Below are 54,380 nucleotides of genomic sequence, written 5' to 3' on the forward strand. Positions count from 1 at the left end.
GCCAGCTCGGCGAGGGCCTGCGCGGCGAGGAACTGCTGAGGGCGGCCGTCAACGAGGTCCGGGACCTCAACGGCGGCGAGCTGACGGACGACGTGGCGGTGCTGCTGCTCGACCGGTCGGCGTGAGGGCCACCGGCTCCGGCCGGCGCCCTCCGCTCGTCGTACGGCCGCTGCTCGTCGTACGGCCGCTGCTCGTCGTACGGCCGCTCGTCGTACGGCCGCTCGTCGTACGACCGCTCATCCTGACCCGGTCGGACCGGTCAGCGGCCGCCGTTGTACGGCCCGTAGGGGCCGTCGCTGCTGGAGCCGCCGCGCCGCGTGCGGCCGCCGCCGGACAGACCCCGCAGGGCGGGGCGGACGTCGACCATGTACACGATCGTCGCGATGAGGCCGATGATCGGCAGGAACGACAGGATGTTGAAGATCAGGTTCACCACGAAGGCGAGCCCGAGGATGATCAGCCAGAAGGCCTTGCTCTGCTTGTCGACCGCCCGGTAGGCGTCCTCCCGGCGGACGGCGGCGTCGATCAGCGCGAAGCCGCTGAAGAGGATCAGGGCCACGCTCAGCAGCCACATGAACCCCGCGAAGCCCTGCATCAGCACAACGTCCACCACCTGAATCAGCTCGTGTCTACGCGGTCACCGTACCCGCATCCGCAGGACCGTTACCCGCAGAACGGGCCGCGCACTCGGTAAGTGCCCGGCCCGTCCCCGTGGTCCTGCTCCGCCCGTCGGCTACTTGGCCGGAGGGGTGGTCTTCTTCGCGGTGGCCTTCTTGGCCGGAGCCTTCTTGGCCGGGGTCTTCTTCGCCGTGGCGGCGGCGGCCGGCTCGGTCCTGACCGGGGTCGGCCGGGCCGGGGCGGCGGGCTTGGCCGGGGCCGCGGGCGCCGGCTTCTCGTCCTTGACCTCGACCGGCTTGGCGTCCGGCTCGACGGCGATCGCGAACTCCTCGATCTCCTCGGCCGCCTCGCCGCGCCAGGTGCGCACGGCCTGCTCGCCGTGCTCGGCGACCTTCTCGTAGGTCTCGCGGGCCTTCACGGCGTACTCGGCGGCGACGCCGATGGTGCGCAGCGCGAGGTCCTGCGCGCTCTCGCCGAACTTCTTCAGGTCGGCGTCGAGGTTGCTGCCGAACTTCTTGAAGTCGGCGTCCAGGCTGGTGCCCAGCTTCTTGATGTCGGTGTCCAGGCTGCCGACGAGCTCGGTGACCTTGGCCTGCAGGGCCTCCTGGGCCTCCTTGGCCTTGGCACCGGCCTCCTTGGCACGGGCGGCGGCCTTCTCCTGGACGGCCTTCGGGTCGGTGTTGCGCACGGCCTCGAACCGCGACGGCGCCTCGGTGCGCAGCTGCTCCACCAGTCCGGGCACCTTCTTGGCCTGCTGGAGGGCGAGGTCGGCGGTGCCGGCGGCGAAGTAGAGCGGGGTCGGGTCGCTGAGGGTCTTGCGCAGGTCGTCGGTGATGGCCATGGTGATGGTCCTCCCGGGTCGCTATCAGATGAGGGTTTTGGGTACCCGCGGCCGGCCGGACGGCCGACACCTGTGGAGCGGCCGACGCACGGGGTGCGTACGGCGGTCCACGGTCAGCCGGCCGACTGCTGCGGGCCGGTCTCGTTCTCCGGGCCGGCGTCGTCGCCGTCGGACGTACGTCTCGTGCGGGTCGATCGGGTCGTACGGGGTGTGCGGGTGGCTCGGGCCGGACGGCCACCGGTGCCCTGGCCGTCACCGTCGGGGTCCGTGCCGTCCCCCGCGTCACCGGCCAGGTCCTCCACGGCGTCGGCGATCCGCTCGGCCGCTTCCGCCTCCACGTCCTCGGGGGATATCCCGAAGCCGTTCTCCTTGCGGAAGGACTCGTAGATCTGGAGCAGCACCTGCTTCTGGCGCTCGGTCAGGGTCGGGTCGGCCAGGAGCACGGCACGCGTCTCCACCTCGTCCCGGTCCCGCTCGGCGTCGAGGATGCCGGCGCGGACGTACAGCGTCTCCGCGGAGATCCGCAGGGCCTTGGCGACCTGCTGCAGCACCTCCGCGGACGGCTTGCGCAGCCCGCGCTCGATCTGGCTCAGGTACGGATTGGACACCCCGGCGGCATCGGCGAGCTGCCGCAACGACAGCTGCGCGGTGCGCCGCTGCTCGCGCAGATACTCGCCGAGATTGCCGACGTTGAGCGATGCCATGCCCCCACTGTGCCGCACCCTCGCTAACTATTGCAAGCACCCGCTTGCAAAAGTGCGCCACACCACCCACCCGGAGCCGGTGTGGCTCGCCACGGCACGTCGCCTCACCTTCAGCGGGGACGAGTGGGATCACTAGGCTCCTCGCCATGGCCAACGATCTCGGATTCACCTGCACGTGCTGCGGCAGGCACCACGGCGAGCTGCCGATGAACTACTCCGCCGCCGCCCCCTACGTCTGGGACCCGAGTTTCGCCGACGCCCCCGACTGCCTGCTCTCCTCGGATCAGTGCGTCATCAAGGCGCAGCACTACTTCGTCAAGGGCCTGATCGAGATACCGGTCATCGACAGCGAAGAGGTGTTCTCCTGGGCTGTCTGGGTCTCTCTCAGCCGTGAGAACTTCTCCCGCTCGGCCGACCTGTGGGACACGCCAGGACGCGAGTCGGAGAAGCCGTACTTCGGCTGGCTCACCACCGAGCTGCCGATCTACTCCCCCAGCACCATCAACCTGCGGACCCACGTCCACACCCGTCCGGTCGGCGAGCGGCCCTCGGTCGAGCTGGAACCCACCGACCACCCGCTCGCCGTCGAACAACGGACCGGCATCACCATGGAACGGGTGCGCGAGATCGCCGAGGCCGTGCTGCACTCCACCGACAGTGCTCCGCGTGACGAACCTGAGGGCGCCCGCTAGCCGCAGACCTCTGCCGCGGCACAGTCCGGGCCCCGAAGGGGGCACCTGTCCTACGAGATCAAAGGGCCGGTGACCCGCTCTTCCGGCCGCCGCCCGCGATCCACTCCTCCAGGACCGTGAAGTCGTGGTCCGTGAGGCCGTGGCGGTGGTCGACTCGGTGCAGGAGGGCCGGGGACGGGTGGTGGGCGGCCACATAGGCGCGGTCCACGTCGGTGATCTCGTCGTCCACCCACACGAACGCCCGGCCCGCCGCCCACGCCACCAGCGGCCGTGTCTTCCAGTGCGGGGCGCGCTTGCCGAGCCACGGTTCGGCGTCCTCGTCCGGCCAGTCGACCAGTCGGAGCTGGGGCAGGCCGAGCCAGGGCGCGAGGGCGGAGTTCGCGTCGTCCAGCCAGGTCGTGGCCCATACGAGCTCGCACCCGAGCTCCGCGAGCCGCCGCAGCCGGGTGCCGAGCGTGGGGTCCACCCGGGCGAGCAGTGGGTGGGCGGGTGGTCCGGGCAGGGGGCGGGGTGCTTCGTACAGGGGATACGGCCGCTGCGACCCGAAGGGGATGAGCGTGCCGTCGACGTCGAGGAACAGGAGCATCGAAAACAGGATCGCCCTTGGGCGGTCCCTGCGCTACCGTCGACCGCATGACTGCCGGGTCGGCCTTGTGCCGTGAGCGAGTTGGGTGTTGCCCGGCCTCTGAGTGAGGCCATGGGCGCGGGCCAGGAGCCCGCCTTTTCTCTTCACTTCCCTCCCAGACGGAGACCGACGAAGAGAAGACGAAGAGAAAGAGACCAGACACCCCGCATGCCCCATGACTTCAATCAGCAGGTCATCGAGGAGTTCCGCGCCAACAAGGGCCGCGTGGACGGCCCCTTCGAAGGCGGCCGGCTGCTCCTCCTCACCACCACCGGCGCCCGCACCGGACGCCCCCACACCACCCCGGTCGCCTATCTCCCGGACGGCGGCGAACGCGTCCTGGTCATCGCCTCGGCCGCCGGTTCGCCGAAGCACCCGGCGTGGTTCCACAACCTCGTCGCCCACCCCGAGGTCACCGTGGAGGCCGGGGCGTTCACCTACCCGGCACGCGCGGTCGTCCTGGAAGGCGAGGAACGGGACCGGGCGTTCGCGCGGGCCGTGGAGGCGGAGCCCGGCTGGGCCGCCTACCAGGAGCGGACGGAACGCGTCATCCCCGTAGTGGCTTTGTACGAGATCGCGCAGGGCCCGCCGAACATCAACGCCTCCTCCATGGGCGAGGCCATCAAGGTCGTGCACGACGCCTTCCGCCGTGAACTCGCCATCATCCGCGACGAGATGGCGAAGGGCGGCTCCACCCTGGGAGCCCAGTTGCGCGTCAACTGCCTCACGTTCTGCCAGGGCCTGCACAACCACCACACCGGCGAGGACACCGCGCTGTTCCCGTTCCTCGCCGACCGCCACCCCGGCCACGCGCCCGTGCTGGACCGTCTGCGTGAGGAGCACGAGCGCATCGCCGACCTCGTGGAGCGGCTGCGCCGGGCCGTCGGGGAGGAGGGCTCGACGGACGGGCCGGAGGCGGCGCGTGAGGAGGTGGCCCGACTGACGGCGGAGCTGGAGGCCCATCTGACGTACGAGGAGCAGCAGTTGATACCGCTTCTCGACGCCGCCGGCTGACGGAAGGCGTACGGGAGGCCGCCGTTCAGAAGGGCAGCGGTCTCCCGTGCACCACCTCCAGCCCGGCCACGGCCCGCGTCAGCACCACGTACAGCCGGTGCGGCCCGCGTTCCTCCGCCTCCGCGATCGCCGCCGGCTCCACGGCGACGACCTGGTCGTACTCCAGCCCCTTCACCTCACGAGCCGGTACGACGACCACCCGCTCCCCCGGCTCGTCCGCCCGCCCCGCCCGGATCCCGGCCGCCGTCAGCGCCTCCCGCACCCGGGCGACGTCCGCGTCGGCCGCGATCACCCCGACCGATCCCTCCCGCCCCAGCGCGTCCCGGACCGCCCCCACGACGGCACCCGGCAGATCGTCCCCGGCTGCCCGGAACCGCACCTCCCCGTCGGCGCGCAGCGAGCGGGCCGGCGGCACGGACACCGCAAGCCGCGCCAGCAGCCGGTCCGCCAGCTCCAGGATCGCGCGCGGCACCCGGAACCCGGTGGTCAGCGGGACGACCACGGCGTCCGGCTTGCCCAGGTGCGCCATCGCCGACGCCCAGTCCCGCGCCGCCCACGGCGTCGTCCCCTGCGCCAGGTCCCCCAGCACGGTCAGCGAGCCGAACGGCGAGCGGCGCGCGATCGCCCGGCACTCCATCGGCGACAGGTCCTGCGCCTCGTCGACGACGACATGGCCGTACCCCTCCGGGCGCTCGATGAGGCCGGCCACCTCGTCCAGGAGGACCAGGTCGGCGGCCGACCAGCGGGCCGACTTCCATGAGCGCGGCGGCCTCGCCCAGAGCAGCGCCTTTCGTTCGTCGTCATCGAGGACCCCCGCCGAGGCGTCCGCCAGCACCTCCGGATCCGTGAACAGCTCGGCGACGACCTCCTCCGGCCGCACCTTCGGCCAGACGGCCTCCACATATGCGCCGACCGCGCGCCCCCGCGAGACGCGCTGCGCCCAGGCGGCGGTCTGCGGCCCGGCCCGCCGCTCGGCCTGCTCGCGCAGCAGGCGTACGGCCCGGGACCGCACCCGCTCCCGCCCCACGGTGTACGGCGGTTCCTCGGCGCGGACGCCCTCGACGATCCCCCGCAGCGCGTCCACCGGGACCCGCCACCGGTAGGAACCGTCGGCCACGACCACCGGGGCCAGGCTCTCGGCCCGCCCCACGCGTGCGTAGAGCGCCCGCCGCAGCACCTCCGCCATCCGGATGTCGTGCTTCAGCCGGGCGGCGCGCTCCTCGTCGCTCCCCCGGACCGGATGCCGGGCGATCTCCGCGGCCAGCGTCGACTGGCGTACGCCGGTCTCGCCCAGCGCGGGCAGCACCTCGGAGATGTAGGAGAGGAAGGTGGGGTTCGGCCCGACGATCAGCAGGCCGCCGCGGCGGATGCGCTGCGGGTGGGTGTAGAGCAGATAGGCGGCGCGGTGCAGGCCCACGGCGGTCTTGCCGGTGCCCGGGGCGCCCTGCACACACAGGGAGACGGCGAGGTCGCCCCGTACGAGGTCGTCCTGCTCGGGCTGGATGGTGGCGGCGATGTCCCGCATCGGGCCGATGCGCGGCCGCTCGATCTCCCGGGCGACGATCTCGCTGACCCGGGACTCCCCCCGGTCCAGATGCTCGTCCTCCAGCCCGGTGAGGTCACCGGAGTCGCCCCTGCTGCCCGGCGCCCATCCGAAGCGCCGCCGGACGGCCACGCCCTGCGGGTCTCGGGCGGACGCCTGGTAGAAGGCACGGGCCACGGGGGCACGCCAGTCGACGACGAGGGGCGGGTCGGCGGGGTGCTCGCTGATCCGCAGCCGGCCGATGTGCAGGGCGGCCTGCCGCTCGCCGTCCGCGAAGTCCAGCCGCCCGAAGAACAGCGGCCCCTCGGGCAGTTCGCGCAGCGCCTTGGCCTGGCCGCGCAGCCGGCGGCCCAGCACCTCGGCGTCGGCGCCGGAGGCGGAGGCCTGCTCGCCGATGACCACCTGGTGGTCGGCCCCGTCGGCCATCGCGGCGAGGCCGGCACGGCAGCGGTCGTGATGAGCGCGCTCGTCCAGGAGCACGGTGTGCAGGTCGTCGGCGGAGGGGTCGGCAGGCGTCATGCCGCCACCCTACCGCGAAAAAGCAACTCGGTTAAATTATTTACCCTGACTCACCCAGTGTGCGCCGCCAACTCCGGAAGCCCGGCCTCCAGCCGCCCGAACGCCCGCTCCGCCGCGGCGATCGCGTCCCTCCTGACCTCCTCCAACGGCTCCCCCGCCTTGATCCGCCGCCAGTTCTCCTCGGCGAGGATCCGCCGGACGGCCACGATCTGCCCCGCCGCGAGCCGCGCGTCCAGCCCGCCGCCGAGCGCCTCGGCGAGCGCGGCCTCGGAGCGCTCGAGGTAGGCGTACATCCGGGCGACAAGGGCCGGTGTGCCGTAGACGAGCGAGTGGAAGGCGAGCACCTGCGGGTGGTCGTTGAGCCCGGTGATGGGGTCCCCACGCTCGATCGCGTCGAGGAAGTCCCGCCGCAGCGCCTCGACGGGCGACCCCTCCGCCGCGGCCACGACGCGCGCGGGCTCCTCCTCGTGATCGGCGATCCGGTACAGCACGAGGTCCTCCTTGGCCGGGAAGTACCGGAAGAGGGTCGGCTTGGAGATCTCGGCGGCGGCGGCCACCTCGGCGACGGACACGGCGTCGAAGCCCTTCTCCAGGAAGAGCCGGATGGCCGTCTCGGAGACGGTCTCGTACATACGCCGCTTCTTGCGTTCCCGCAGGCCGGGGGCGGGGGTGCCGTCGTCGCTCATGAACGCGAGCCTACGCGCCGGACGCGCACGGGCCCCAGCCGTCCGGCGGGCCTCAGCCTCGGTGCCGCCGGTGCCAGTCGCGCAGCGAGCGGGCCACGGCCGTCAGGGTCGGCACCTCGTCCAGGCCCAGCGGCACGGCGGCCCGCTCCAGCACCCGCTGGACCTTCACCGACTCGGCGAACCAACGCCCCCAGTTCAACGCTCGTCCGTCGCCGAGGACCTGGGTCGCCCGAATCACGTCGGTGAAGACGCTCTGGGCCCGCTTGAAGTCCCGCAGCCGGGGAAGATCGTCCCGCCAGCCGTCGGTGCTGCCGGGCGCGGACCGCTCCGCGACCGCCAGCCAGCCCTCGATCACCCGGTCCTCCTGCGCGGCCGGATAGGCCATGAGGTGCAGATGCGTGGCGAGGTCGTACAGCGGGTCGCCCAGCATCGCCAGTTCCCAGTCGATGGTCCACAGCCGGCCGACGGGGTCGAGGACGAAGTTCTCCCGGTGCAGATCGGCGTGGAGCAGGCTGAACGGCCGCCGCGTCAGCCCGGGGACGAGGACGTGCTTGCGCAGGCGCCCGAACGATTCGTCGTCCACCCCGAGCGCGGCGAACAGCCCGCCGAACGCGTCCAGGTTGGCCTCGTACACCCGCTCCTCGGCGAACCGGATCAGCCCGTCGAGGAACCCGGCACAGTCCCGGTCCTCGGCCCGGTCCGCCGCCCGACAGCGGCGCTCGGCCCGTACGGAGCCCGGCGCGACGGCGATCAGCTCGCCGAAGAGCCGGAGGATCTGGTCGAGCACATGCTCCGGGACGGGCCGCCCGGGACCGTGCACGGCCCCCAGCGTGCGCCCCTCGATGAACCTCTGCAGCCGGATGCCGCCGACGTCGACGAGCCCCGGGATGCGGGAGATACGTCCCTGCAAGGTCTCCAGCAGCTGTTCCTCCGAGAGGAAGCACCGCCGGTCGAACCACAGCAGCCGCTCCCGGGGGGCACGGCACTTGACCCGGCGTGGTTCGGACTCGTCGTCGTCCTCACCGTCGGCGGCGGCACCGGGCAGGGCGATCACATACGTCTCGTGGTGGTAGCCCTGGAGCGGACCCTCGACCGCGCCCGCGTCGCCGCCGCTCAACTGGACGGCCTGCTCCCGCGTCTGGGACACGCGCTCGGCTGTCATCGCACACGCTCTCTCGACTGGCCCCGCACCGGTGGCGGGTATGGCACGGCATCCCCCTGTGAGGGGGCATCGTGCCAGAAGAGACGGGCGAGTTCACGACGAACCTCTGGAAACGTGGCCGGGACGACCCCCGCGTCGGCTACCCGGGCGATCCCGCCGCGCGGACCGCGCGCAGTACGTCGTGCAGGTTCGTGACGACGTGGTCGGCGCCGGCGCGGCGCAGTTGCTTCTCCTTGTGCTCGTCGCGTGCGTAGCCCAGGAAGGGGACGCCCGCCTCGCCGGCCGCCTGCCAGTCGGTGGGCGTGTCGCCGATGAACAGGGCGCTGCCGGGCGCCGCCCCCATCGCGCTCAATGCCCGGTTCAGATAGTGCGGGTGGGGCTTGAGGTACTGGAGGTCCTGGGTGCGGCCGTATATGTGGGGCTGGAAGCGGTGCAGGAGACGGCGGCCGGTGAGGTAGGTGCGGACGACCCGGGGGGAGTTGTTCGTGGCGACGGCGAGGCGGGCGCCGATCTCCGCCCAGGTGTGGATCAGGACGTCGGCGTACGCGGTGGGCATCGCGGAGGCGGAGGCGCGCAGCTCCTCCTGGGTGAGGCGTTCCTCCAGCTCGGCGACGAGGTCGCTGCCCGGGTGGCGGCGGTTCACGGCGCGCAGGACGACGTGCGGGTCGAGGGACTCCCGTTCGGCCTCGTCCAGCAGGCTGTGCAGTCCGCGTCCCTCGAGCCAGCTCACCAGGTCGCGGGCGACGCCCTCCGCCTTGTGCCCGGCGAAGAGCCGGCAGATCGGGCCGTCGAAGTCCCACACCACCACCCGCGCGCGCTCGACCAGGGCCGTCAGGTCGTCGGGTTCGGCGTCCGGGTGTGCTGCCACCGCTTCAGTGTGCGTCGTATCAGGAGTCACTAGGAGAGTGTCAGGTCAGTCGTGATGGTTTCCCAGAGGGCGTCGAACCACTTCTGCGATTCCTGCACGAACGCGGCGTCCCGCTGTCCGGCCTGCTCCACGAAGGAGAAGAGCAGGGACGTCGAGCCGAGCGCGTCATACATGTCGAGGGTGCGGCTCTCGTACTCCTCCTGCCGCTCGGTGAGGACGTAGTAGCCGATCAGCGCCTCCGTGCCGTTGAGCAGATAGAGCTTCACCGGTGGGGTGAACGGCAGCGCCCGGAAGGTGACGCGGACGTCGACGCCGACCGTGGAGCGCAGCGCCTGGAGGTTGTGGCGCAGCACGCGCGCCTGGGCGTTGCGCATCTCCAGCCACCGCTTGTGCACCGGGTCGTCGCCCTCGCCGCCGGCCACGGAGACCGGGAAGGCGAGCTGGATGGTGCGGGACGGCAGCAGGACGCGGACGTCGACGGATTCGGGGCGTATCGAGCCCTCGTGGATCAGGCGGAGCGGTTCGCCGAGGGCGAGCATCAGGGTCTCGGAGGTGTGGCAGACGACGTCGATGCGCACGTGGGGGGCGGCGAACGCCTCGGCCAGGCGGGGGGCGAGGCCGACCATCGTCGGCTGGGGGGCGCCCCGGGTGGGCGCGGGCAGGGCGATCCGCGGCGGGCTGCCCTTGCTGACGTTGGTGAGCAGGCCGTCTTCCTGGAGGGCGCGCAGGGCCTGGCGCACGGTGCCGCGCTCCACGCCGAACTCCTCGGCGAGCTCGGCCTGCGTGGGCAGGCGGTCGCCGGCCTTGAGTTCCCCGACGCGGATGCGTTCCCGCAGAATGTCGGCGATCTCCTGCGGCGAGAGTCTCCTGCTGCCGTTCACGGCCACGTTCTCCTGAGTCACGACCAAACGCTACAACTTGTGCCCATCTAGCGGGAGTTGTTTGTAGCTTGTTTCAAAGTAGGTGCCAAGTGGGGACAACCTCTTCAGAGTTGGCACCAAGTTGGTTGAGTTGGCGGAAGTAATCCTTCCATCCCCGGAAGATCGAAGGGGGAAACACCGATGCCCGTTCTCGCACTCCTCTCCGCCGTCTTCGTCGTCGGCGTCGAGCAGCTTCTGCAGTGGAAGTACGGCGCCACCGGCCTCATCGGCCTGCTCCTCCTCACCATAGGCATCAAGGCCAGGAACCCGGCCGTCAGCTCCATCGGTGCCGCCGTCCTCGCCGTCCTCTTCTCGGGCCCGGCCCTGTGAGTCGTACGCGCGAGGGACCGTCGAAAGGCGCAGGCCGAACGCTGTGGGAGGCCGTCAGGTCGTGAGCGTCAGCTCAGAACTGATGGTCTCCCACAGTGCGTTGAACCACACGTGTGACTGCTCCACGAACGTGGTGTCCCGCAGGCCGGCCCCCTGCTCGAAGGCGAACAGCGTCGACTGGATGCCCGGGGCGTCGTACATCTCCAGCTGCCGCTGCCCGATCTCGACCTCGCTGCGGGTCAGCGTGTAGTAGGCGAACAGCGCCTCCGTGCCGTTGAGCAGGTACAGCTTCACCGGCGGGGTGAACGGCAGCGCGCGGAAGGTGACCTGGACGTCGATGCCGTGCGTGGAGCGCAGGGCGAGCAGGTTGTGCCGGAGGACCTGGCCCTGGGCGTTGCGCTGGTCGAGCCAGCGGCGGCGCAGCTGGACGTCGAAGTCGCCGGACGCCTCGTCCACCGGGGTCGGGAAGGCGAGCGGGATGTCCCGGCTGGGCAGCAGGATCCGCATGTCGACCTTGGCCGGTTTCATACGCCCCGCGTGGATCCGGCGGAGCGGCTCGCCGATGGCGAGGGTGAGCGAGACCGAGGTCAGGCACAACGCGTCGATCTCGACGTGCGGGGCGGCGAAGGCGGCCGCGATCCGCGGGCCGAGGGTCACCATGGTGGGCTGCGGAACGGCTTCCGGGCCGGTGACGGGCCTGCCGGGCTCGGGGGCGACGGTCGCCGGGGCGCCCTTGGAGGCGTTGGTGAGCAGGTGCTCGGACTGCAGGATGCGCAGGGCCTGCCGGACGGCTCCGCGCTCGACGCCGAACTCGTCGGCCAGCTTGGCCTGGGTGGGTATGCGCTGGCCGGGCCGCAGTTCGCCCGAGGTGATCCGGGCACGCAGCGCCGCGGCCACCTCCCGGTGTGAAGTCTGTGGCCGCTGTGACCTCTTCCGCCCAGTGGCGGAGGCGTGTTTCGGCTCCACGACCGAACATTACAACTTCCCGCCATCTTTGGGCAGTTCACCAGATGGTGGTTATAGGACGCGTCGAGACGGTCATAACTACAGTGAAGTTGGTCGCCAACTTCAGCGACATGGTCAAGCTTCAAGGAGTTGGCCATGAGTCGCCGCAGGTTCACCAACTGGACTCCCTTCCGGAGGGGAGCCGGGAGCCCGGTCGGTCCGCACAGCCACAACTTCACATCGACAACCGAACAGCGATCGCACAGCCACAACCGCATAGACGCACGCACAGCCACAACCGAACAGCTCGCTACGGATGAGCGGACCCGTCACCCCCTCGTCGCAAGGAGGTTCAGAAGACGTCCGGGCACCACGGTCGCCTGGACGTACGCAGCAGGGCGTCGGCCGTCAGGGTGGCGCCCGCTCGCTCTTCCCGCACCCGCCCCAGCGCGACGAGCCGTACGACGGACTCGTCGCCGAGCCACAGCCGGCTCAGGTCGGCCACGTCGAGGGTCAGGTCCGCGGTGGCCGTGGTCGGCGCGCAGGACGCGCCGTCCGCGGCCGCCTCCAGCCGGAACCGCCCGCCCGACAGCCCGGAGCCGTCCACGACCTCCAGCACCAGCGCGCCCTGCCCGGCGTACGTACGCACCTCCAGCGCCCGTACGACGTCCAGGACCCGCACCCACAGCCAGTCCGCCAGCGTCGTGATGCGCGCGGCCCGCGGATCGGGCAGATACAGGGGCAGCAGATCGTCGGGGGCCCGCCGGCCGCTCTTCACCGCGGTGATCCAGTCGATGGAGCACAGGTAGTGCCACAAGGCGCGCTCGGCCCGCGGGGTCGCCGCGATCAGCCAGTTCACGGTCGCCGTGTTGAGGGGCTGCTTGGAGTCGCCCCAGCGGTCGTCCGCTGTGTACGACACCAGCCCGTCGACCACGCCGTCCGCCGAGCGGTACACGGCGAAGAACGGCTCGGTCCACGAGGACCCCTCCAGGACCAGCCCGCCGGTGTTCACCTGCCACCACCGCTCGTCCCGGTCGACGGCCCCCGGCTGCGCCCGGCGCACCCGATCGAACAGCTCGGGGCCCGCCTTGCGGACCTCGCCCGGGTCGACCAGCTCGATACGGCCGCCGTCCTCAGGCCCCGACCACCGGGGGTCGACCCCGGCGCGCAGCACGTCGACGGTCCACTCGGCCGTCCACGCGGCGGGCCCGAACCCGAAGCGGCCGTAGATCGGGTACTCGGCGGCGATCAGCGTCGCGACGACGTCGCCGCGCTCGCGGGCGGCCGTCAGGTCCCGGGCCATCATCCGGCTGAGCAGACCGCGGCGGCGGTGGGTGGGGCTGACGGTGACGTTGGTGACCGCGTCGGCGGGGACGGCTGCGCCGCCGACGGCGGTGATCTCCTGCGCGAAGGACCGGAAGGTGGCCACACAGCGGCCCCCGTCGAAGGCGCCGAGCGTGCGGGCCGGGTCGATGTACGACTCCCGGTCCGCGACCTCCGCATCGCTGACCCCCGGCGAGCGCAGGAACCCGGTCCTCATGGCCCGGCTCCACTCCGGGACGTCGCCCTCGGTCAGGGGGCGGATGTCGATGTCGCTGGGGGATGCGGAACGGCTCATGGGGCCACGGTAGGTCGGGGCGCGGGAGGTGTCCCGGGAATTTCCCCGCACCCACCCGCCCCCGGCCGTCCCGCCGTCAGCTCAGCAGGTCGTCGACCTGGGCCTCCCCGTCCCGGTAGCGGCGGGTGATCTCCGCACCGCACTCGTCGGCGGTGCGCTGCAGACGCTGGCGCCGGCGCGAGACCTGCTGCTCGTAGCGGACCAGGCGGCCCATCGCGGCGCTCAGTTCGGCGTCGGTGCGGGCCCGCAGATCGGACAGCTCGACCTCGGCCAGCATCTCGGACGCCAGCCGCCGCGACTCCTCGCTCTGCGGGGTGCCGAGCGTGACATGGCGGGCCGACGAGCGGTGCCGCGCCGGGGCGTCGGTGAGGATCTCCGGGAGACGGTCCACGACGGCGGCGGCGCCCGCCGGGGACCGGCGTGCCAGCTCCGCCCGCAGGATGTCGATACGGCCCTGCAACAGGCGCCGCACATAGCTCAGATCGGCCTCGTCGCTCTGCGCGTCCCGGCGCAGCGTGCGCAGTTCGGGCAGGCTGAGAAGGGTCAGGTCCTGTTCGGGCGGCTCCGGGGGCAGCGGTGCGTGCGGGCCCGGGCCCGGATCGTCGGCGGTGCGCTGCGTGGGCGGCCGCAGACCGTCCGGCCGGCCCGTGTGGGCCAGCACGACAGCCCCGGGCGGCTGCCCGGTACTCGGTGTGCTCATGTGCCTCAACCGTCCCCTCGACCGGCGTGTGGGAGCATCGTGCCATCCCTACCGGCCCCTGAGTGACCGAGAGCCCCCGAACAGCCCCAGATGGGGGGTTACCTGTTCAAAAAGAAGCACCCGAAGGGGGCTTCGGGACAGCGGCCGTCGCCCACCGGGCGGTGCCCGACCGTCTCCGGACGCACGGCATGATGGCCGTATGCGAGCTGTGGTGCAGAGAGTGGACGGCGCGAGCGTCGTCGTGGACGGCGAGACGGTCGGCGAGATCACCGGCGAGGGGCTGTGCGTCCTCGTCGGCGTCACGCACGAGGACACCAAGGAGAAGGCGGCGCAGCTCGCCCGCAAGCTCTGGTCGATCCGGATGCTGGACGACGAGAAGTCGTGCAGCGACATCGACGCCCCGCTGCTCGTCATCAGCCAGTTCACCCTCTACGGCGACGCCCGCAAGGGCCGCCGCCCCACCTGGAACGCGGCGGCCCCCGGCGAGGTCGCCGAACCGCTCGTCGACGAGGTCGTCGCACAACTGCGCGCGCTGGGCGCGACGGTGGCGACGGGCCGCTTCGGCGCGAAGATGCGGGTGTCCCTGACGAACGACGGCCCGTTCACCGTGCTGATCGAGATCTGACCGCGGATCCCGGGCGTCAGGGCTCGACGACCACTTCCTGGGCGGCCGCGGTGTCGCCGGCGATCAGGCGGGCGTCCACGGGGACGTTGCGCTTGACCAGGGCGAGGGCGACCGGGCCCAGTTCGTGGTGGCGGACCGAGGTCGTGATGACACCGATCTTGCGGCCGTCGGGCTCCTCGTCCGCGAGGCGGATCTCGGTGCCGGCGACGGGCAGGTGGACCTCGCTGCCGTCCAGGTGCAGGAAGACCAGGCGGCGGGGCGGCTTGCCGAGGTTCTGGACCCGGGCGACCGTCTCCTGGCCCCGGTAGCAGCCCTTCTGCAGATGCACGGCCGTGCCGATCCAGCCCAGCTCGTGCGGGATGGTGCGGTGGTCGGTCTCGAAGCCCAGACGGGGGCGGTGCCGCTCGACGCGGAGCGCCTCGTACGCGAGGAGCCCGGCGGGCGGGCCGGCCTGCCCGGCGTAGGACTCCAGGTCCGCGCGGGGCAGGAACAGATCGCGGCCGTACGCCGTCTCGCGGACGACGACGCCCTCGGGGACCTCGGCGATCGACCCGGCGGGCAGGTGCACCACGGCGAACTCGTCGGTGCGGTCGGCGACTTCCACCTTGTAGAAGAACTTCATCGACTCCAGGTACGCGATCAGCGCTTCCTGGGTGCCGGGCTCGACGTGCGCCCAGACCGTCGTGCCGTCGTCGACGAGGTACAGGGCGTGCTCGATGTGGCCGTGCGCGGAGAGGATCAGCGCCTCGGTGGCCTCGCCCGCCGGCAGGTCGGTGACGTGCTGGGTGAGCAGCAGGTGCAGCCAGGTCAGCCGGTCCTCGCCGGAGACGGTGACGACACCGCGGTGGGAGAGGTCGACGAAGCCGGTGCCGTCGGCGAGGGCGCGCTGCTCGCGGAACAGATCGCCGTAGTGCGCGGCGACGCCTTCGTCCACGCCCTCGGCGGGCACGGCGCCGGGCAGGGTCAGCAGGGGGCTCTTCATGGGTCCAGCCTACGACCCGGTAGTTGAAGTCTTCCCGGTCGTCCCCCGGGCCGCGCAGTCCCGGCACCGGCCGAAGATCGCGAAGTGCTTCATGTCGGTCTCGAAGCCGAAGTCGCGGCGCAGCTTGGCGGTGAACTCGGCGGCCACCGACACATCGGCCTCGATGACGTTGTCGCAGTCCCGGCAGACCAGGTGGATGTGGTGGTGGCGGTCGGCCAGGTGGTAGGTGGGGGCGCCGTGGCCCAGGTGGGCGTGGCTGACCAGGCCCAGCTCCTCCAGCAGCTCCAGGGTGCGGTAGACCGTGGAAATGTTGACCCCCGACGCCGTCTTCCTCACTTCCACGAGGATGGCGTCGGGGGTCGCGTGCTCCAGGGTGTCCACGGCTTCGAGGACAAGCTGGCGCTGCGGCGTCAGCCGGTAGCCGCGCTGCCTCAGGTCGCTCTTCCAGTCAGTGCTCACCACACTGGAAGTCTAGGGGGTGCCGCGGAACACCCCCCGGGTCTACTTGAAGAAGGCGATGCCGTCGTCCGGCATGTCGTCGGGGAGGGCCTTGGCCCAGCGCTCGACGTCCTCCGGGGTGACGACCTTCTTCAGGTGCGCCGACATGTAGGGGCGCAGCTCGACCTCGGGGGTCTGCTTCTCGCCGACCCACATGAGGTCGCTCTTGACGTAGCCGTACAGGCGCTTGCCGCCGGAGTAGGGCCCGGAGGCGGCCGTACGGGCCACGGCGTCGGTCACCAGGTCGATCTGGGGCTTCTTGTCGGCCATCTCGCCGTACCAGATCTCGACCACGCCGTCATGGCGGACCATGGTCACCTCGACCTTGCGGTCGGCGTCGATGCGCCAGAAGCCGTACTCGGACTCCAGCGGGCGCACCTTGTTGCCCTCGGTGTCGAGCACCCAGGTGTGGGACTGGTACTCCAGGAAGTCCCGGCCGTCGTGCGTGAACGAGACCTCCTGACCGAAGTTGCACTTCTCGGAACCGGGGAAGTCGTGCACGCCCGCGCCGGCCCAGTTGCCGAGCAGGAAGGCGAGGGGCACGAGGTCCTTGTGGAGGTCGGACGGGATCTCGATCATGAGCAGCTCAGAAGTCTCGTACGTCTGGGACGGGGGGTCAGCGCTGGCCCTGGTACAGCTTCTTCACGGTCAGTCCGGCGAAGGCGAGGACGCCGACGGCGACCAGGACCAACAGGATTTCGAAGAAGATCTCCACGGGGTGCTCCTCGATTGAGCGGAGGTTGAGCGGAACGTACAAGGGCCGGTCCCCAGCTTAGTCGGCCCGGGACCGGCCCTTCGTGTGAGGTGCGCCCTCGCGGGATCAGCCGAGCAGCTGGCCCTGCAGGGTCACCGTCTGGCGGAACGGCACGGAGGCCGCGGTGCCCTTCCGTGACTGCACGATCACGGCGAGGACGTCACCGGCGCCCAGGTACGCCTGCCGGACCTGCTCGGCGCCGTACGGCTTGGACTCGGTGTAGGCCCAGCGCGGGAAGTCGCCGGGCCAGGGCAGCTCGGCGAAGCCGTCGTCGAAGACGGACGTCTCGGTGCCGCGCAGCCGGTAGCCGGGGGCGCCGAAGGGGGCCATCTCGCCGGCCAGGTCGTCCACCACCGCCGAGGTGTCGAAGCGGAGCAGATAGATCCGGGTGCGGGTGCCGTCCTCGGTCTTCCAGCCGCGGGCCGCGATGTGCCGCAGGCCATCGTCCTTCAACGTCTGCCGCAGCGCGGCTCGCTCGTCCTCCGCGTACTCCTTCAGGAAGTCCTCGGTCGGCAGCCAGCCGTCCTCGCCGCGCAGCGCGCGGTCGTCGGTGGCGCCGGCCGGGGCCGGCAGCAGGAGGGCGCGCAGGTCGGCGTAGTGCGCCTCGGCGCCGTTCTCCTCGGCGAACGGCCGGGGGCTGCCCGACGGCAGCGGCGGCCGGGTCAGCGTCGGGTAGTCCCAGCGCCCGTCCGACTCGGTGGCCAGGCCCGGTACGTCGGTGCGCTCCATCCCGGCGATCCCGTACGCCGTCCCGGCCCCGACGGCCGCGAAGACGACCACGGCGGCGGTCCAGCGCAGGACGGCCCGCAGGACCCGGCGGTCCTTCGCGGGGGCGGCGGGCTCGGCCGCGGGCGCCTGCTCCGGGGCGGGCGGTACGGGCGCCTCCGCCGTCGCGAGGCCGCCCGCGGGCGTCGTCTCGGGGCCCGGCTCGACGGCCTGGGCCTGCTGCTCGGTCATACGGCCTTCCCGGGTTCGGCGATGCGGTCGAGCTGGGTGCTCATGAGCTTCGCGACGGCCTTGGCGTCGAGAGGGCGGGCGCCCTGCGCCGAGACGGTGACCAGTACGTCCCCGACGTATCCGAAGCAGGACATCTCGTCGGTGCCCTCGCTGATGTCCTTGGGGGCCAGGAAGCACTTGGCGTCCTTGTGGCCCTTGACCGCGGGACCCTTGCGGAAGATGTCGAGGGCGCCCAGGAGGCTGTTCTGGGTCCGGACGACGTCCCGGACGGCCGTGCGGTTCTCCAGCTGGCTGAGCACGACGTCCACGCTGTAGATGTCCGAGACGAACCCTCCGGCGCGGCCGCTGGCGAACTCGCTGAAGTAGCTGCGCATGGCCACGCCCTTGGGGCGCAGGCGGTCCATGCGCTTCTCCAGCTCGCGGCGCTGGGAGCGCGGCAGGTCGCGCAGCGACTCCTTGCGCAGGGCCTCCGCCTGGGTGCCGGTGAGCTGGGCGTCCGAGCCGAACTCGCCCATGTCGGGACCGCGGACCCAGCTGTCGGTGCCGTACGGGACGAGCATCCCGGCGAGGCCGGTGGCCTTCGGCGCCTTCGCGGGGCGGTCGGCGGCGGCCGACGGGAACTTCCACGTCGGCGCCCCGGCGTCGCGGTCGGCGCCACGCACGGTGACGACGGTGTAACCGGTGCCGGCGACGATCGCGGCAACGGCCACGACGGTTCCGGCGATGGTGGCGACCCGGCGGCGGGACCACCTCTTCCGGGCGGGCGGCTGCTCTTCCACGGCCGTCTCGGCCGGGCTCTCGGCGACGGGGGCGCTGCCCTCGTCCATGGGACGTTCCTCGCTCACAGCCGCTCCATCTGCCGCTTGGCCAGTCCGAGAAGGGTCTTCTTGCCGACCGGCTTGGTGGAGCTCACGAAGATCTCCATCTCGATGTCACCGCGCCACGCGAACGCCTTGGCCTCGTACACCGGCAGGTAGCCGGCCTTGGTCTCCGGCTTCGTGTACGCGTACGCCATGCCGTCGTCCGTGCCGGGGATGGACCAGGAGTGGTTGTCGTCGAAGTCCGCCCAGTAGTGGGCGGCCTCCACCGCCTCGGACGCCGCCATCGACTCCTCCTGGCGGAACTGGACGAGCCGGATCTCCACCGTGGTGTAGCCCTGCCTCCAGGCGACGATGGCCGCGCGCCGGAACTCCCTGCCGACGTTCTCGGCGAAGGCGTCCTTGGGGTCCGAGAAGGTCTCCGCGTAGGAGGCCAGGTCGAACCAGCCGTCGTCCGCCGACAACAGGTCGGCGTCCTTCGCCCCGCGCGGCTTCTTCAGCAGCAGCTTGCGCAGGTCGCCGTCGGTGCGTACGCGGCGGTCCTGCGAGGCGGACAGCGGCTCGGGAGCCTCACCCTTGGATTGCTTCAGCGTCGGCTGGGACAGCGGCGGCAGCTTCGTGGGCTCGCGGTCGGCCTGCACCAGATATCCGGTGCAGGTCCCGGCGACGAGCCCGAGCACGACGGCCCCGGCGATCAGTAGCGCCGTACGCCCACGGCGGCGGGCACGGACCGGCGCTGCGGCGGTCTCCGGCTCGACGGTCCCGGGCTCGGCGGCGGTCTCCGGCTCGACGGCCGCCGGTTCGGTGACGGTCTCCGGCTCGGCGGGCCCGGGCTCGGGGGCGGTGCCGGGTGGGGCCATGCCCTCGGGCTCGCCCGGTCTTTCGGGTTGTTCCACGACGTCTCCCACAGTGCGTGACGTGCGCATTTCACATGCGGCGCACAGGAGACCGATGGCCCATGCCTCAGGTTGTAGCGGTCTTGATTACGATTCGGCCATGGCGAACAAGCTGGTGATCAAGGTGACGGCGGGGGCCGACGCTCCCGAACGCTGCTCCCAGGCGTTCACGGTCGCGGCGGTGGCCGTGGCCAGTGGCGTGGAGGTCTCCCTGTGGCTGACCGGCGAGTCCGCCTGGTTCGCCCTGCCGGGCCGGGCCGCCGAGTTCGAGCTGCCGCACGCGGCCCCGCTCCCCGACCTGCTGGACTCCCTCCTCGCGGGCGGCCGGGTCACCCTGTGCACCCAGTGCGCGGCCCGCCGGGACATCACGGAGAAGGACGTGATCGAGGGCGTGCGCATCGCGGGCGCCCAGGTCTTCGTCCAGGAGGCGATGACGGACGGCACCCAGGCCCTCGTCTACTGACCCCCGGCCCCCGTCACCGACCGGCCTCCGTCCACAGGCAGAACGGGTGGCCCGCCGGGTCGAACAGCACCCGTACGTCGTCCTGTGGCTGGTACGCGGCGAGGGTGGCCCCCGCCTCGACGGCCCGCGAGGTCTCGGCGGCCAGGTCGTCCACCTCGACGTCCAGGTGGAGCATCATCTGCTGGTCGCCCGGGCGGCGCGTCGGCCAGACCGGCCGTACGTAGTCCGGTTCGGTCTCGAAGGCCAGCGCGACGCCCTCGGAGCCGGGCGGCGGGCCGATCAGCACCCAGTGCGGCTCCTCGGCGCGCACCACATAGCCGAGGAGCCGGCGGTAGAACCGCGCGAGTTCATGGGCGTCGGGGGCGTCGAGCACGACGGTGGACACGCGGGCGGGTGGCATGCGGCCCGTTCTACTGCGGCTTCTTCTTGCCGTCCAGTTCGTCCCACCACTCGTCGGACTGCGGGTCGCCGGAGGGCTCGTCCCACCAGCGGTCGTCGGGGCCGCGCCGGTTGGCGACCATCGCCGCCAACGGCGGGATGACCATGGCGACCACGCACATGCCCACCGCGACGGGGACCGACCACAGGCGCACGACGGCCCACGCCAGGACGAAGAGCGTGACGCAGAGCCCCATCAAGGCGAAGTACCGGTGACGCCGCCGTGCGTACATACGTCCAGGGTAGGTCGGCTCGCCGGGCTCGCATGCCGAAGGGCCGCACCCCGGTGTCCCCGGGGTGCGGCCCTTCGTCCGTACTGCCTCAGACCGCGATCGCGACCTCGGCCAGGCCGCCCTGCTGGGCGACGACCGTGCGGTCGGCGGTCCCGCCCGGCACCAGCGCGCGAACGGTCCAGGTGCCCTCGGCCGCGTAGAAGCGGAACTGGCCCGTCGCGGAGGTGGGGACCTCGGCGGTGAACTCGCCGGTCGAGTCCAGCAGACGGACGTAGCCCGTCACCGGCTCGCCGTCACGGGTCACATGACCCTGGATCGTGGTCTCACCGGGCTTGATCGTCGAGGCGTCGGGGCCGCCGGCCTTCGCTCCACACATGTCTTTCTCCAGGTTGGGTCTGACCGGAAGGAAGGCCGGTCGGGGTCGCTGAGGTGGGTTACTTGCCGGCGCCGAGCTCGATCGGCACGCCGACCAGGGAGCCGTACTCGGTCCAGGAGCCGTCGTAGTTCTTGACGTTCTCCACGCCGAGCAGCTCGTGCAGCACGAACCAGGTCAGCGCGGAACGCTCACCGATGCGGCACAGGGCGATGGTGTCCTTGGCCAGGTCCACCTGCTCGTCCTCGTAGAGGGCCTTGAGCTCCTCGTCCGACTTGAAGGTGCCGTCGTCGTTGGCGTTCTTGGACCACGGGATGTTGCGGGAGGTCGGCACGTGGCCGGGGCGCTGCGACTGCTCCTGCGGCAGGTGGGCCGGGGCGAGCAGCTTGCCGGAGAACTCGTCGGGCGAGCGCACGTCGACGATGTTCTTGGTGCCGATGGCGGCCACGACCTCGTCGCGGAAGGCGCGGATGGACGCGTCCTGCGGCTTGGCCTTGTAGTCGGTGGCCGGGCGCTCGGGGACGTCGTCGCCGGCGACCAGCTCGCGGGCGTCCAGCTCCCACTTCTTGCGGCCACCGTCGAGAAGCTTGACGTTCTCGTGGCCGTAGAGCTTGAAGTACCAGTAGGCGTAGGACGCGAACCAGTTGTTGTTGCCGCCGTAGAGGATCACCAGCGTGTCGTTGGCGATGCCCTTCTTCGACAGGAGCTTCTCGAAGCCCTCCTGGTCGACGAAGTCGCGGCGGACCGGGTCCTGCAGGTCCTTGGTCCAGTCGATCCGGATCGCGTTGCGGATGTGGTTCTTCTCGTAGGCGGACGTGTCTTCGTCCACCTCCACGATCGCGATGTTCGCGTCGTCGAGGTGCTGCTCCAGCCAGTCGGCGTCGACCAGGACGTCGCTGCGGCTCATGTTTCTCCTCCGGGGCAGTTGCGGCGGGGCGTTGCGAAGGTGCGGGCGTGCGGTTCGGCACCGGTCAGGCGGCCGGTTCGCGCACGGGTGCCCGAGTCAGGGCTGCGGGGATGCGGGGGTGGGACCGACGGAGCCGGCCTGTCCGCTCAGAAGGGGCGACAGAGCATGGCGGCGACGCGGCACAGGTCTACTGCCCGCCGCTTCGTGAGGTCCGCCTGTCGCTTCATGACCTCGATCGTAGGGACGGACGGGCGGCCATGTCACCGGCGTGTCGCATGCTGAGACAAGATTGTCCGGGATGTGAAACCAGAAGACCGCCAGCCCCGCACCGGAAGGGGTTCCGGGCGTCTGTGCCGACGGTCGTGGTTATGGGGCGGACGGCGGCGTCTCGCCCCTTGGACGCGCGGTGTCCGGCCCGGGAAGGCCGGCCGTCCGCTTCGTCCAGGCTGGTCCTACCCGGCGAGGCGGACGTTCGAACCCCGCACCGTGATCTCCACACCGTCCTTCGCGGCCTGGACGCTGTCGAGCTTGATGCCGCCGGGCAGGCCGTCGATCTTCTGCTCGAAGTCGGTGATGGTCCGCACCCGGTTCTCGGCGACGTCGGCGCCGCCGAACGAGGGGAGCTTGTCCGCGTGCACCCGCACGGTGTCGCCCTCGGCGGTGACCGAGCTGAGGACCGAGACCGGCTGGGGCAGCTCGGTGCCGAGGACGGTCGCCTCGACGGAGACCTTGATCTTGCCGTCGCCGCCGTCGGAGAGGCCGACCACACGGGCGGTGACACCGGGCGCGACCTGCGTCTGCTCGGACTTGGCGGTCTTCAGCAGCTCGGCGTAGGTGATGGAGGCGGTGCCGGTGGCGCTGGCCGCCGTGGCGGAACTGTAGTCGCCGGAGAACTCGACGCCCTTCATGTTCGCCTGGAGGTCGTCGATACGGATCGTGCCGCCCTCGGCGGTGGCCTCGTAGTCCTTGATGCCGACCTCGACGTCGTCCAGCGTGCCGCCGACGACCTGGGTGAGGAACGGGAAGCCCTTGATGGACACGTCCGGGGTGGCGGCGAGGTTCTCGGTGGCCTGGAGCTTCCCGGCGGCCTCGTCCTCGGCGAACCCGACGGCGAGCCGGTCGGCCAGCACGAACAGGCCGCCCAGGATCACCACGACGATGAGCAGTATGCGCAGGGCTCGCATGGCTGGTCTTCCCCCACCTCGACGGTCGTCCACGACGACGGTTCCCGACGGCCGGGTGGCCGTCCACGCCGTGAGACTAACCCCGTGGCGCGGCCGGACCGCCGGATTGTCGATCACCTGTGACAGGCGCGACCGTCCGGCGGCCCGGGCCCCGGCCTCAGACCAGGGCCCGCCCGAGCAGGTACACCGCGGGGGCCGCGGCGGCCAGCGGCAGGGCGACGCCCGCCGTGAAGTGGACGAAGCGCGAGGGGTAGTCGTAGCTCGCGGCCCGGTGCCCGATCAGCGCGCACACGGCGGCACCGGCGCCGAGCAGGGCGCCCGCCGACCCCAGGCCGGTCAGCGCGCCGGCCAGCGCTCCCGCTCCCGCCGCGGCGAGCAGCGAGGCGGCCACGGACGCGGGCGTCGGCAGCGGCAGCGCCCGCACCAGGACGGCCACGGCCACGGAGGCGGCGCCGACGGTGACCGCGTCGCCGTGGGAGGCGAGGTAGCCGGACGCGACGATCGCGAGGGCGGCCGAGGCCACCGTCGCCATCAGGCCGTACATGCGCTCGTCCGGGTCGGCGTGCGAGCGGAGCTGGAGGACCAGCGCCAGCAGCACCCAGACGCCCAGCGTGCCGAGGATGGCCGCCGGGGTGCGGCCGGACGCGAGCAGCGCCACGTCCGCCGTGAGCGCGCCCGCGAAGGCCAGCGCGATGCCCTGCCGGGCGGGCCACATGCCGTTCAGCCGGAACCAGCCGGCGGCCGTCACCGCCTGCAGCGCGACAAGGGGGACGACGAGGGCGTACGGCCCGATCGCCGCGGCCCCCGCGAGCAGCAGCCCGAGCAGCGCGGTCAGCCCGGCCGGCTGCACGCCCGGCTCGATGATCGGCGAGCGGCCCTCGAGGCGGGCCCGCTGCGCGTCCGTGATGCGGGCGTTCCCGGCGACGGTCGCGGGCCCGTACCCGGGTTCGGAACCGTCGCTGGGCGGCGTCTGCGCGGGCGCTTGCGCAGGAGCGGGGGTCTGCGCGTGGGCGGGGGCCTGCGTGCCGCCCCAGCCCGGCTCCTGGTACCCGCCGTAGGCCGCGCCGGCCCCCTGGGACGGCATGTACGCCGTCTCCTCGGCGGGCGGAGCCACCGGGGGCTGCGCCTGTGTCTCCCAGGTCTGCCCCTGCCACTGCTGTGTGTACGGCTGGGCCGCCTGCGGGTCGTCGTACGGCTGCTGCTGCGGCCACCCCTGGGGCGCCGGCTGCTGCCGGTACGGGTCGTACCCGTCGTACCCGTCGTATCCCTGATACGGCTGGTCGGTCATCGTCACCCTCCTGCGAACGGCGGGAGCACCTCGACCGTGCCGCCGTCGGCCAGCCGTACCGTCTCATGCCCGCGGGTGCCCACGGGGTCACCGTCGACGAGGAACGAGCATCGCCGCAGGACGCGCTCCAGCTCACCGGGGTGTCGCGCGCGTACGGCGTCCAGCGCCTCGGCGAGCGTGGCCGCGTCGAACGCGTCCTCCGCCACCCCGGCCGCGGCCTTCGCGGCGGCCCAGTAGCGCACCGTGACCTTTGCCATCCCGTCCCTCGATCGGTCGTCTGTGTACACGGTCAGGCTAGCCGCACCGGGTGACGGCCCAGTCCCCGATCCGGGCCAGCAGGTCCTCGCCCGCCGCGTTCTCGGCGTGCCCCATGCCGGGCTCCAGCCAGAGATCGGCGTGGTCACCGGCCGCGGCGGCCAGCATCCGGGGGTGGTCGAGGGGGAAGTAGCCGTCCCGGTCGCCGTGCACGATCAGCAGCGGTGTCGGCGCGATCCTGGGGACCGCCTCGACCGGCGACATCGGCACCGGGTCCCACTCGCGGTGGTGGATACGGGTGCGGAAGCCGTAGCGGCCCACCAGCCGGCCCTCGGGGCGGGTGACCATCCAGTGGAGCCGGCGCATGAGCGGTGTGCCCCGGTAGTACCAGCGCGCGGGCGCGCTCACCGCCACCACCGCGTCCGTGCGGGCGTCGTCGTCGCGGTGCAGGGCCGCGTGGCGCAGGACCACCGAGCCGCCCATGGAGAAGCCGACGGTCACCACACGCGCGTGCCCGAGCCCGCGCGCCCACCGCACGGCCGCGGCCAGGTCCAGCACCTCCCGGTCGCCGACCGTCGAGCGGCCGCCCGACGCCCCGTGGCCGCGGAAGGAGAAGGTGACGACCGCGCCGTACCGCCGGAACACGCCCGCCACCCGTCGAATGTGAGGCCGGTCCGCGTCGCCCGTGAAGCCGTGCGCGACCACGAACACCGGGGTGTCGCCGGACGGCCGGCCCTCTTCGTATACGGCCTGGCCCGGGTCGTATACGGAATCGACGGCCACACCGTCGTCGGTGCTGAGGAACGTCCGCATACGTCCCGGTCCGGCCGCCCGGGCCGTCTCGGGATTCGGACGAACCGTGGATCGTGCCACATGACCTGCCGGACCGTTGCTCATGTGGGCTATTCTGCTGGGCAGAGGACTCGGGCAGCGTTGCCCCCGGGTCCTTTTGTGCTTTCGGAAGCGTTGTATACGACGCGGGAGACCGCGGGTGTACGGGGCCTTCGGGATCGCAGAGCAGTTCCGTACCGCACACGTCCTCGCAGGGACCGAGGAGGAACCAGACGTATGAGTTCTCTGCTGCTCCTGACCAACGCCCTCCAGCCGTCGACGGAGGTGCTCCCCGCACTCGGCCTGCTGCTGCACAACGTGCGCGTGGCCCCCGCCGAGGGCCCCGCCCTCGTCGACACCCCCGGCGCCGACGTCATCCTCGTCGACGGCCGCCGCGACCTGCCGCAGGTGCGCAGCCTGTGCCAGCTGCTGCGCTCCACCGGCCCCGGCTGTCCGCTGGTCCTCGTCGTCACCGAGGGCGGCCTCGCCGCCGTCACCGCCGACTGGGGCATCGACGACGTCCTGCTCGACACCGCGGGCCCGGCCGAGGTCGAGGCCCGGCTGCGGCTCGCCATGGGACGCCAGCAGATCGTCAACGACGACTCCCCCATGGAGATCCGCAACGGTGACCTGTCCGTGGACGAGGCCACCTACAGCGCGAAACTGAAGGGGCGGGTCCTCGACCTCACCTTCAAGGAGTTCGAGCTGCTGAAGTACCTCGCCCAGCACCCGGGCCGCGTCTTCACCCGCGCCCAGCTCCTCCAGGAGGTCTGGGGCTACGACTACTTCGGCGGCACCCGGACGGTCGACGTGCACGTACGGCGGCTGCGCGCGAAGCTCGGCCCCGAGCACGAGTCGCTGATCGGCACCGTCCGCAACGTCGGTTATCGATTCGTTACCCCGGAGAAGCCGGAGCGCTCCACCGAGGAGCCGAAGGCCTCTTCGGGGCGGGCAAAGCCGGTGGATACGGACACCGCGGCCGCGCTGGACGCCACCGAGCTCCGCGCCGACGCCTGACGGCCCGCCGGGCGGGGCGCACCGGCGCGGCCGGGCCCTGTCCGGCATACGGGAAGCTCCCGCACGCCCTGCCCAGAGCGGGTCCATCCGCGTAGACTCCGCGCGTGGCCAAGGTGACTCGCGATGACGTCGCACGACTGGCGGGGACATCGACCGCCGTCGTCAGCTATGTCATCAACAACGGACCCAGGCCGGTCGCCCCGGCCACCCGCGAGCGCGTGCTCGCCGCGATCAAGGAGCTGGGCTACCGGCCCGACCGGGTCGCCCAGGCGATGGCGTCGCGGCGCACGGACCTCATAGGCCTGATCGTCCCGGACGCCCGCCAGCCCTTCTTCGGGGAGATGGCGCACGCGGTCGAGTGGGCCGCCGCCGAGCGCGGCAAGATGGTCCTCGTCGGCAACTCCGACTACGTCGGCGAGCGCGAGGTCCACTATCTGCGGGCGTTCCTCGGGATGCGGGTCTCCGGGCTCATCCTCGTCTCGCACGCCCTGAACGACCTGGCCGCCGCCGAGATCGAGGCGTGGGACGCCCGGGTCGTCCTGCTGCACGAGCGGCCCGAGGCCATCGACGACGTCGCCGTCGTCACCGACGACCTGGGCGGCGCCCAGCTCGCCGTACGCCATCTGCTGGAGCACGGGTACGCGTACGTCGCCTGTATGGGCGGCACCGCGGAGACCCCCGCGGTCGGCGACCCGGTCTCCGACCACGTCGAGGGCTGGAAGCGGGCGATGTCCGAGGCCGGGCTGCCCACCGAGGGACGGCTCTTCGAGGCTCCGTACAACCGCTACGACGCCTATCGCATAGCGCTCGACATCCTGTCCGGGCCGCGCCGGCCCCCCGCGATCTTCTGCTCCACCGACGACCAGGCCATCGGTGTGCTGCGCGCGGCGCGCGAGCTGCGCCTCGACGTGCCGGGCGAGCTGGCCGTCGCCGGCTTCGACGACATCAAGGAGGCGGCGCTCGCGGACCCGCCGCTGACGACGGTCGCCTCCGACCGCTCGGCCATGGCGCGCGCCGCGGTCGACCTCGTCCTCGACGACGGGCTGCGGGTCGCGGGCTCGCGCCGGGAGCGGCTGAAGGTGTTCCCGTCCCGGCTCGTCCAGCGGCAGTCCTGCGGCTGCGCCTGACCGTCCTTATATCGGGCATACGGCCTTCTGCCGGGCTTCTCAGCCCACCCTCAGGAAGCTCTCATGGTCGGGCGCCACGCTCATTCGTATGACCGAGAGCTACCGCCGCAGCGGCGACGACGACCACCCGTACCCGGGCGCCCAGCAGCACGCCTCCTCCCCCGTGAACCCGGAATGGCCGCCCCCGCCGGCCTACCCGGCCGGTCACCCCGAGGGCGGGACGCCGCCCACCGCTCTCCTCCACGAGCCGGTCGCGCAGCCGCCGGCCGGACGGCGCCGCAGGCGCGGCCGCCCCGTCGCCCTCCTCGCCGCCGTCGCGATCGTCGCGGCGGCGATCGGCGGCGGCACCGCCTACGGCATCCAGGAGCTGACCCACGACGGCACCGCGGCCACCGGCGCGCCCGCCGGCACGACGGTCGTCCCGTCCAGCCAGAAGGGCACGGTCGCCGGGGTCGCCAAGGCGGTCAGCCCGAGCATCGTCGAGATCAAGGCGCAGTCGAACTCCGGCACGTCCACCGGCTCCGGCGTGATCATCACGAGTGACGGCGAGATCGTCACCAACAACCACGTCGTCTCCGGCGCCTCGCAGGTCACCGTGCGCACCGACGACGGCAAGCAGTACACCGCCGAGGTCGTCGGCACCGACAGCGGCAAGGACCTCGCGCTGATCAAGCTCAAGGGGGCGTCCGGGCTGACGGCGGCCACCCTCGGCGACTCCGACGGGGTGCAGGTCGGCGACGAGGTCGTGGCGATCGGCTCGCCCGAGGGCCTGACCGGCACGGTCACCAGCGGCATCGTCTCCGCGCTCGACCGCGACGTCACGGTCTCCACGGACGAGGGGCAGCAGCAGCAGCCCGACGGCGGCTGGCCGTTCGAGTTCGGCGGCCGGGAGTTCAACGGCGACACCGGGTCGTCGACGACGACGTACAAGGCGATCCAGACGGACGCGTCCCTGAACCCGGGCAACTCCGGAGGCGCACTGATCGACATGAACGGAAACATCATCGGCATCAACTCGGCGATGTACTCGGCGGCCGGGTCGGGCTCCTCCGACGCCGGCAGCGTCGGCCTGGGCTTCGCCATCCCGGTGAACACGGTCAAGGCCGACCTGGCGAAGCTGCGGGCGGGATCGCAGAGCTGAACCCTGTCGTTGACCCACATGCGAGGCTGAAGACGTTCAGCCGCTGAAATCCCGTCCGTCCCACCGCATCCGAGGAAACCGAGCCCATGAGCCCCGCCGACGGCGACCGTGAACCGCAGCGCATCCTGATCGTCGACGACGAGCCGGCGGTGCGTGAAGCCCTCCAGCGCAGTCTCGCCTTCGAGGGCTACGCCACCGAGGTCGCGGTCGACGGGGCGGACGCCCTGGAGAAGGCGGCCGCCTACCGGCCCGACCTCATCGTCCTGGACATCCAGATGCCCCGGATGGACGGCCTGACCGCCGCCCGGCGCGTCCGCGGCTCCGGTGACACCACGCCGATCCTGATGCTCACCGCCCGCGACACCGTCGGCGACCGCGTCACCGGGCTGGACGCGGGCGCCGACGACTACCTCGTCAAGCCGTTCGAGCTGGACGAGCTGTTCGCCCGGGTCCGCGCGCTGCTGCGGCGCAGCTCGTACGCGGCGGCCGGGGCGGGCCGCCCTGACGACGGCGACGTGCTGACCTTCGGCGATCTGCGGATGAACCTGGCGACCCGGGAGGTCTTCCGGGGCGGGCGGCCCGTGGAGCTGACCCGCACCGAGTTCACGCTGCTGGAGATGTTCCTGACGCACCCCCGGCAGGTCCTGACGCGCGAGCAGATCCTGAAGGCCGTCTGGGGCTTCGACTTCGAGCCCTCGTCCAACTCCCTCGACGTCTACGTCATGTATCTGCGCCGCAAGACGGAGGCGGGCGGCGAGCCGCGGCTCGTGCACACCGTCCGGGGCGTGGGGTACGTGCTGCGCCAGGGCGGCGCCGAGTGACCAGGGCGCTGCGCCGCTTCCGCGCCCTGCCGATCCGCACGCGGCTGTCGCTGCTGGTGGCGGCGGCGGTGGCGTTCGCGGTGGCGGCGGTGTCGGTGACGTGCTGGTTCCTGGTGCAGGGGAAGCTGTACGAACAGCTGAACGACGACCTGAACGAGATGGCCCGCCGGCCCGGCACGGTCACGGCGCTCCTGCAGGAGTGCACGCAGGACCCCCCGGCCGACACGCAGGTCTTCCCGGGCCGCAGCGACTACGTCCAGGCGATCAAGGAGCGGGGCACCCCGTGCGTCGACCCGAACTCGCCGGGCACGGTCGAGGTCACCGGCTCCGACGCGGACGTCATCCGGCGTGCCGACCAGCGCAAGGTCCACTTCCGCGACGGCACCGACGACGACGGCGAGCAGGTCCGGGTGCTGACCCGGTACCTCGGGGTGGACCCGACCGACGGGCAGGGGGTCGCCCTCCAGCTCGCGGTGCCTCTCAAGAGCACCCGCGCCACCCTCAACGACCTGGCCCTCATCCTCCTCCTCGTCTCCGGGGTCGGCGTGGTCGGCGCCGGGGCGGCCGGGCTCGCGGTCGCGCGGGCCGGGCTGCGTCCGGTGGACAAGCTGACCGAGGCCGTCGAGCACGTGGCCCGCACCGAGGACCTGAGCATCCGCATCCCGGTGGAGGACGACGCCGAGGACGAGATCGCCCGGCTCTCCCGGTCGTTCAACTCCATGACGTCCTCGCTGGCCAGCTCCCACGAGCTGCAGCAGCAGCTCATCGCCGACGCCGGGCACGAGCTGCGCACCCCGCTCACCTCGCTGCGCACCAACATCGAACTGCTCACCCGCAGCGAGGAGACGGGCCGGCCCCTCCCGGAGGCGGACCGCAAGGCCCTGCTCGCCTCGGTGAAGGCGCAGATGACCGAACTGGCCGCCCTGATCGGCGACCTCCAGGAGCTGTCCCGGCCGCAGGGCCAGCGCGGCGAGCGGGTCCAGGTGGTCTCCCTGACGGACACCGTGGAGGCCGCGCTGCGCCGGGTGCGGCTGCGCGGCCCGGAGCTGACGATCAGCGCCGACCTGCGGCCCTGGTACGTCCGCGCGGAGCCGGCGGCACTGGAGCGCGCGGTGGTCAACATCCTCGACAACGCGGTGAAGTTCAGCCCGCCGGACGGCACGGTCGAGGTGGACCTGGCCGACGGTGTCCTGACGGTCCGCGACCACGGCCCGGGCATCGCCGCCGACGAACTGCCGTACGTCTTCGACCGGTTCTGGCGCTCACCGAGCGCACGGGCGCTGCCCGGTTCGGGGCTCGGCCTGTCCATCGTGGCCCGTACGGTCGAGCAGTCGGGCGGCGAGGTCGCGCTGACCCGCGCCGAGGGCGGCGGCACGGTGGCGACCGTACGGCTGCCGGGGGCGCCGACGCCCCCGCCCGAGACGCCGTAGCGGATCAGCGGGCGGCGACCGCGCGGCGCATGGCCTCCGCCGCGAGGCGGACGGCCGCGTCGCGGGTGGCGGTGGCGAGCAGGTCGGTGCGGATGGGACCGCCCTGGGCGAGATGCCGGTCGTAGGGGAGCAGGACGACCGGGACGCCCGGTTCCCGCAGGTGGGCGACGGCCGTCCGCTCGTCGAGGGTGGCGTCCGGGGTGGCGGCGCTGAGGGCCACGACCGTGCTGTGCAGCGCGGAGTGCGGCAGCTGGGCCAGCCAGTCCAGCACCTGCCGGGTGCCGTGGATGCCCTCGGCGGTCATCGGGGCGACCACGACCCGGGCGTGCGCGGTGTCCATCGCCGTACGGGCCACCTCGCCGGGCAGCGTCTCGCTGTCCACGACGGTGACCGCGAAGTAGCGGCGCAGCGCGAGGGTCACGGTCCGGTAGGTCCGTACGTCCAGCGGAGCGCCGACCCGGCCCTGGCTCGCGGGCAGCAGCCAGCCGCCGTCCTGGACGGGCACCAGATAGCCGGTGAGGTCGGTCAGGCCCATCGACGGGGTCAGGATCGACGCGAGGTCGGCGCAGGTCCAGCGCACGGTCTTGGCGCCCATGCGCATCGGGAGCGTGCCGAGGGCGGCGTCGGCCTCCAGGGTGAGGACGGGGTCGTGCCGGTAGTGGTTGAAGGTGCGCCCGAGGAGCGCGGCGACCGTGGACTTGCCGACGCCGCCGCGGATCGAGGTGACGGCGACGACCCGTCCGGTGGTGACGGGCTGCTGCACCTCACGGGCGAGCCGGGTGTGCTCGGTGACGTCCTGTGCGGCCGACGCGGTCAGCCGGCGCAGCGAGGCACCGGCCCGGCGGGCGGCCGAGTCGCCGTGCTGCGGGCGTCCCAGGGCGACGGCGAGGCGGGGGTCGACGGTCGGCACCGACTCGGGCGTGCCCCGGGTGTGGTCGGGCACGAAGGTCTGCCGGGGAACCGGCGGCGGGGACGGCTCCCGGCCCCGGCCGCCGTCCGGTGCGGGCCCGAGCGGGCCGCGCTGCGTGTCCTGAGTCCCCGTCACGCCGTCACCCTGCCCTACGCGAAGCCGCCGGACACCACGACCGCCGCCGGTACCAGGGCGAGCACGGCCCACGGCTCCAGCAGGTCGCCGGCCCGGCGCAGCGTCGCGCGCAGCGCCTCGGACGGATGCACGGTCAGATGCAGCACCGCGAGCAGGGCGAGGACGACGACGCCCGGCTCCCCCCACGTCGCGGCGAGCCGCACCACGACGACGGCGGCGGCCAGCAGCAGCGCCCCGACCTCGACGGTGAGGGGGTACGCGCGGGCCCGCAGGACGAGGACGAGGGCCAGCAGCACGGCGAGCGTCACGGTCCCGGCGGTCGCGGTGCGCAGCAGGAGGACGCCCGACGCGCCCGCCGCCAGGGCGAGGACGACGGTCGCCGGGGCGAGGGCGCGATGGGTGACCGCGAGGGCCGTGCCGGCGCCGTGGCTGCTGACGGAGACGCCGCCGGTGCGGCGGTCGTCGAGGGCGGTGAGGCCGCTGGCGGTCAGGGCGAGCCGAGGCAGGACGCCGAGGGCGAGGCCCACCGCGAGCGCGGGCAGGGCGGCGGCCCGGCTCTGCTGGACGGCCGTGTGTGCGCCGCCCTGGAACAGGACCGCCGCCTCTCCGAGGACGAGGCAGCCGGCGACGGCCGCGGCGCCGGTCAGCGCGGGACGCCCGGCGGGGGTGCACCAGCCGGCGAGCGCCGACGCGGCGGCCACGGCACCGGCGAGGGCCGCCGCCCGCAGCGGTCCGGGCCAGTCGTGCGCGCTGGCCGAGGCCCACACGCCGACGACGGCCAGGGCGGCGGCCAGCGCGAGAAGGGTGACGGCGGTCGTGGAGCGCCGGGCCCGCCCGCACAGGACCCCGGCCGCGGCGGCGGCCAGGGCGGTGAGGAGCAGGACGGACCCGACGGTGGCCGGGTCGAACCGGTGGAGGGCGAGGACGGCGGCGGCCGACGCCCAGAGCACGGCCGCGGTCGCGCCGGCGGCGCGTCGTGCGGAGGGCCGCCATCGCCAGGGCCGGACCCCGGGGTCGTCGGTGGACGCGTCGGCGGCGTCGTGCCCGGCGGGGCCGCGGGAAAGGACCTCCGGCGCCGGCGTGCGCTCGGACCCCGTGGTTGTCACGCGCCCGAACCTACCACCGGCCGATCCGGGTGGATGGAGAGGGCGTGAGGGAAGCGGGAAGGTCCCGCCCGCGCCTGTGACCAGGAGTGATCGCTGTTCCTCAACTCCGGCCGACCGCCAGGTCCGTGCCCTGGAGACGGACCCGGATGCCGTCCTTCTCCACACGGACGTCCCGCAGCCGCAGCCGTCCGTCCGGGGGTTCGGGCAGCCGGAAGCCGAGCGAGAGTCGGTCGGTGAGGACCGGGCGGGTGAGACGGGGCAGCGCGTCCAGGAGGGCCGGGTCGAAGCCGAGCAGGCCGAGCAGTTTCGGGTGCTCCAGCGCCAGGTCGATCAGGTTCAGGCGCATGGCCTGCCGTACGAAGCGGGGGCTGCCGGTCAGTTCGGTCAGTTCGGCCTCGTTGCGCAGGGCCGCGCGGACGGCCGCGTCGGGGACGCCGAGGCGCCGGACGACGGCCGGGACCGACAGCAGCGCCTTCGCCTTGCGGGTCTCGCGGGCCAGCCGGGCCGCCGACGCCCGGCTCAGATGCAGGCCGTCGGAGGCGCGGGCGCCGGGGCGGTAGGTCGCGAGGTCGCCGATCTCCAGACGCATCCCGCCGATGTGGGTGGCGATGCCGCGCTCGCCCTCGCGCCGCACCTGGGCCTCGGCGTGCAGTCTGAGGTCGTGTCCGGCGACGGGCAGGGTGCCGCGCGCCCGCACCCGGTCGCGACCCTCGCCGGTGAACGTCACCTGGGAGGCGCCGAGTTCACGCCGCAGGTCGGCGAAGGAGAGCAGGACGTCGCCCTCCAGGGCGGGGACCGAGGCGCCGCGCACCTTCAGCGGACCGTCGGTGTCCAGGCGTACGTCGTGCGCGGTGGCCGTCACCTGGGCGAGCGAGACACGGTCGGCGGCCACGTCGGGGACGGTCACCCTGACCGAGTCGAGGCGTTCGCCGGCGAGCTGGGTGAGGAAGGGGAAGCCGTCGATCTCGACCTCGGGGGCCGCCGCGAGGTGCAGGCGGTCCTGGAGGGCGTCCGCGGACCGGCGTTCGGCGTAGAGCAGGGCCCAGCGGTCGGCCAGGGTCAGGAAGGCGGCGAGGACGAGGAGGCCGACGACGGCCTTGAGGGCGAGCGGTGCTCCGGCGAGCCGGCCGCGTCGCTTGCGCCGGCCGTTCCTGCGGTGGTCCGGCGGGGCCCAGGGGTCGTCCTGGGCCTCCGCCTCTCCGGGCAGTGGCCCGGCGTCCTCGGTGAGGAAGTGGTCGAGCGGGCCGTCGTCCAGCCTGCCGAGTTCCTCGTAGGGGTTCGGGGGGTGATGCGCCGTTATGTGGTGGGGGGAACGCATCGGTCCATCCGACCATGCGCACTCCCCCCACCCGCAACCGCTACCGGAGGTTTGCGATCCAGTTCACGCCTGTCCACCGGTGCGGGGGTGCCGTCCTACTGGACGACGGTGATCCGGTCGGCCGCCGGGGGCGCGATCGGGCTCGTGGGCGTGGAGTTGGCCGTCAGGTACTTCTGCAGCACCGTCAGGTCGTCCGTGCCGACGAGCGGGTTCGTGCCCTGGCCCAGCGTGGTGAAGCCGTCGCCGCCGCCCGCGAGGAAGTTGTTCATCGCGACGCGGTAGGTGGCCGCCGGGTCGATCGCGGCGCCGTTCAGCTTGATCGAGTCCGTCACCACACGGTCCGCGCCCGACTTGGTCAGGTCGAGGGTGTAGGTGAGGCCCGCGGAGATCTGCAGGATCTTCGGCGAGGCCGCGTTGGTGCCGCTGACCTGCTCCTTGAGCACCTGGACGAGCTGGGCGCCGGTGAGGTCCTGGAGGTTCACCGTGTTGGAGAACGGCTGCACCGTGAAGCCCTCGGCGTAGGTGACCACGCCGTCGCCCTCGGCACCCTGGGCCGCGTAGGTCAGGGGCGCCCGGATGCCGCCAGGGTTCATCAGCGCGAGGTCGGTCTCCGGGTCCAGCTCCTTGCCGTAGGCGAGCTGGGCGTCCGCGATCAGGTCGCCGAGCGGGGACTCGGTGCCGTCCTTGACGATGTCGGCGGAGATGTAGCCGATCGGGCGGTTGCCGATGGGCGCCGCGAGGGTGTTCCACTTCGAGATCAGCGCGGTCATGTCGGGGGCCTTGGCGACGTCCCGGGTGACCACGTGGTTCGCGGACTTCACGGACGTACGGGCGATGTCGCCGGTGCGGCGGTCGTACGTCAGCGTGGTGTCGGTGTAGAGGCGGCCGAAGGACGAGGCCGAGGTGACCGTGCGGGGCTTGCCCGACGGGTCGGGGATCGTGCACGCGTACGCGTTGTGCGTGTGGCCGGTGACCAGCGCGTCCACCGCCGGCGTGATGTTCTTGGCGATGTCCACGATCGGGCCGGAGACGCCGGAGCCGGCGCTCCCGGAGTCACAGTCGTAGTTGTACGAGGTGGAGGCCGGGAAGCCGCCCTCGTGGATGAGGGCCACGATCGACTTCACGCCCTGGCGCTGCAGCTCCTTGGCGTACTTGTTGATCGTCTCGACCTCGTCCTTGAACTTCAGGCCCTTGACGCCCTCGGCGGAGACGACGCCCGGGGTGCCCTCGAGGGTGACCCCGATGAAGCCGATCTTGACGTCCTTCTTCTTCCACACCCAGTAGGGCTTGAGGATCGGCTTGCCGCTCCTCTCGCTCAGCACGTTCGCGGCGAGGTAGGGGAAGTCGGCGCCCTTGAACTTCTTGTCCGAGTAACAGCCGTCGGTGGGGTGGCAGCCGCCGTTCTGCAGGCGGGCCAGTTCCTTGGAGCCCTCGTCGAACTCGTGGTTGCCGACGGAGGTGACGTCGAGCTTGAGCTTGTTCAGCGCCTCGACGGTGGGCTCGTCGTGGAAGAGGCCCGAGATCAGCGGGGAGGCGCCGACCATGTCGCCGCCGGCCGCGGTGACGGAGTACGCGTTGCCCTCGCGGGCCTGGCGCAGATGGGTGGCCAGGTACTCCACGCCGCCCGCGTCGATGGTCTTCGTGGTGCCGTCGGCCTGGAGTTCGGTGACCCGGCCGGAGGAGCCGGACGGCGGCTCCAGGTTGCCGTGCAGGTCGTTGAAGGACAGCAGCTGCACGTCCTGGTAGCGGCTGGTGTGGCCGTGACCGTGGCCGCCCTTGCCGGAAGGGGCCGGCGAGGCGGTCGCGGGGAGGGCCGCGGCGAGCGCGCCGGCGGTGGCGAGCCCGGCGGCCGTCGCGACCAGTGCGTATGTACGGCGTCTGCGGTGCTGCTGGTGGGATGTGGCTGACATCCGCCCCCCTGTGGGTCGTGAGTGGCATGGGCCCGTCGGCCCGCAGCCTAGAGTCAACGCGCGTAGCGCGACAGGGGGTTCCGGGTTACACCTTGGTTGCTTCTGTGCCGCGACTTTGCCCGGACCGCCCCTTACCCTCGTACGCATGACCAGCGACGACATCGCCCGCTCCGTCCCGTCCCGTTCCGTGGAGACCTGCTCCGCCCTCACCCCGGAGCAGACCGAGGCCGTCCTCGAACTGCTCGCGGAGGCCGCCCGGATCGACGGGCAGCAGGCGGTGTCCGAGCAGGGCAGGATCCAGCTGCGGCACAGCGGTGGCGGCGGCCGGGAGGGCGTTTCCCATCTGCTGCTGACGGCGGGCGGCGAACTCGTCGGGTACGCCCAGCTGGAGGACACGGACCCGGTGGAGGCGCCCGCCGCCGAGCTGGTCGTGCACCCCTCGCACCGCGGCCATGGGCACGGGCGGGCGCTGGGCACGGCCCTGCTGGCGGCGTCCGGCAAGCGGCTGCGGGTGTGGGCGCACGGCGGGCACTCCGCCGCCCGTCATCTCGCCCAGGTGCTGGGGCTGACCCTGTTCCGCGAACTGCGGCAGATGCGGATGCCGTTGACCGGCCTGGATCTGCCGGACCCGGTGTTCCCGGCGGGCGTCACGGTCCGTACGTTCGTACCCGGCCAGGACGACGCGGCCTGGCTCGCGGTGAACGCCGCCGCGTTCGCCCACCACCCCGAGCAGGGCTCGCTCACCCAGCGCGACCTCGACGACCGCATGGCCGAGCCGTGGTTCGACCCGGCGGGCTTCTTCCTGGCCGAACGCGAGGGCGAACTGGTCGGCTTCCACTGGACGAAGGTCCACGCGGAGGAGCGGCTCGGCGAGGTGTACGTCCTCGGGGTGCGTCCCGGCGTCCAGGGTGGCGGCCTCGGCAAGGCCCTGACCACGGTCGGCCTGCGGTATCTGGCCGCGCAGGGGCTGCCCACGGCCATGCTCTACGTCGACGCCGACAACAAGGCGGCGGTGTCCGTCTACGAACGGCTCGGCTTCACGACGTACGAGACGGACCTGATGTACCGCACGGAAACCTGAGCGACCCTCACCCCGCGGGCCGGGCGCGGACCACGAGGACGTCGAGTGCGAGCTCGTCGCCTGCGACGGCCAGCCCGGCCCAGCGCGCCTGCGCGGCGAGCAGACTGAACGCGCGCTGCGGCGCGCAGGTCATGTCGGTGCCATCGGTGCCGTCCTCGCCGGCCAGCCGCGCCGCCACCGCCCGCGCGGCCGCCTCGGCGTCGGCGGCGTGCGGCCCCAGCGCGGTCGGCACCGGCTTGCCCTCCCCCGACACGAACGCCTCCACGAGCAGCAGCGGGGCACCGCCGTCCGCCGCACCGCGCCAGCGCGGTACCTGAGTGGTGGCCGCGAGTCCGGGCAGCGCGCGGGCGACCTCCGCCAGCAGCCACGCCCCCTGCGCCAGACCGGTCGCCAGCGCCCCGGCCCCCGCGCTCGCCGACCAGGCCCGGTTCCCCTCCCCGGTACGGCCCTTGCCCAGCAGCTTCCAGTCGCCGGGCACCGGCACGGACATCGGCGCCTCGAGCGCCAGCACCGTGCTCGCCCCGTCCGTCAGGGCCGCGCTCAGCACTCCGGCCGCACCCGCGGGGTCGTCGCCGTGCGCGGTGAGCGTGTGCCCCGGCATGTCGACCGCCGCCCAGGCGAAGGAACCGGTGCGGACGGAGCCCACGTCGACGGCCACCACACATGCTGCGGACAGCTTCACGCGCCCCTCCCCTGCCCTCGGCCGCCGTCACCGTACCGGCCCCCGCTTGACATCCCCCACTGCCTTGCACCACCCTTTCACTACTCGATTAGTGAAAGGGTGGTGGAACGCGATGATCGAGTACCGCATCGACCGGCGCTCCGGCGTCGCCACCTATGTGCAGATCGTCCAGCAGACCAAACAGGCGCTGCGCCTGGGCCTGTTGGAGCCCGGGGACAAGCTGCCCACCGCCCGTGAGGTCGTCGAGGCGACCGCCATCAACCCGAACACCGTCCTCAAGGCGTACCGCGAGCTGGAGCGCGAGGGCCTGGTCGAGGCACGGCGGGGACTCGGCACCTTCGTGCGCCGGGCGCTGAGCACCGCCCCCGCGGAGTCTCCGCTCCGGGCCGAGCTGGACGCCTGGGCCGTACGGGCCCGCGAGGCCGGGCTCGACCGCGACGACGTGGACGCGCTCTTCACTTCCGTACTGGACACACACTTCAAGGGGGACCCGTCATGACCGAGACCGCCATCGAGGCGGCCGGGCTGGGCATGCGGTTCGGGCGGCGGGGGAAGCCGGCGCTGGACGGCTGCGCGTTCCGGATCCCGGCGGGCGCCGTGTGCGCCGTCGTCGGCCCGAACGGCGCCGGCAAGTCGACCCTGCTCTCCCTCGCCGCCGGGCTGGCCCGGCCCACCGCCGGCACGCTCACCGTGCTCGGCCGGTCCCCCGCCGAGGTCCGCGCCCGCGTCGGCTACGTCGCCCAGGACAAGCCGCTGCACCTCCAGCTCACCATCGCCGAGACCCTGCGCTGGGGCCGCGAGCTGAACCCCGGCCGCTGGGACGACGAGGTCGCGGAGCGGATCGTCGCCGAGGGCGAGCTGGACCCGGAGGCGAAGATCCGCACCCTGTCCGGCGGCCAGCGCACCCGCGTGGCCCTCGCCCTCGCGCTCGGCAAGCGGCCCGAACTGCTCCTCCTGGACGAGCCGATGGCCGACCTCGACCCGCTCGCCCGGCACCAGCTGACGGCGTCCCTCATGGCGGACGCGGCCGGACACGGCACCACGGTCGTGATGTCCTCGCACGTCGTCGCCGAGCTGGAGGGCTCCTGCGACCATCTGCTGCTGCTCGGCGCCGGGCGGGTGCGCCTGTCCGGCCCGCTGGACGACGTGCTCGCCGCACACCGCCTGGTCACCGGGCGGGCCGACGCCTCCCTGGAGCCGCACACCGTGGTCGAGTCGCGCACCACCGGCCGCTCGCTCACCGCCCTGGTCCGGCCCGAGGGCCCCCTCGACGCCGGCTGGCAGGACACCGCCCCCACCCTGGAGGAGCTGGTCCTCGCCCATCTCCGTGCCCCGCAGGCTCCCGCCCTGCTCATCGACGACGTGCGGGAGGCCGCCGTATGACCACCGTGACCCTCAAGAGCACCGCGCCCGCCGTCACCGCGCGGCGCGGACCCCGGGGCCTGCTCTGGGCGACGCTGCGGCTGCACCGCTCGGCGCTCTGGTTCTGGGTGATGCTGGTGGCCGTCGCCGCCGGTGTCCTGCTGTGGGCGTACGGGCCGGGCGCGGACGCCGCCTGGGCCGAGTACCGGTCCCGGGGCTGTCTCGACGGCCGGCCGAACCTGGGCTGCGACATGGGGGGCCGTGCCGCCGACCGCTACCAGAGCGCCGAGGCGTTGGCCGGCGGGCTCATCCAGATCGTCCCCTTCCTCACCGCGGCCTGGGCCGGCGCCGCGCTCATCGGCCGGGAACTGGAGAACGGCACGGCACGCCTCGCCTGGACCCAGTCGGTCTCCCCGGCCCGCTGGCTCGCCGCGAAGCTCGCCGTCCCGGCCGCGCTGCTGGCCGCCGGCATGCTCGTGCTCACCCTGCTGCACCGCCTGCTGTTCACCGCCGACCCCGCGCTGCGCGTCACCGTCGGCATGGCGGACTGGCACCAGAGCCCGGCCTACGAGGCCAACGGCACCCTCGCCACCGCCTACGCCCTGCTGGGCCTGGCCGTCGGCGCCCTCGCGGGGATGCTCCAGCGCCGCGCCCTGCCCGCCCTCGGCACCGCGGTCCTCGGCCTCGGCGCGCTGATGATCGCCCTCAGCGATGTGCGCCCGTACCTGTGGCCCGTCAGGACGCTGACCGGCAAGCAGTACCCCGAGTGGACCGGCATGGTCGTCGACGACGGCGCCCTGACCTCGAAGGGGGCCCGTGTCGCCGACCCGATCTGCGTCGACGACGCCCGCTGTCTGGCCGAGCACGACATCGTCGGCTACTACCGCGACTTCCACCCGGCCTCGCACTTCTGGCCGCTGCAGCTGACCGAGACGGCCGTCGTCCTCACCCTCGCGGCCCTCGCGGTGCTGCTCTCCTTCCGTCTGCTGAACCGCCGGGTCGCGCGAGCCGTATGACGGGAGCGGCCGCTCGCACGCGTCCGTACGTCTCTCCACGGGGGGAGGGGCGTGCGGACGCGCGCGGCCGTGTCCCGCACGCCATGTCCTGGTAACCGGCGGTTCAACCGGCCTTGCCACCCTCGGCGCATGACTCCCGCCGTGCCAGAGCCCGCGCCGCCTCCGCACACGGGCGCGGGGAACGGGGACGTACGACGCCTCCCGGTGACGCTCCCACCCGCGCGTTCCGACGCGCCTGTACGCCTCGATGCACGGAAGAATGGGCGTATGAGCCAGTCCTCGAACGCCCAGGCACAGGTCCAGCACGCGCAGCCCTCCGTGGGCTCGATCGCGGCGCACCGCCCGCACACCGTCGCCTCCGCGGCCGTCTCCGACCTGGAACCCGACATCGACGCCGATCTCGACGCCTACGACGTCGACGAGGTCGAGGGCGTCCAGCTGCCCCAGGGCCGCTTCCTCGACCGGGAGCGCAGCTGGCTGGCGTTCAACGAGCGGGTGCTGGAACTCGCCGAGGACCCCGCCACCCCGCTGCTCGAGCGGGCGAACTTCCTGGCCATCTTCGCCAGCAACCTGGACGAGTTCTTCATGGTCCGGGTGGCCGGTCTGAAGCGCCGCATAGCCACCGGCGTGGCCACCCGCTCCGCCTCCGGGCTGCAGCCGCGCGAGGTGCTGGAGATGATCTGGGCCCGCTCGCGTGAGCTCATGGCCCGGCACGCCGCCTGCTACCACGAGGACGTGGCTCCCGCACTCGCGGAGGAGGGCATCCACCTGGTCCGCTGGAACGAGCTGACGGAGAAGGAGCAGGCCCGCCTCTTCACCCTGTTCCGGCACCAGATCTTCCCGGTGCTGACCCCGCTGGCCGTCGACCCGGCGCACCCCTTCCCGTACATCTCCGGGCTCTCCCTGAACCTGGCCGTCCGGGTCCGCAACCCCGTCACCGGCACCCCGCACTTCGCCCGCGTCAAGGTGCCCCCGCTGCTCTCCCGCTTCCTGGAGGCCTCCCCCGGCCGGTACGTCCCGCTGGAGGACGTCATCGCCGCGCATCTGGAGGAGCTGTTCCCGGGCATGGAGGTGCTGGAGCACCACGCGTTCCGGGTCACCCGCAACGAGGACCTGGAGGTCGAGGAGGACGACGCGGAGAACCTCCTGCAGGCCCTGGAGAAGGAGCTCATGCGGCGCCGCTTCGGGCCGCCGGTGCGCCTGGAGGTCGAGGAGAACATCAACCAGGAGGTCCTGGACCTGCTGGTGCGCGAGCTGAAGATCAGCGAGGCCGAGGTCTACCCGCTGACCGGCCCCCTGGACCTCACGGGCCTCTTCCGCATCGCCTCCATCGACCGGCCGGAGCTGAAGTACCCGAAGTTCATCGCGGGCACCCACCGCGACCTCGCCGAGGTGGAGTCGGCGTCCGCGCCGGACATCTTCGCCGCGCTGCGCAGCCGGGACGTCCTGCTGCACCACCCGTACGACTCCTTCTCCACGTCCGTGCAGGCGTTCCTGGAGCAGGCGGCCGACGACCCGGACGTCCTCGCGATCAAGCAGACCCTGTACCGCACCTCCGGCGACTCCCCCATCGTCAACGCGCTCATCGACGCGGCCGAGGCGGGCAAGCAGGTCCTGGTGCTGGTCGAGATCAAGGCGCGCTTCGACGAGCACGCCAACATCAAGTGGGCGCGCAAGCTGGAGGAGGCCGGCTGCCACGTCGTGTACGGCCTGGTCGGCCTGAAGACGCACTGCAAGCTGTCGCTGGTGGTCCGTCAGGAGGGCGAGACCCTGCGGCGCTACAGCCACGTCGGCACCGGCAACTACCACCCGAAGACGGCCCGCCTGTACGAGGACCTGGGCCTGCTGACCGCCGACCCGCAGGTCGGCGCGGACCTGTCCGACCTGTTCAACCGGCTGTCGGGCTACTCGCGCCGCGAGACCTACCGCCGTCTGCTGGTCGCCCCCAAGTCCCTGCGCGACGGCCTGATCGCCCGGATCAACAAGGAGGTCCAGCACCATCGCGCCGGACGTCCCGCCTACGTCCGCATCAAGGTCAACTCGATCGTCGACGAGGCCCTGATCGACGCCTGCTACGCCGCGTCCCAGGCGGGCGTCCCGGTGGACATCTGGGTGCGGGGCATCTGCGCGGTCCGCCCAGGCGTGACCGGCCTGTCGGAGAACGTCCGCGTCCGCTCGGTCCTCGGCCGCTTCCTGGAGCACTCCCGGGTGTTCGCCTTCGGCAACGGCGGGGAGCCCGAGGTGTGGATCGGCAGCGCCGACATGATGCACCGCAACCTCGACCGCCGTATCGAGGCCCTGGTCCGGGTCACCGACCCGGCGCACCGCGCGGCGCTGAACCGGCTCCTGGAGACCGGGATGTCCGACACCACCGCGTCCTGGCACCTCGGCCCGGACGGCGAGTGGACCCGGCACGCGACGGACGCGGAGGGCCAGCCCCTGCGCAACGTCCAGGAGATGCTCATAGACGCCCGGAGGCGCCGGCGTGGCACACCGACCCCCTGATCCGGCGGACCCCGCGGCCGGCGCGGTGCCCGGGACGGCCCTCGCGGACCATCTCCGCGCCCAGGCCACGGAGTTCCTCCGCGCGCTGCGCCTGCACCGGGAGGGCGGCGCCGGCGCGGAGCCCGTCGACGCGGTCCGGGCGCTGCGGCGCTCGGCCCGCCGGATCAGCGGCAGCCTGCACACGTTCCGCCCGCTGCTGGACCCCGCCTGGTCGGAGTCCGTACGGCCGGAACTGTCCTGGCTGTCGGGCACGCTCGCCCTGGAGCAGGCGTACGCGGCCCGTCTGGAGCGGCTGCTGCTGGCGCTGCACCGGCTGTCGGGGACCCCGGTGCTCCCGGCGCAGGCGCCGGGCCCGGCGCCGTCCGGTGCCACCGAGCCCGGCAAGCTCGCCGTGGGCGCGGCGAAGGCGGGCGCCCTGCTCGAACGGCAGCTCACCCTGGCCCGGACCCGCGCCCACTCCACCGCCCTGCGGGCCCTCGGCGGCAGCCGCTTCCACGCGCTCGCCGACACGGTCGCCCTGCTGGCCAGCGAGGTCCCGCTCGCCCCGGGGGCGGCCGGCGCCGATCTGCGGCCCCTGGCGGGCGCCGCCGAGGAGCGGCTCTCCGCCGCGGTGGCCGCGCTGCCCCTGGTGACCGCGGGGCACCCATACAACGCGGAGGCGCTGGTCCACGGCCTGTCCCCGGACCCGGCGCCACATCCGCAGGACGCGCCCTGGCACCAGGTCCGCCTCCTGCTGCGGCTGCACCGCTACGCCCGTGAGGTCCTGCACGCCGACCTGATGGACGTACGGCTGACGGCGGCCGGGCAGGCCCTGGACCGGCACCGGGACGCCGCCGAGGCGGCCACCGCCGCCGCCGAGGCGGCCCGCACCCCCCGGATCGCGCCCGCGACGGCCTACGCGCTCGGCGTCCTGCACGCCGACCAGCGGCACGAGGTGGAGGCGGCCCGGTTCGCGTTCCAGCAGTCCTGGCAGAAACAGACCGTGGGCACGCCCTGACCCACACCGGCCCGAGGAGGCGCACCCGGTGACGGAAGCGGACGACCGTACGGTGCACGCCGCGGGCTGCGTCCTGTGGCGCCGCTCGCCCGACACCGGCGAGCTGGAGATCTGCCTGGTCCACCGGCCGAAGTACGACGACTGGTCGCACCCCAAGGGCAAGCTGCACCCCGGCGAGGACCCGCTCGCCGGGGCGCTGCGCGAGGTCGAGGAGGAGACCGGGCACACGGCCCGGCCCGGAGCCGAGCTGCCGACGGTCCGCTATCCCGTGGACGGCCGCCCCAAGGAGGTGCGGTACTGGGCCGCCGAGGCGGGCCCCGGCACCTTCACGCCGAACTCCGAGGTCGACCAGGTGCTCTGGCTGACCCCGGAGCGCGCCCGGGACCGGCTGACCCAGCCGAGGGACCGCGTCCTCGTCGACGCGCTGCTCGCCTCACTGCACCAGGCGTAGGGCCTTTCGTTCGGAACAGGCCGGGCTCGGGGGCCCTGAGGCCGCACCGCCCCGTCCTCAGGGGTTCACCCTCCGTTCACGCACGCCCTTCGGCGGCTTCACCTGATCTGTCTAATTTCGGCCGTGCACGATGAGAGACCGCGCCCCGGGGGACGTGTCCTCATCACCATTCTTCGCACGCCGCCGAATTCAGGACGGCGGCTCCCGGAAGGAAACCCCTCAAGTGAAGCTTCAGCGCAAGACCCGGCGGGCTCTCGCACTCGGCGCTCTCGCCGTCTCCGGCGCCCTGGCGCTCACGGCGTGCGGCTCCGACGACACCGGCACCTCCGGCGGCGACTCGGCGGCGACCGCCAAGGCCGGCGCCATCGACTGCGGCGACGCGAAGGGCCAGCTGCAGGCGTCCGGTTCCTCCGCGCAGAAGAACGCGATCGACGCGTGGGTCCGGCAGTACAGCGCGGCCTGCAAGGACGTGCAGCTCAACTACAACCCGACCGGCTCCGGTGCCGGTGTCACCGCCTTCCTCCAGGGCCAGACCGCGTTCGCGGGCTCCGACTCGGCCCTGGACGCGGAGGAGATCACCGAGTCCAAGAAGACCGCCTGCACCGACGGCGGCCAGGCCATCGACCTGCCGATGGTCGTCGGCCCGATCGGCGTCGGCTACAACGTGCCCGGCGTCGACAACCTCGTCCTGGACGCGCCCACCCTCGCCAAGATCTTCGACAGCAAGATCACCAACTGGAACGACAAGGCCATCGCGGAGCTCAACCCCGACGCGAAGCTGCCCGACCTGAAGATCCAGGCGTTCCACCGCTCGGACGAGTCCGGCACCACCGACAACTTCACCAAGTACCTGTCCGCCGCCGCGCCCGACGACTGGAAGTACGAGCACGGCAAGTCCTGGGAGGCCAAGGGCGGCCAGTCCGCGTCCGGCTCCTCCGGTGTGGCGCAGCAGGTGGCCCAGACCTCGGGCGCCATCTCCTACATGGAGCTGTCCTACGTCAAGGACGGCATGAAGTCCGTCAAGATCAAGACGGGCGCGGCCGAGCCGGTCGAGGCGACCACCGAGAACGCCACCAAGTCGATCTCCGAGGCCAAGGTCGTCGGCACCGGCAAGGACCTGGCGCTGGAGCTGAACTACACGCCGTCCGCCGAGGGCGCCTACCCGATCACCCTCGTCACCTACGAGATCGTCTGCGACAAGGGCAACAAGGCGGAGTCCCTGCCCGCCGTGAAGTCCTTCCTCTCCTACATCGCCTCCGAGGACGGCCAGGGCCTGCTGGCCGACGCCGGCTACGCCCCGGTCCCCGCCGAGATCATCACCAAGGTCCGCTCCACCGTCTCGAGCCTGAGCTGACCTGAGCCGCGGCCGGGCCCCCGCCCGGGTCCGGCCGCACTTCCGGTGCACCGCCGCCAGGAGCGTCCCGCCGCCGGGCGCGCTCCGCCGTGAGCCGCCCCGCGCGGCGGCTCCGCAGACCGGAGACCCCCATGGACATATCAGTAAAGAACGACACGGCTCCACCCACCTCCCTCCCGGACCGGGCCGAGCGCGGCTCCAGCGCCCGAGGCGCCACCCGCCCCGGCGACCGGATCTTCCTCGCCCTCTCCCGCGGCTCCGGCATCTTCCTGCTGGTGCTCATGGCCGCCATCGCCGTCTTCCTGAGCCTTCGGGCCGCGAGCGCGATCGGCAAGGACGAGGCCAACTTCTTCACCACCTTCGAGTGGAACCCCACCGGCGACCCACCGGTCTTCGGCATCGCGGTGCTCGCCTTCGGCACGGTCGTGTCGTCGGTCATCGCGCTGGCGATCGCCGTCCCGGTCTCCGTCGGCATCGCGCTGTTCCTCACGCACTACGCCCCGCGCCGCCTCGGCGGCCCCATCGCGTATGTGATCGACCTGCTCGCCGCCGTCCCGTCGATCGTCTACGGCCTGTGGGGCGCCCTCGTCCTGGTGCCGCACCTGGGCGGCCTGTACGCCTGGCTGGACGAGTACCTCGGCTGGACCGGCGTCCTGGAGTGGAACGGCGGCGCCCCGCGCTCGCTGTTCACCGTCGGCATCCTGCTCGCCATCATGATCCTGCCGATCATCACCAACGTCAGCCGGGAGATCTTCCGGCAGGTCCCGCGGGCGCACGAGGAGGCCGCTCTCGCCCTCGGCGCCACCCGCTGGGAGGTCGTCCGGATGGCCGTCCTGCCCTACGGCCGCTCCGGCGTCATCTCCGCCTCGATGCTGGGCCTCGGCCGCGCGCTCGGCGAGACGATGGCCGTCGCGATGGTCCTGTCGCCGACCTTCGACATCGAGGCCAGCCTGCTGGACCCGGGCGGCGGCACCTTCGCCCAGAACATCGCGAGCAAGTTCAACGAGGCCACCACCGACGGACGGGACGCCCTGATCGCCTCCGGTCTGGTGCTCTTCGTCATCACCCTGCTGGTCAACGGCACCGCCCGGCTCATCATCGAGCGGCGCAAGGAGTTCTCGGGGGCCAACGCATGAGCCACACGTCCGTTTCCGCCCCGCGCCCGGGCAGCCTGAAGGGCGCCACCCTGCCGAAGTGGTTCTCCTGGGTGGTCGCCGCCGGGTCCGTCGCCCTCGGCCTCGGCATCAGCGCGGTCGCCGGCCTGGACAGCAGCGTCCAGTGGGCGCTGATCGCCGCCCTGCTGTTCGTCGCCGGCACGTACGGCGTCTCGGCCCGGGTCGAGGGCCGCCGGCAGGCCAGGGACCGCGTCGCCACCAGCCTGATCTGGGTCGCGTTTCTGCTCGCCGTGATCCCACTGGCCTCCCTCGTGTACGAGACGGTCCGGCGCGGTGTGAAGGTCCTCGACGGCTACTTCCTCACCCACTCGATGGGCGTCGTCGCCGACACCGAGACCGGCGGCGGCATCTACCACGCCCTCCTCGGCACCCTGGAGCAGGTCGGCATCGCCACCGCCATCGCCGTCCCGATCGGCGTGCTCACCGCGATCTACCTGGTCGAGTACGGCCGCGGCAGGCTCGCGAAGGCGATCACGTTCTTCGTGGACGTCATGACGGGCATCCCGTCGATCGTCGCCGGCCTGTTCGTCCTCAGCCTGTGGATCGTCGTCCTCGGCATGGGCTACTCCGGCTTCGCCGGCTCCATGGCCCTGGCCATCCTGATGCTGCCGGTCGTCGTGCGCTCCACCGAGGAGATGCTCAAGCTCGTCCCGAACGAGTTGCGCGAGGCGTCGCTGGCGCTGGGCGTGCCGAAGTGGCGGACCATCCTCAAGGTGGTCCTGCCGACCTCCGTGGGCGGCATCACCACGGGTGTGATGCTCGCGGTCGCGCGCATCACCGGCGAGACCGCCCCGCTGCTGCTCCTGGTGTGGGTGACGAACTTCATCAACGCGAACCCCTTCCAGGACCCGCAGGCCTCCCTGCCCGTCTACATCTACCTGCAGTACGCCAACAGCGGCGGCTCGGGCGCCGCCTACGACCGCGCCTGGGCGGGGGCCCTGGTGCTCATCGCCTTCATCATGATCCTCAACCTGGCGGCCCGCGGCATCGCCCGCTGGAAGGCCCCCAAGGCCGGTCGCTGACGCGACCCTCTGCCGGCCACAGTCAGCGACCCGGACGAAAGAAGCAGTGATCCCCATGGCCAAGCGCATCGATGTCAGCGGCCTCAACGCCTACTACGGCTCCTTCCTCGCGGTCGAGGACATCTCCATGACCGTCGAGCCCCGCTCCGTGACGGCCTTCATCGGCCCGTCCGGCTGCGGCAAGTCCACCTTCCTGCGCACGCTCAACCGGATGCACGAGGTCACCCCGGGCGGCCGCGTCGAGGGCAAGGTCCTCCTGGACGACGAGAACCTCTACGGCGCCGGCATCGACCCGGTCGCCGTGCGCCGCGAGGTCGGCATGGTCTTCCAGCGCCCCAACCCCTTCCCCACCATGTCGGTGTACGACAACGTGGCGGCCGGCCTGAAGCTGAACGGCTCCTACAAGAAGTCCGAGCTGGACGACATCGTCGAGAAGTCCCTGCGCGGCGCCAACCTCTGGAACGAGGTCAAGGACCGGCTGGCCAGGCCCGGCTCGGGGCTGTCCGGCGGCCAGCAGCAGCGGCTGTGCATCGCCCGCGCCATCGCGGTCGAGCCGGACGTCCTGCTCATGGACGAGCCCTGCTCGGCCCTCGACCCGATCTCCACGCTCGCCATCGAGGACCTGATCGGGGAGCTGAAGGAACGGTTCACGATCGTCATCGTCACCCACAACATGCAGCAGGCGGCGCGTGTCTCCGACCGCACGGCGTTCTTCAACCTGGCCGCGGTCGGCAAGCCCGGCCGGCTCATCGAGATCGACGACACCGAGCGGATCTTCTCCAACCCCTCGGTCCAGGCCACCGAGGACTACATCTCGGGCCGCTTCGGCTGACCGGACCCCTCGCGGTGCTGCATGGCGGTGCCATCGCGAGGCAGAGGAAGGGCCCGCCCCCAGGAGCCGGGGGCGGGCCCTTCCACGTACGTACGGCGCAGCGAGGCGGCCTCAGAGGACCGCGAGATCCACGATCCAGAAGGACACGGCCGCGACGACCGCCGCCGCCGGCATGGTGATGAACCAGCCCAGGACGATGTTCTTGGCGACGCCCCAGCGCACGGCGTTGACCCGCTTGGTGGCACCCACGCCCATGATCGCGGAGGTGATCACATGGGTGGTGGAGATCGGCGCGTGGAAGATGAACGCCGAGCCGAACATGATCGAGGCGCCGGTGGTCTCGGCGGCGAAGCCCTGCGGTGGGTCCAGCTCGATGATCTTGCGGCCGAGGGTGCGCATGATGCGCCAGCCGCCCGCGTAGGTGCCGAGCGAGAGCATCAGCGCACAGGCGATCTTCACCCACACCGGGATCGGGTCGCCGTAGTCCTCGACGTCGGCGATGACCAGCGCCATCACCACGATGCCCATCGTCTTCTGGGCGTCCTGCAGGCCGTGCCCGAGGGCCATACCGGCCGCCGACACCGTCTGCGCGATACGGAAGCCCCGCTTGGCCTTGTGCGGGTTGGCCCGCCGGAACATCCACAGGATGGCCGTCATCACCAGATAGCCGGCCACCAGGCCGACGACCGGCGACACGAACATCGGGATGACGACCTTGTCGAGGACGCCGTCCCAGTACACCTTCGTCCCGCCGGCCAGCGCCGCGCCGACCATGCCGCCGAACAGCGCGTGCGAGGACGACGACGGCAGCCCGAAGTACCAGGTGATCAGGTTCCAGACGATCGCGCCGATGAGCGCCGCGAACAGGATGCCCATGCCCGTCGAGCCCTCGGGCGTCTCGATCAGGCCCTCGCTGACGGTCTTGGCGACCCCGGAGCCCAGGAAGGCACCGGCGAGGTTCATCACGGCCGCCATGGCGAGCGCGGCGCGCGGCGTCAGCGCGCGCGTCGACACCGAGGTGGCGATGGCGTTCGCCGAGTCGTGGAAGCCGTTCGTGTACGTGAAGAAGAGCGCGACCCCGATGGTCAGGATCAGAGCGAAGGTGTCCATGAAGGGGTCAGGACTCCTTGACGGCGATGGTCTCCACCGTGTTCGCCACATGCTCGAAGGCGTCCGCAGCCTCTTCCAGCACATCCACGATCTGCTTGAGCTTCAGCACCTCGATGGCGTCGTACTTGCCGTTGAAGAGGTGGGCGAGCAGCTTGCGGTGTATCTGGTCGGCCTGATTCTCGAGGCGGTTGACCTCGATCCAGTACTCGGTGAGGTTGTCCATGGTGCGCAGGTTCGGCATGGCCTCGGCGGTCAGCTCGGCCGCGCGCGCCAGGACCTCGATCTGCTGGTCGACGCCCTTGGGCAGTTCCTCGACGTTGTAGAGGACGACCAGGTCGACGGCCTCCTCCATGAAGTCCATGATGTCGTCGAGGGACGACGCGAGGGAGTAGATGTCCTCGCGGTCGAACGGCGTGATGAACGAGGAGTTCAGCTGGTGGAAGATCGCGTGCGTCGCGTCGTCACCCGCGTGTTCCGCGGCCCGCATCCGTTCGGCGATCTCGGCTCGGCCGGCGGTGTCCGCCCCGAGCAGTTCCATCAGGAGCTTCGAGCCCGTGACGATGTTGTCCGCGGATGCGGCGAACATGTCGTAGAAGCTCGTCTCCCGGGGGGTCAGACGAAATCGCACGTGTGGTCCTCAGGATGCATCGGTTTCGGTCAGGCTGATGCTAGGCGCATCATCCGGCCACGGCTAATGGGCCGCCTCCCAGTGTCGCCCATCAGGCAGAGTGGTCGGCACGGGGGCCGCCCGTAAGCCGGGGTCGGCCCGGCCCACGGGTGGTGGTCATCACGCCCCTACCCGGCAAAGTTCGATACGATATACCCGGTAGGGGTATAGAAGCGGTTTACGTCGGGAGGACGCGATGACGACCACAGAGGCCGGCGCGGGTGCGCCCTCCGCCGCCGACGACGCCGTGGAGACGACGGCCGGCGCGGACATCGTGACGGATCACGACCGCGGCGTCCACGGTTACCACCACCAGAAGTCGGAACACCTCAAGCGGCTGCGCCGGATCGAGGGCCAGATCCGCGGTCTGCAGCGCATGGTCGACGAGGACGTCTACTGCATCGACATACTCACGCAGGTCTCCGCGTCGACGAAGGCGCTCCAGTCCTTCGCGCTGCAACTGCTGGAGGAGCACCTCCGTCACTGCGTCGCCGACGCGGCCCTCAAGGGCGGTGCGGAGATCGACGCGAAGGTCGAGGAGGCCACGAAGGCCATCGGCCGTCTGCTGCGGACCTGAGCGTCCGCCCGCCCGGTCACCGGGCCCGGGTGTCCCGCTCCTCCGCGACCCGCAGCACCTCGTCGATGCTCTCCAGGCTGAGCCGCTCCTCACGGGCGGCCGACGCCGCGATGATCAGCTCTCCGCACAGCTCGATCTCGGCGAGGGCCACGTGGTCCTGAACTGCCGTACCGCCGACCGGAGCCACGCGCATCACCTCTTCTCCGCCGTCACCGGCTTCCTAGAGTAGGGAGCGGCCTACAGACCGCGCATGGCACGGACGGGCTAGTCCTCAATGCCCCGGTGGGACCCCTCTACTCCTCGGCGATCTGCCCGGCGTAGATGTCGTCGTCGTCCGGCAGCCGGACGTCGGCGGGGGCCCCGAAGTCGTACAGCGCCGTGGTGGAGGTCACGTCGACGGCGCTGCGATGCTGTCCGTTGACGAAGCTGAAGCGGTGCCTGACCTTGCGGACGAGCCCCTTGTCGTCCAGGTAGACGTCGAACGGCACCTGGTCCGTGGCGAACCCTTTCGCCGCCGCCTCGAGCGCCCGGGCGTTCCCGTCGGACGCCCTGCGTGCCGCGGCGCCCAGGTCGGCGGTCCCCCGGTAGTGCCGCACCCGCGTCCCGGAGATCTCCTCCCGCCCGACATACGTCGCGGTCCGTGCGCCCCGCAGCACCTCGGCGGCGGCGTACGGGTCGGTGGCACCGCCGGTGACGAGGTTCCCGTCGGTCAGGGACCGGGTCTCCACCCGCACCCATTTGTCGGCGGGCACACCGGCGCCGCGGTTCTTCATGAACAGCGCGCCGGGCGCGAGCAGCTCGGTGATGGGCCGCTGCCCGGCCGTCCCCGCGGGGTCCTGCGGCAGCCGTACCTTCAGCCGCCCGAGCTGCCGCCCGAAGTCGTACACGCCCTCGCCCCGGATGGTGACCCGGGTGCCGCCGGTGGCCATCTCCATGGACGTACGCGCCCGGGAGCTGCGGGCGTCCACGAGCGCGTCGGCGGCCTCCCGCACCAGGTCGACCGGATCTCCGCCGCGGGCGTCCTCGGCGGCGGCCCCGCTCTGCGCGCACCCGCTGCCCGCGAGGCAGACACACAGGAGACCCACCGCGACGCCGGCTCCCCGCATGCGCCTGTGCTGCTGCCTCTCCGCCATCGCCTGCCTACCCCCAGCCGGTACGTCCGTCACGGGCTCCTTGTCGTTCCGCTTAACGAACGGTGGGAGTCCCCGTCACGCCGCCGGGCGCGTCGCGCCTTCCCGCCCTGGGTACCGTGAGGGCGATGGCACAGCAGGACGAACACCGCGACGAGCCCGCGCTGCACCGGACGACGACGGTGGAGCAGGGCCCCTTCTGCACGGCCCGGTGCATCTGCGGCTGGCGCGGTCCGGCCCGCCGCGCGCGAAGCCAGGCCCGCACGGACGCGGAGACGCATACCGGCGGCTGACCGTTCCCGCCCGCCACCACCGGCCCGCCCGCCCATGGAACCCCACGCCGCGCCACCCCGTCTCGTTCCACGTGACCTCTGGAGGCGACATGGAACGGCGTACGTTCATCGGCGGTACCGCGGCGGCGCTCACCGCCCTGACGGCCACCGCCTGCGAGGCCGGTGCGAGCGGCAACGGCACCCCGTCCTCGTCCTCGCCGAAGGCGACGGGCACCCGGCCGCGCACCTCCGCCGCCTCCGCCCCCGCCTCCTGGGCCGCGCTCGCCCGTGACCTCGACGGCTCCCTCGTCCGCCCCGGCGACGCCTCCTGGGCGGCGGCCCGGCAGCTCTACAACACCCGCTTCGACCATCTGAAGCCCGCAGCCGTCGCCTATGTCGCCCACGCCGACGACATCCGCACCACGCTGGCCTACGCCCGCGCCCACCGTCTGAAGGTCGCCATCCGCAACGGCGGCCACAGCTACGCGGGCTGGTCCTCCGGCGACGGCCGTCTGATCGTCGACGTCTCCCGGCTCGACCGCATCCGGGTCTCCGGCGGCACCGCGGTCGTCGGCGCCGGCTCCAAGCTCATCGACGTCTACCGCGCCCTCGCGGCGAAGGGCGTGACCATACCCGCCGGCTCCTGCCCGACCGTCGGCGTCTCCGGCCTCACCCTGGGCGGCGGCCACGGCGTCACCTCCCGCGCCTACGGCCTGACCTGCGACAGCCTCACCCGTGCCGTCGTCGTCACCGCCGACGGCAAGCGGCTCACCGCCGACGCGTCCACGCACAAGGACCTCTTCTGGGCCCTGCGGGGCGCCGGCAACGGCAACTTCGGCGTCGTCACAGAGCTGCACTTCAAGACCCACCCCGCCCCGCAGTCGGTGACCGCGTACATGAGCTGGCCCTGGTCGAAGGCGGCCGCGGTGATCCGGGCGTGGCAGGAGTGGGGCCCGTCCCAGCCGGACGAGATCTGGTCGGCGCTGCACCTCGGCGGCGCCGGCGCCACCCCCACCGTCTCCGTGTCCGCGTTCTCGCTGGGCACCTACGGCGAGCTGCAGAACGCCGTCGACCGCCTCGCCGACGGCCCCGGCGGCCCCGGCCCCGCGCGCAACGTCGTCCTCAAGCGCCGCTCCTACGAGGAGTCGATGGAGCTGTACGCGGGCTGTTCCTCGTTCTCGGACGCGCAGTGCCATCTGCCCGGCGACACTCCGGGCCGCTCCCCGCAGGGCGCGCTGGGCCGGGAGACGTACGCGGCGAGGTCGGACTTCTTCGACAGTTCCCTGTCGGCGGCCGGCATCCGGACGCTGATGCGGCAGATGGAGTCGGTGCGCGGCGGCTCGGGCAGCATCGCGCTGACGGCCCTGGGCGGAGCCGTGAACCGGGTCTCCCCGACCGCGACGGCGTTCGTGCACCGCCGCTCGCGGATGCTGGCCCAGTACATCGGCTCCTGGCGGGCGGGCACGTCCGGGACCGCCGTCCAGTCCTGGCTGTCGTCCGCGCACGAGGCGATGCGCCCCTACGCCTCGGGCGCCGCGTACCAGAACTACACCGACGCGTCCCTGAGGAACTGGCGCACGGCGTACTACGGGGACGCGGCGACCCGGCTGACGAAGCTGAAGCTGCAGTACGACCCGGAGGGCTTCTTCACCTACCCGCAGGCCCTGTAAGGCCTCAGGCGGCCAGGTCCCGCTCCTCGGCCCCGGAGCCGTCCTTGCGGGAGCCGCGCAGCACCGCGCGGCCGCCGTCGTCACCGGCGGTTCCCCGGGCCCGGATGAGCCGGCCGGCGCGCGGCGACCGCTCGATGGCGGACATCAGCGGCGTCAGCAGGGCCATGGCGAGGGGCGACAGCAGCAGGGCGACGGCGGTGCCGAGCGCGAATCCGCCGACGACGTCGGTCGGGTAGTGCACGCCCATGTAGACCCGGCAGAAACCTTCGAGCAGC

At 72.3% G+C, this 54,380-nt stretch carries 62 protein-coding genes (2 of these 62 only partly in view); 25 read left to right on the forward strand and 37 right to left on the reverse strand.

Going from position 1 to position 54,380, the window contains the following annotated elements:
* A protein-coding gene (locus tag KBY32_RS21200; protein WP_055624760.1) for a PP2C family protein-serine/threonine phosphatase crosses the window boundary here: on the forward strand, positions 1-125 show its 3' portion. 1,177 nt of this gene lie to the left of the window's left edge; 125 of the gene's 1,302 nt are visible here — the last part of the coding sequence; its start codon lies beyond the left edge, outside the window; it ends in the stop codon at positions 123-125.
* Between the two features lie 134 nt (positions 126-259).
* On the opposite strand, the gene KBY32_RS21205 is transcribed toward KBY32_RS21200, so the two are convergent.
* The 3 genes from KBY32_RS21205 to KBY32_RS21215 all read right to left on the reverse strand — a co-directional run bounded on the left by KBY32_RS21205 (position 260) and on the right by KBY32_RS21215 (position 2,163).
* Entirely contained in the window at positions 260-595 is a 336-nt protein-coding gene (locus KBY32_RS21205; protein ID WP_079033876.1) for a DUF2516 family protein, read from the reverse strand.
* A gap of 138 nt (positions 596-733) precedes the next feature.
* A complete protein-coding gene (locus tag KBY32_RS21210) occupies positions 734-1,459 on the reverse strand; it encodes a hypothetical protein (RefSeq protein WP_210981186.1) in 726 nt (241 codons plus the stop codon).
* A gap of 113 nt (positions 1,460-1,572) precedes the next feature.
* Positions 1,573-2,163 carry a helix-turn-helix domain-containing protein gene (locus KBY32_RS21215; protein WP_210981187.1) on the reverse strand — a complete coding sequence of 197 codons (591 nt, stop codon included), beginning with the start codon at positions 2,161-2,163 and terminating at the stop codon, positions 1,573-1,575.
* 206 nt (positions 2,164-2,369) lie between these two features.
* Between KBY32_RS21215 and KBY32_RS21220 the strand changes: the two genes are divergently transcribed.
* Positions 2,370-2,855 carry a DUF2199 domain-containing protein gene (locus tag KBY32_RS21220; RefSeq protein WP_247689803.1) on the forward strand — a complete coding sequence of 162 codons (486 nt, stop codon included), beginning with the start codon at positions 2,370-2,372 and terminating at the stop codon, positions 2,853-2,855.
* Positions 2,856-2,913: 58 nt separating this feature from the next.
* Here KBY32_RS21220 and KBY32_RS21225 read toward each other — a convergent pair whose 3' ends face one another.
* Positions 2,914-3,441 (reverse strand): HAD domain-containing protein, encoded by a 528-nt coding sequence (locus tag KBY32_RS21225; RefSeq protein WP_210981189.1) that lies wholly within the window; start codon positions 3,439-3,441, stop codon positions 2,914-2,916.
* A 207-nt stretch (positions 3,442-3,648) separates the two neighbouring features.
* On the opposite strand from KBY32_RS21225, the gene KBY32_RS21230 reads away from it, so the two are divergent.
* A complete protein-coding gene (locus tag KBY32_RS21230) occupies positions 3,649-4,494 on the forward strand; it encodes a nitroreductase/quinone reductase family protein (protein ID WP_210981190.1) in 846 nt (281 codons plus the stop codon).
* Between the two features lie 25 nt (positions 4,495-4,519).
* Here KBY32_RS21230 and KBY32_RS21235 read toward each other — a convergent pair whose 3' ends face one another.
* From KBY32_RS21235 to KBY32_RS21255, 5 genes are all read right to left on the reverse strand, one after another.
* Entirely contained in the window at positions 4,520-6,556 is a 2,037-nt protein-coding gene (locus KBY32_RS21235; RefSeq protein WP_210981191.1) for an AAA family ATPase, read from the reverse strand.
* A 50-nt stretch (positions 6,557-6,606) separates the two neighbouring features.
* Positions 6,607-7,242, reverse strand: a complete 636-nt coding sequence (locus tag KBY32_RS21240; RefSeq protein ID WP_210981192.1) for a TetR/AcrR family transcriptional regulator — start codon at positions 7,240-7,242, stop codon at positions 6,607-6,609.
* Between the two features lie 52 nt (positions 7,243-7,294).
* Entirely contained in the window at positions 7,295-8,404 is a 1,110-nt protein-coding gene (locus tag KBY32_RS21245; RefSeq protein ID WP_210981193.1) for a phosphotransferase, read from the reverse strand.
* A gap of 139 nt (positions 8,405-8,543) precedes the next feature.
* A complete protein-coding gene (locus tag KBY32_RS21250; protein WP_055624769.1) occupies positions 8,544-9,302 on the reverse strand; it encodes an HAD family hydrolase in 759 nt (252 codons plus the stop codon).
* Entirely contained in the window at positions 9,302-10,180 is an 879-nt protein-coding gene (locus KBY32_RS21255) for a winged helix-turn-helix domain-containing protein (protein ID WP_063885510.1), read from the reverse strand. Before KBY32_RS21255 ends, KBY32_RS21250 begins: the two co-directional genes overlap by 1 nt.
* A 153-nt stretch (positions 10,181-10,333) precedes the next feature.
* On the opposite strand from KBY32_RS21255, the gene KBY32_RS21260 reads away from it, so the two are divergent.
* Positions 10,334-10,522, forward strand: coding sequence for a hypothetical protein (locus tag KBY32_RS21260; protein ID WP_055624770.1), 189 nt, complete (start codon positions 10,334-10,336; stop codon positions 10,520-10,522).
* 54 nt (positions 10,523-10,576) lie between these two features.
* Here KBY32_RS21260 and KBY32_RS21265 read toward each other — a convergent pair whose 3' ends face one another.
* The 3 genes from KBY32_RS21265 to KBY32_RS21275 all read right to left on the reverse strand — a co-directional run bounded on the left by KBY32_RS21265 (position 10,577) and on the right by KBY32_RS21275 (position 13,785).
* A complete protein-coding gene (locus tag KBY32_RS21265; protein WP_210981194.1) occupies positions 10,577-11,488 on the reverse strand; it encodes a winged helix-turn-helix domain-containing protein in 912 nt (303 codons plus the stop codon).
* Positions 11,489-11,819: 331 nt separating this feature from the next.
* Complete coding sequence (locus tag KBY32_RS21270; protein ID WP_210981195.1) at positions 11,820-13,085, reverse strand: GNAT family N-acetyltransferase; 1,266 nt, start codon at positions 13,083-13,085, stop codon at positions 11,820-11,822.
* 76 nt (positions 13,086-13,161) lie between these two features.
* Complete coding sequence (locus tag KBY32_RS21275; RefSeq protein WP_055624773.1) at positions 13,162-13,785, reverse strand: hypothetical protein; 624 nt, start codon at positions 13,783-13,785, stop codon at positions 13,162-13,164.
* A gap of 199 nt (positions 13,786-13,984) precedes the next feature.
* Here KBY32_RS21275 and dtd point away from each other — a divergent pair, with 199 nt between their 5' ends.
* A complete protein-coding gene (dtd, locus tag KBY32_RS21280) occupies positions 13,985-14,410 on the forward strand; it encodes a D-aminoacyl-tRNA deacylase (protein ID WP_055624774.1) in 426 nt (141 codons plus the stop codon).
* Positions 14,411-14,426: 16 nt separating this feature from the next.
* Here the strand turns inward: dtd and KBY32_RS21285 are convergent, their stop codons facing one another.
* The 6 genes from KBY32_RS21285 to KBY32_RS21310 all read right to left on the reverse strand — a co-directional run bounded on the left by KBY32_RS21285 (position 14,427) and on the right by KBY32_RS21310 (position 19,315).
* A complete protein-coding gene (locus KBY32_RS21285; protein WP_055624775.1) occupies positions 14,427-15,392 on the reverse strand; it encodes a folate-binding protein YgfZ in 966 nt (321 codons plus the stop codon).
* Positions 15,393-15,401: 9 nt separating this feature from the next.
* Positions 15,402-15,854: a Fur family transcriptional regulator gene (locus KBY32_RS21290; RefSeq protein ID WP_055624776.1), complete on the reverse strand. Its 453-nt coding sequence runs from the start codon at positions 15,852-15,854 to the stop codon at positions 15,402-15,404.
* A gap of 39 nt (positions 15,855-15,893) precedes the next feature.
* On the reverse strand, positions 15,894-16,469 hold the full coding sequence (locus KBY32_RS21295) for an FABP family protein (protein WP_055624777.1): 576 nt from the start codon (positions 16,467-16,469) through the stop codon (positions 15,894-15,896).
* A 241-nt stretch (positions 16,470-16,710) separates the two neighbouring features.
* On the reverse strand, positions 16,711-17,601 hold the full coding sequence (locus KBY32_RS21300) for a hypothetical protein (protein ID WP_210981196.1): 891 nt from the start codon (positions 17,599-17,601) through the stop codon (positions 16,711-16,713).
* Positions 17,598-18,446, reverse strand: a complete 849-nt coding sequence (locus KBY32_RS21305) for a hypothetical protein (RefSeq protein ID WP_308293768.1) — start codon at positions 18,444-18,446, stop codon at positions 17,598-17,600. The genes KBY32_RS21300 and KBY32_RS21305 overlap by 4 nt, the downstream gene beginning before the upstream one ends.
* The gene (locus KBY32_RS21310) at positions 18,443-19,315 is read right to left on the reverse strand and encodes a hypothetical protein (RefSeq protein WP_308293769.1); all 873 of its coding nucleotides are present in this window, start codon (positions 19,313-19,315) and stop codon (positions 18,443-18,445) included. The genes KBY32_RS21305 and KBY32_RS21310 overlap by 4 nt, the downstream gene beginning before the upstream one ends.
* A 100-nt stretch (positions 19,316-19,415) precedes the next feature.
* On the opposite strand from KBY32_RS21310, the gene KBY32_RS21315 reads away from it, so the two are divergent.
* The gene (locus KBY32_RS21315; RefSeq protein WP_055624780.1) at positions 19,416-19,778 is read left to right on the forward strand and encodes a DsrE family protein; all 363 of its coding nucleotides are present in this window, start codon (positions 19,416-19,418) and stop codon (positions 19,776-19,778) included.
* A gap of 13 nt (positions 19,779-19,791) precedes the next feature.
* On the opposite strand, the gene KBY32_RS21320 is transcribed toward KBY32_RS21315, so the two are convergent.
* From KBY32_RS21320 to KBY32_RS21355, 9 genes are all read right to left on the reverse strand, one after another.
* On the reverse strand, positions 19,792-20,178 hold the full coding sequence (locus KBY32_RS21320; RefSeq protein ID WP_210981198.1) for a VOC family protein: 387 nt from the start codon (positions 20,176-20,178) through the stop codon (positions 19,792-19,794).
* A 10-nt stretch (positions 20,179-20,188) separates the two neighbouring features.
* Positions 20,189-20,449, reverse strand: coding sequence for a DUF3099 domain-containing protein (locus KBY32_RS21325; protein ID WP_055624782.1), 261 nt, complete (start codon positions 20,447-20,449; stop codon positions 20,189-20,191).
* Between the two features lie 88 nt (positions 20,450-20,537).
* Positions 20,538-20,825, reverse strand: coding sequence for a DUF1416 domain-containing protein (locus tag KBY32_RS21330; protein WP_042174833.1), 288 nt, complete (start codon positions 20,823-20,825; stop codon positions 20,538-20,540).
* Between the two features lie 58 nt (positions 20,826-20,883).
* Positions 20,884-21,729, reverse strand: a complete 846-nt coding sequence (locus KBY32_RS21335; RefSeq protein ID WP_055624783.1) for a sulfurtransferase — start codon at positions 21,727-21,729, stop codon at positions 20,884-20,886.
* Between the two features lie 146 nt (positions 21,730-21,875).
* Positions 21,876-21,956, reverse strand: coding sequence for an Ms5788A family Cys-rich leader peptide (locus KBY32_RS35990; protein ID WP_350751515.1), 81 nt, complete (start codon positions 21,954-21,956; stop codon positions 21,876-21,878).
* Between the two features lie 225 nt (positions 21,957-22,181).
* Positions 22,182-22,913 carry a DUF2993 domain-containing protein gene (locus KBY32_RS21340; protein WP_055624784.1) on the reverse strand — a complete coding sequence of 244 codons (732 nt, stop codon included), beginning with the start codon at positions 22,911-22,913 and terminating at the stop codon, positions 22,182-22,184.
* Positions 22,914-23,070: 157 nt separating this feature from the next.
* Positions 23,071-24,201: a hypothetical protein gene (locus KBY32_RS21345; RefSeq protein ID WP_210981199.1), complete on the reverse strand. Its 1,131-nt coding sequence runs from the start codon at positions 24,199-24,201 to the stop codon at positions 23,071-23,073.
* 2 nt (positions 24,202-24,203) lie between these two features.
* Positions 24,204-24,458, reverse strand: a complete 255-nt coding sequence (locus KBY32_RS21350; protein ID WP_055624786.1) for a MoaD/ThiS family protein — start codon at positions 24,456-24,458, stop codon at positions 24,204-24,206.
* A 37-nt stretch (positions 24,459-24,495) separates the two neighbouring features.
* Positions 24,496-25,353, reverse strand: a complete 858-nt coding sequence (locus tag KBY32_RS21355; RefSeq protein ID WP_210981200.1) for an alpha/beta hydrolase — start codon at positions 25,351-25,353, stop codon at positions 24,496-24,498.
* 171 nt (positions 25,354-25,524) lie between these two features.
* On the opposite strand from KBY32_RS21355, the gene KBY32_RS21360 reads away from it, so the two are divergent.
* The 5 genes from KBY32_RS21360 (at position 25,525) to KBY32_RS21380 (ending at position 30,823) form a co-directional block, all read left to right on the forward strand.
* On the forward strand, positions 25,525-26,304 hold the full coding sequence (locus KBY32_RS21360; protein ID WP_210981201.1) for a response regulator transcription factor: 780 nt from the start codon (positions 25,525-25,527) through the stop codon (positions 26,302-26,304).
* Between the two features lie 104 nt (positions 26,305-26,408).
* Positions 26,409-27,431: a LacI family DNA-binding transcriptional regulator gene (locus tag KBY32_RS21365; RefSeq protein ID WP_055624789.1), complete on the forward strand. Its 1,023-nt coding sequence runs from the start codon at positions 26,409-26,411 to the stop codon at positions 27,429-27,431.
* Between the two features lie 88 nt (positions 27,432-27,519).
* Positions 27,520-28,572, forward strand: a complete 1,053-nt coding sequence (locus tag KBY32_RS21370) for a S1C family serine protease (RefSeq protein ID WP_210981202.1) — start codon at positions 27,520-27,522, stop codon at positions 28,570-28,572.
* Positions 28,573-28,658: 86 nt separating this feature from the next.
* On the forward strand, positions 28,659-29,393 hold the full coding sequence (locus tag KBY32_RS21375) for a response regulator transcription factor (RefSeq protein WP_115508231.1): 735 nt from the start codon (positions 28,659-28,661) through the stop codon (positions 29,391-29,393).
* Entirely contained in the window at positions 29,390-30,823 is a 1,434-nt protein-coding gene (locus tag KBY32_RS21380) for a HAMP domain-containing sensor histidine kinase (RefSeq protein ID WP_055624792.1), read from the forward strand. Before KBY32_RS21375 ends, KBY32_RS21380 begins: the two co-directional genes overlap by 4 nt.
* Before the next feature lie 4 nt (positions 30,824-30,827).
* On the opposite strand, the gene KBY32_RS21385 is transcribed toward KBY32_RS21380, so the two are convergent.
* The 4 genes from KBY32_RS21385 to KBY32_RS21400 form a co-directional block, all read right to left on the reverse strand.
* Positions 30,828-31,868, reverse strand: coding sequence for a type VII secretion protein (locus tag KBY32_RS21385; RefSeq protein WP_247689756.1), 1,041 nt, complete (start codon positions 31,866-31,868; stop codon positions 30,828-30,830).
* A gap of 14 nt (positions 31,869-31,882) precedes the next feature.
* Positions 31,883-32,974: a type VII secretion integral membrane protein EccD gene (locus KBY32_RS21390; protein ID WP_210981203.1), complete on the reverse strand. Its 1,092-nt coding sequence runs from the start codon at positions 32,972-32,974 to the stop codon at positions 31,883-31,885.
* 100 nt (positions 32,975-33,074) lie between these two features.
* The gene (locus KBY32_RS21395; RefSeq protein ID WP_210981204.1) at positions 33,075-34,292 is read right to left on the reverse strand and encodes a DUF2993 domain-containing protein; all 1,218 of its coding nucleotides are present in this window, start codon (positions 34,290-34,292) and stop codon (positions 33,075-33,077) included.
* A 95-nt stretch (positions 34,293-34,387) separates the two neighbouring features.
* Positions 34,388-36,202 (reverse strand): bifunctional UDP-sugar hydrolase/5'-nucleotidase, encoded by a 1,815-nt coding sequence (locus KBY32_RS21400; protein WP_210981205.1) that lies wholly within the window; start codon positions 36,200-36,202, stop codon positions 34,388-34,390.
* 145 nt (positions 36,203-36,347) lie between these two features.
* Between KBY32_RS21400 and mshD the strand changes: the two genes are divergently transcribed.
* Entirely contained in the window at positions 36,348-37,283 is a 936-nt protein-coding gene (gene mshD / locus KBY32_RS21405; RefSeq protein WP_055624797.1) for a mycothiol synthase, read from the forward strand.
* 7 nt (positions 37,284-37,290) lie between these two features.
* Here mshD and KBY32_RS21410 read toward each other — a convergent pair whose 3' ends face one another.
* Positions 37,291-37,965, reverse strand: coding sequence for a hypothetical protein (locus tag KBY32_RS21410; protein WP_210981206.1), 675 nt, complete (start codon positions 37,963-37,965; stop codon positions 37,291-37,293).
* Positions 37,966-38,077: 112 nt separating this feature from the next.
* On the opposite strand from KBY32_RS21410, the gene KBY32_RS21415 reads away from it, so the two are divergent.
* The 10 genes from KBY32_RS21415 (at position 38,078) to pstB (ending at position 48,679) form a co-directional block, all read left to right on the forward strand.
* On the forward strand, positions 38,078-38,464 hold the full coding sequence (locus KBY32_RS21415) for a GntR family transcriptional regulator (RefSeq protein ID WP_055624799.1): 387 nt from the start codon (positions 38,078-38,080) through the stop codon (positions 38,462-38,464).
* Positions 38,461-39,348: an ABC transporter ATP-binding protein gene (locus KBY32_RS21420; protein ID WP_210981207.1), complete on the forward strand. Its 888-nt coding sequence runs from the start codon at positions 38,461-38,463 to the stop codon at positions 39,346-39,348. Before KBY32_RS21415 ends, KBY32_RS21420 begins: the two co-directional genes overlap by 4 nt.
* Positions 39,345-40,343 carry an ABC transporter permease gene (locus KBY32_RS21425; RefSeq protein ID WP_210981208.1) on the forward strand — a complete coding sequence of 333 codons (999 nt, stop codon included), beginning with the start codon at positions 39,345-39,347 and terminating at the stop codon, positions 40,341-40,343. The genes KBY32_RS21420 and KBY32_RS21425 overlap by 4 nt, the downstream gene beginning before the upstream one ends.
* Positions 40,344-40,472: 129 nt before the next feature.
* On the forward strand, positions 40,473-42,848 hold the full coding sequence (locus tag KBY32_RS21430; RefSeq protein ID WP_370592199.1) for an RNA degradosome polyphosphate kinase: 2,376 nt from the start codon (positions 40,473-40,475) through the stop codon (positions 42,846-42,848).
* On the forward strand, positions 42,829-43,845 hold the full coding sequence (locus KBY32_RS21435; protein ID WP_210981209.1) for a CHAD domain-containing protein: 1,017 nt from the start codon (positions 42,829-42,831) through the stop codon (positions 43,843-43,845). The genes KBY32_RS21430 and KBY32_RS21435 overlap by 20 nt, the downstream gene beginning before the upstream one ends.
* A gap of 28 nt (positions 43,846-43,873) precedes the next feature.
* Positions 43,874-44,296: an NUDIX hydrolase gene (locus KBY32_RS21440; RefSeq protein ID WP_055624804.1), complete on the forward strand. Its 423-nt coding sequence runs from the start codon at positions 43,874-43,876 to the stop codon at positions 44,294-44,296.
* A gap of 223 nt (positions 44,297-44,519) precedes the next feature.
* Positions 44,520-45,650, forward strand: coding sequence for a phosphate ABC transporter substrate-binding protein PstS (gene pstS, locus KBY32_RS21445; protein ID WP_210981210.1), 1,131 nt, complete (start codon positions 44,520-44,522; stop codon positions 45,648-45,650).
* 131 nt (positions 45,651-45,781) lie between these two features.
* On the forward strand, positions 45,782-46,786 hold the full coding sequence (gene pstC, locus KBY32_RS21450; RefSeq protein ID WP_055624806.1) for a phosphate ABC transporter permease subunit PstC: 1,005 nt from the start codon (positions 45,782-45,784) through the stop codon (positions 46,784-46,786).
* A complete protein-coding gene (pstA, locus tag KBY32_RS21455) occupies positions 46,783-47,847 on the forward strand; it encodes a phosphate ABC transporter permease PstA (protein WP_055624807.1) in 1,065 nt (354 codons plus the stop codon). Before pstC ends, pstA begins: the two co-directional genes overlap by 4 nt.
* Positions 47,848-47,902: 55 nt before the next feature.
* A complete protein-coding gene (gene pstB, locus KBY32_RS21460) occupies positions 47,903-48,679 on the forward strand; it encodes a phosphate ABC transporter ATP-binding protein PstB (protein ID WP_055624831.1) in 777 nt (258 codons plus the stop codon).
* A gap of 111 nt (positions 48,680-48,790) precedes the next feature.
* On the opposite strand, the gene KBY32_RS21465 is transcribed toward pstB, so the two are convergent.
* Together KBY32_RS21465 and KBY32_RS21470 are read right to left on the reverse strand one after the other, a co-directional pair.
* Entirely contained in the window at positions 48,791-49,789 is a 999-nt protein-coding gene (locus tag KBY32_RS21465) for an inorganic phosphate transporter (protein ID WP_055624808.1), read from the reverse strand.
* A gap of 7 nt (positions 49,790-49,796) precedes the next feature.
* Positions 49,797-50,417, reverse strand: a complete 621-nt coding sequence (locus tag KBY32_RS21470; RefSeq protein WP_055624809.1) for a DUF47 domain-containing protein — start codon at positions 50,415-50,417, stop codon at positions 49,797-49,799.
* Positions 50,418-50,652: 235 nt separating this feature from the next.
* On the opposite strand from KBY32_RS21470, the gene KBY32_RS21475 reads away from it, so the two are divergent.
* On the forward strand, positions 50,653-51,033 hold the full coding sequence (locus tag KBY32_RS21475) for a metal-sensitive transcriptional regulator (RefSeq protein WP_115508247.1): 381 nt from the start codon (positions 50,653-50,655) through the stop codon (positions 51,031-51,033).
* A gap of 16 nt (positions 51,034-51,049) precedes the next feature.
* Here KBY32_RS21475 and KBY32_RS21480 read toward each other — a convergent pair whose 3' ends face one another.
* Positions 51,050-51,226 carry a hypothetical protein gene (locus tag KBY32_RS21480; RefSeq protein ID WP_210981211.1) on the reverse strand — a complete coding sequence of 59 codons (177 nt, stop codon included), beginning with the start codon at positions 51,224-51,226 and terminating at the stop codon, positions 51,050-51,052.
* A 100-nt stretch (positions 51,227-51,326) separates the two neighbouring features.
* Positions 51,327-52,166: a hypothetical protein gene (locus KBY32_RS21485; protein ID WP_210981212.1), complete on the reverse strand. Its 840-nt coding sequence runs from the start codon at positions 52,164-52,166 to the stop codon at positions 51,327-51,329.
* Between the two features lie 125 nt (positions 52,167-52,291).
* Here KBY32_RS21485 and KBY32_RS21490 point away from each other — a divergent pair, with 125 nt between their 5' ends.
* Entirely contained in the window at positions 52,292-52,456 is a 165-nt protein-coding gene (locus KBY32_RS21490; protein ID WP_210981213.1) for a hypothetical protein, read from the forward strand.
* An 89-nt stretch (positions 52,457-52,545) separates the two neighbouring features.
* Positions 52,546-54,105: an FAD-binding oxidoreductase gene (locus KBY32_RS21495; RefSeq protein WP_210981214.1), complete on the forward strand. Its 1,560-nt coding sequence runs from the start codon at positions 52,546-52,548 to the stop codon at positions 54,103-54,105.
* A 4-nt stretch (positions 54,106-54,109) separates the two neighbouring features.
* On the opposite strand, the gene KBY32_RS21500 is transcribed toward KBY32_RS21495, so the two are convergent.
* A protein-coding gene (locus KBY32_RS21500; protein ID WP_210981215.1) for a phosphatase PAP2 family protein crosses the window boundary here: on the reverse strand, positions 54,110-54,380 show its end. Its footprint extends 440 nt past the window's final position; 271 of the gene's 711 nt are visible here — the last part of the coding sequence; its start codon lies off the right edge, out of view; it ends in the stop codon at positions 54,110-54,112.

Origin of the sequence: Streptomyces sp. RK62, from assembly GCF_018070255.1 — a bacterium.
Lineage (GTDB): Bacteria > Actinomycetota > Actinomycetes > Streptomycetales > Streptomycetaceae > Streptomyces > Streptomyces nigra.

Coding starts and splice junctions, on each gene's coding strand:
- KBY32_RS21205 (WP_079033876.1), bottom strand. CDS start 595: ATGCAGGGCTTCGCGGGGTTCATGTGGCTGCTGAGCGTGGCCCTGATC.
- KBY32_RS21210 (WP_210981186.1), bottom strand. CDS start 1,459: ATGGCCATCACCGACGACCTGCGCAAGACCCTCAGCGACCCGACCCCG.
- KBY32_RS21215 (WP_210981187.1), bottom strand. CDS start 2,163: ATGGCATCGCTCAACGTCGGCAATCTCGGCGAGTATCTGCGCGAGCAG.
- KBY32_RS21220 (WP_247689803.1), top strand. CDS start 2,370: ATGAACTACTCCGCCGCCGCCCCCTACGTCTGGGACCCGAGTTTCGCC.
- KBY32_RS21225 (WP_210981189.1), bottom strand. CDS start 3,441: ATGCTCCTGTTCCTCGACGTCGACGGCACGCTCATCCCCTTCGGGTCG.
- KBY32_RS21230 (WP_210981190.1), top strand. CDS start 3,649: ATGCCCCATGACTTCAATCAGCAGGTCATCGAGGAGTTCCGCGCCAAC.
- KBY32_RS21235 (WP_210981191.1), bottom strand. CDS start 6,556: ATGACGCCTGCCGACCCCTCCGCCGACGACCTGCACACCGTGCTCCTG.
- KBY32_RS21240 (WP_210981192.1), bottom strand. CDS start 7,242: ATGAGCGACGACGGCACCCCCGCCCCCGGCCTGCGGGAACGCAAGAAG.
- KBY32_RS21245 (WP_210981193.1), bottom strand. CDS start 8,404: ATGACAGCCGAGCGCGTGTCCCAGACGCGGGAGCAGGCCGTCCAGTTG.
- KBY32_RS21260 (WP_055624770.1), top strand. CDS start 10,334: ATGCCCGTTCTCGCACTCCTCTCCGCCGTCTTCGTCGTCGGCGTCGAG.
- KBY32_RS21270 (WP_210981195.1), bottom strand. CDS start 13,085: ATGAGCCGTTCCGCATCCCCCAGCGACATCGACATCCGCCCCCTGACC.
- KBY32_RS21275 (WP_055624773.1), bottom strand. CDS start 13,785: ATGAGCACACCGAGTACCGGGCAGCCGCCCGGGGCTGTCGTGCTGGCC.
- dtd (WP_055624774.1), top strand. CDS start 13,985: ATGCGAGCTGTGGTGCAGAGAGTGGACGGCGCGAGCGTCGTCGTGGAC.
- KBY32_RS21285 (WP_055624775.1), bottom strand. CDS start 15,392: ATGAAGAGCCCCCTGCTGACCCTGCCCGGCGCCGTGCCCGCCGAGGGC.
- KBY32_RS21295 (WP_055624777.1), bottom strand. CDS start 16,469: ATGATCGAGATCCCGTCCGACCTCCACAAGGACCTCGTGCCCCTCGCC.
- KBY32_RS21300 (WP_210981196.1), bottom strand. CDS start 17,601: ATGACCGAGCAGCAGGCCCAGGCCGTCGAGCCGGGCCCCGAGACGACG.
- KBY32_RS21315 (WP_055624780.1), top strand. CDS start 19,416: ATGGCGAACAAGCTGGTGATCAAGGTGACGGCGGGGGCCGACGCTCCC.
- KBY32_RS21320 (WP_210981198.1), bottom strand. CDS start 20,178: ATGCCACCCGCCCGCGTGTCCACCGTCGTGCTCGACGCCCCCGACGCC.
- KBY32_RS21325 (WP_055624782.1), bottom strand. CDS start 20,449: ATGTACGCACGGCGGCGTCACCGGTACTTCGCCTTGATGGGGCTCTGC.
- KBY32_RS21330 (WP_042174833.1), bottom strand. CDS start 20,825: ATGTGTGGAGCGAAGGCCGGCGGCCCCGACGCCTCGACGATCAAGCCC.
- KBY32_RS21335 (WP_055624783.1), bottom strand. CDS start 21,729: ATGAGCCGCAGCGACGTCCTGGTCGACGCCGACTGGCTGGAGCAGCAC.
- KBY32_RS35990 (WP_350751515.1), bottom strand. CDS start 21,956: ATGAAGCGACAGGCGGACCTCACGAAGCGGCGGGCAGTAGACCTGTGC.
- KBY32_RS21340 (WP_055624784.1), bottom strand. CDS start 22,913: ATGCGAGCCCTGCGCATACTGCTCATCGTCGTGGTGATCCTGGGCGGC.
- KBY32_RS21345 (WP_210981199.1), bottom strand. CDS start 24,201: ATGACCGACCAGCCGTATCAGGGATACGACGGGTACGACGGGTACGAC.
- KBY32_RS21350 (WP_055624786.1), bottom strand. CDS start 24,458: ATGGCAAAGGTCACGGTGCGCTACTGGGCCGCCGCGAAGGCCGCGGCC.
- KBY32_RS21355 (WP_210981200.1), bottom strand. CDS start 25,353: ATGAGCAACGGTCCGGCAGGTCATGTGGCACGATCCACGGTTCGTCCG.
- KBY32_RS21360 (WP_210981201.1), top strand. CDS start 25,525: ATGAGTTCTCTGCTGCTCCTGACCAACGCCCTCCAGCCGTCGACGGAG.
- KBY32_RS21370 (WP_210981202.1), top strand. CDS start 27,520: ATGACCGAGAGCTACCGCCGCAGCGGCGACGACGACCACCCGTACCCG.
- KBY32_RS21375 (WP_115508231.1), top strand. CDS start 28,659: ATGAGCCCCGCCGACGGCGACCGTGAACCGCAGCGCATCCTGATCGTC.
- KBY32_RS21395 (WP_210981204.1), bottom strand. CDS start 34,292: ATGCGTTCCCCCCACCACATAACGGCGCATCACCCCCCGAACCCCTAC.
- KBY32_RS21400 (WP_210981205.1), bottom strand. CDS start 36,202: ATGTCAGCCACATCCCACCAGCAGCACCGCAGACGCCGTACATACGCA.
- mshD (WP_055624797.1), top strand. CDS start 36,348: ATGACCAGCGACGACATCGCCCGCTCCGTCCCGTCCCGTTCCGTGGAG.
- KBY32_RS21415 (WP_055624799.1), top strand. CDS start 38,078: ATGATCGAGTACCGCATCGACCGGCGCTCCGGCGTCGCCACCTATGTG.
- KBY32_RS21420 (WP_210981207.1), top strand. CDS start 38,461: ATGACCGAGACCGCCATCGAGGCGGCCGGGCTGGGCATGCGGTTCGGG.
- KBY32_RS21425 (WP_210981208.1), top strand. CDS start 39,345: ATGACCACCGTGACCCTCAAGAGCACCGCGCCCGCCGTCACCGCGCGG.
- KBY32_RS21430 (WP_370592199.1), top strand. CDS start 40,473: ATGACTCCCGCCGTGCCAGAGCCCGCGCCGCCTCCGCACACGGGCGCG.
- pstC (WP_055624806.1), top strand. CDS start 45,782: ATGGACATATCAGTAAAGAACGACACGGCTCCACCCACCTCCCTCCCG.
- pstA (WP_055624807.1), top strand. CDS start 46,783: ATGAGCCACACGTCCGTTTCCGCCCCGCGCCCGGGCAGCCTGAAGGGC.
- pstB (WP_055624831.1), top strand. CDS start 47,903: ATGGCCAAGCGCATCGATGTCAGCGGCCTCAACGCCTACTACGGCTCC.
- KBY32_RS21465 (WP_055624808.1), bottom strand. CDS start 49,789: ATGGACACCTTCGCTCTGATCCTGACCATCGGGGTCGCGCTCTTCTTC.
- KBY32_RS21475 (WP_115508247.1), top strand. CDS start 50,653: ATGACGACCACAGAGGCCGGCGCGGGTGCGCCCTCCGCCGCCGACGAC.
- KBY32_RS21480 (WP_210981211.1), bottom strand. CDS start 51,226: ATGCGCGTGGCTCCGGTCGGCGGTACGGCAGTTCAGGACCACGTGGCC.
- KBY32_RS21485 (WP_210981212.1), bottom strand. CDS start 52,166: ATGGCGGAGAGGCAGCAGCACAGGCGCATGCGGGGAGCCGGCGTCGCG.
- KBY32_RS21490 (WP_210981213.1), top strand. CDS start 52,292: ATGGCACAGCAGGACGAACACCGCGACGAGCCCGCGCTGCACCGGACG.
- KBY32_RS21495 (WP_210981214.1), top strand. CDS start 52,546: ATGGAACGGCGTACGTTCATCGGCGGTACCGCGGCGGCGCTCACCGCC.